Source organism: Cnuella takakiae (genome assembly GCF_001953305.1).
In the GTDB taxonomy this organism is placed as follows: domain Bacteria; phylum Bacteroidota; class Bacteroidia; order Chitinophagales; family Chitinophagaceae; genus Flavisolibacter; species Flavisolibacter takakiae.
In genome coordinates, this window is sequence record NZ_MTFE01000010.1 from 2,218,044 (window position 1) to 2,275,714 (window position 57,671).

38 protein-coding genes and 7 tRNA genes (1 of these 45 only partly in view) are annotated in these 57,671 nt (G+C 49.8%); 31 read left to right on the forward strand and 14 right to left on the reverse strand.

Annotation, left to right across the window (positions count from 1 at the left end):
- Positions 1-123: 123 nt before the first annotated feature.
- Complete coding sequence (locus BUE76_RS09750) at positions 124-555, reverse strand: small multi-drug export protein (protein WP_143157275.1); 432 nt, start codon at positions 553-555, stop codon at positions 124-126.
- Positions 556-1,117: 562 nt separating this feature from the next.
- Between BUE76_RS09750 and BUE76_RS09755 the strand changes: the two genes are divergently transcribed.
- The 8 genes from BUE76_RS09755 (at position 1,118) to BUE76_RS09795 (ending at position 13,799) form a co-directional block, all read left to right on the forward strand.
- Positions 1,118-1,187: transfer RNA gene (locus BUE76_RS09755), tRNA-Ser, on the forward strand.
- A 55-nt stretch (positions 1,188-1,242) separates the two neighbouring features.
- Positions 1,243-2,448 carry a sterol desaturase family protein gene (locus tag BUE76_RS09760; RefSeq protein WP_073042226.1) on the forward strand — a complete coding sequence of 402 codons (1,206 nt, stop codon included), beginning with the start codon at positions 1,243-1,245 and terminating at the stop codon, positions 2,446-2,448.
- Between the two features lie 699 nt (positions 2,449-3,147).
- Complete coding sequence (locus BUE76_RS09770) at positions 3,148-6,207, forward strand: SusC/RagA family TonB-linked outer membrane protein (protein WP_073042224.1); 3,060 nt, start codon at positions 3,148-3,150, stop codon at positions 6,205-6,207.
- Between the two features lie 19 nt (positions 6,208-6,226).
- Positions 6,227-7,558: a RagB/SusD family nutrient uptake outer membrane protein gene (locus tag BUE76_RS09775; protein WP_073042222.1), complete on the forward strand. Its 1,332-nt coding sequence runs from the start codon at positions 6,227-6,229 to the stop codon at positions 7,556-7,558.
- Positions 7,559-7,688: 130 nt separating this feature from the next.
- On the forward strand, positions 7,689-10,337 hold the full coding sequence (locus tag BUE76_RS09780; protein WP_073042220.1) for a M14 family zinc carboxypeptidase: 2,649 nt from the start codon (positions 7,689-7,691) through the stop codon (positions 10,335-10,337).
- A 115-nt stretch (positions 10,338-10,452) separates the two neighbouring features.
- The gene (locus tag BUE76_RS09785; RefSeq protein WP_083596459.1) at positions 10,453-11,421 is read left to right on the forward strand and encodes an ATP-grasp domain-containing protein; all 969 of its coding nucleotides are present in this window, start codon (positions 10,453-10,455) and stop codon (positions 11,419-11,421) included.
- A gap of 10 nt (positions 11,422-11,431) precedes the next feature.
- Entirely contained in the window at positions 11,432-12,454 is a 1,023-nt protein-coding gene (locus BUE76_RS09790; RefSeq protein WP_073042217.1) for an LLM class flavin-dependent oxidoreductase, read from the forward strand.
- Between the two features lie 109 nt (positions 12,455-12,563).
- Positions 12,564-13,799 (forward strand): peroxiredoxin family protein, encoded by a 1,236-nt coding sequence (locus BUE76_RS09795; RefSeq protein ID WP_073042215.1) that lies wholly within the window; start codon positions 12,564-12,566, stop codon positions 13,797-13,799.
- A 144-nt stretch (positions 13,800-13,943) separates the two neighbouring features.
- On the opposite strand, the gene BUE76_RS09800 is transcribed toward BUE76_RS09795, so the two are convergent.
- A tRNA-Gln gene (locus BUE76_RS09800) sits at positions 13,944-14,014 on the reverse strand.
- 133 nt (positions 14,015-14,147) lie between these two features.
- Positions 14,148-15,428 carry a tyrosine--tRNA ligase gene (gene tyrS / locus BUE76_RS09805; protein ID WP_073042213.1) on the reverse strand — a complete coding sequence of 427 codons (1,281 nt, stop codon included), beginning with the start codon at positions 15,426-15,428 and terminating at the stop codon, positions 14,148-14,150.
- 103 nt (positions 15,429-15,531) lie between these two features.
- Between tyrS and BUE76_RS09810 the strand changes: the two genes are divergently transcribed.
- The 3 genes from BUE76_RS09810 to hscA all read left to right on the forward strand — a co-directional run bounded on the left by BUE76_RS09810 (position 15,532) and on the right by hscA (position 23,770).
- Positions 15,532-16,692: a putative type IX sorting system protein PorV2 gene (locus tag BUE76_RS09810; RefSeq protein WP_245798334.1), complete on the forward strand. Its 1,161-nt coding sequence runs from the start codon at positions 15,532-15,534 to the stop codon at positions 16,690-16,692.
- Between the two features lie 27 nt (positions 16,693-16,719).
- On the forward strand, positions 16,720-21,759 hold the full coding sequence (porU2, locus tag BUE76_RS09815) for a putative type IX secretion system sortase PorU2 (RefSeq protein WP_073042211.1): 5,040 nt from the start codon (positions 16,720-16,722) through the stop codon (positions 21,757-21,759).
- Between the two features lie 157 nt (positions 21,760-21,916).
- The gene (gene hscA / locus BUE76_RS09820; protein ID WP_073042209.1) at positions 21,917-23,770 is read left to right on the forward strand and encodes a Fe-S protein assembly chaperone HscA; all 1,854 of its coding nucleotides are present in this window, start codon (positions 21,917-21,919) and stop codon (positions 23,768-23,770) included.
- Between the two features lie 33 nt (positions 23,771-23,803).
- Here the strand turns inward: hscA and BUE76_RS09825 are convergent, their stop codons facing one another.
- From BUE76_RS09825 to BUE76_RS09835, 3 genes are read right to left on the reverse strand one after another with little or no spacing between them, the layout of a single operon-like run.
- Positions 23,804-24,961, reverse strand: a complete 1,158-nt coding sequence (locus tag BUE76_RS09825) for a hypothetical protein (protein ID WP_073042207.1) — start codon at positions 24,959-24,961, stop codon at positions 23,804-23,806.
- A complete protein-coding gene (locus BUE76_RS09830; protein ID WP_073042205.1) occupies positions 24,961-26,049 on the reverse strand; it encodes an acyltransferase family protein in 1,089 nt (362 codons plus the stop codon). Before BUE76_RS09830 ends, BUE76_RS09825 begins: the two co-directional genes overlap by 1 nt.
- A 23-nt stretch (positions 26,050-26,072) precedes the next feature.
- Positions 26,073-26,666, reverse strand: coding sequence for a riboflavin synthase (locus tag BUE76_RS09835; protein ID WP_073042202.1), 594 nt, complete (start codon positions 26,664-26,666; stop codon positions 26,073-26,075).
- A 97-nt stretch (positions 26,667-26,763) separates the two neighbouring features.
- Here BUE76_RS09835 and rpsU point away from each other — a divergent pair, with 97 nt between their 5' ends.
- The 17 genes from rpsU to BUE76_RS09920 all read left to right on the forward strand — a co-directional run bounded on the left by rpsU (position 26,764) and on the right by BUE76_RS09920 (position 38,199).
- Positions 26,764-26,961, forward strand: a complete 198-nt coding sequence (gene rpsU / locus BUE76_RS09840; RefSeq protein ID WP_073042201.1) for a 30S ribosomal protein S21 — start codon at positions 26,764-26,766, stop codon at positions 26,959-26,961.
- A gap of 62 nt (positions 26,962-27,023) precedes the next feature.
- Positions 27,024-27,953, forward strand: coding sequence for a tyrosine-type recombinase/integrase (locus BUE76_RS09845; protein WP_073042630.1), 930 nt, complete (start codon positions 27,024-27,026; stop codon positions 27,951-27,953).
- A 230-nt stretch (positions 27,954-28,183) separates the two neighbouring features.
- Positions 28,184-28,486, forward strand: coding sequence for a ribosome hibernation-promoting factor, HPF/YfiA family (gene hpf, locus BUE76_RS09850; RefSeq protein ID WP_073042199.1), 303 nt, complete (start codon positions 28,184-28,186; stop codon positions 28,484-28,486).
- Positions 28,487-28,815: 329 nt separating this feature from the next.
- A tRNA-Thr gene (locus BUE76_RS09855) sits at positions 28,816-28,891 on the forward strand.
- Between the two features lie 82 nt (positions 28,892-28,973).
- Positions 28,974-29,056: transfer RNA gene (locus BUE76_RS09860), tRNA-Tyr, on the forward strand.
- Positions 29,057-29,169: 113 nt separating this feature from the next.
- Positions 29,170-29,242 (forward strand) — tRNA-Gly (locus BUE76_RS09865).
- A 74-nt stretch (positions 29,243-29,316) separates the two neighbouring features.
- Positions 29,317-29,391, forward strand: a tRNA-Thr gene (locus tag BUE76_RS09870).
- Positions 29,392-29,628: 237 nt separating this feature from the next.
- The gene (gene tuf / locus BUE76_RS09875) at positions 29,629-30,816 is read left to right on the forward strand and encodes an elongation factor Tu (RefSeq protein WP_073042197.1); all 1,188 of its coding nucleotides are present in this window, start codon (positions 29,629-29,631) and stop codon (positions 30,814-30,816) included.
- 84 nt (positions 30,817-30,900) lie between these two features.
- Positions 30,901-30,971: transfer RNA gene (locus BUE76_RS09880), tRNA-Trp, on the forward strand.
- A 108-nt stretch (positions 30,972-31,079) separates the two neighbouring features.
- The gene (secE, locus tag BUE76_RS09885; RefSeq protein WP_073042195.1) at positions 31,080-31,271 is read left to right on the forward strand and encodes a preprotein translocase subunit SecE; all 192 of its coding nucleotides are present in this window, start codon (positions 31,080-31,082) and stop codon (positions 31,269-31,271) included.
- A gap of 6 nt (positions 31,272-31,277) precedes the next feature.
- The gene (gene nusG, locus BUE76_RS09890; RefSeq protein ID WP_073042193.1) at positions 31,278-31,865 is read left to right on the forward strand and encodes a transcription termination/antitermination protein NusG; all 588 of its coding nucleotides are present in this window, start codon (positions 31,278-31,280) and stop codon (positions 31,863-31,865) included.
- A gap of 62 nt (positions 31,866-31,927) precedes the next feature.
- Complete coding sequence (locus BUE76_RS09895) at positions 31,928-33,577, forward strand: ArnT family glycosyltransferase (RefSeq protein WP_083596458.1); 1,650 nt, start codon at positions 31,928-31,930, stop codon at positions 33,575-33,577.
- A gap of 161 nt (positions 33,578-33,738) precedes the next feature.
- A complete protein-coding gene (gene rplK, locus BUE76_RS09900) occupies positions 33,739-34,182 on the forward strand; it encodes a 50S ribosomal protein L11 (RefSeq protein ID WP_073042189.1) in 444 nt (147 codons plus the stop codon).
- Between the two features lie 28 nt (positions 34,183-34,210).
- Positions 34,211-34,906: a 50S ribosomal protein L1 gene (gene rplA / locus BUE76_RS09905; RefSeq protein WP_073042187.1), complete on the forward strand. Its 696-nt coding sequence runs from the start codon at positions 34,211-34,213 to the stop codon at positions 34,904-34,906.
- A 39-nt stretch (positions 34,907-34,945) separates the two neighbouring features.
- Positions 34,946-35,482 (forward strand): 50S ribosomal protein L10, encoded by a 537-nt coding sequence (gene rplJ / locus BUE76_RS09910; RefSeq protein WP_073042185.1) that lies wholly within the window; start codon positions 34,946-34,948, stop codon positions 35,480-35,482.
- Between the two features lie 172 nt (positions 35,483-35,654).
- On the forward strand, positions 35,655-36,029 hold the full coding sequence (gene rplL / locus BUE76_RS09915; RefSeq protein ID WP_073042183.1) for a 50S ribosomal protein L7/L12: 375 nt from the start codon (positions 35,655-35,657) through the stop codon (positions 36,027-36,029).
- Between the two features lie 133 nt (positions 36,030-36,162).
- Positions 36,163-38,199 (forward strand): M13 family metallopeptidase, encoded by a 2,037-nt coding sequence (locus BUE76_RS09920; protein WP_073042181.1) that lies wholly within the window; start codon positions 36,163-36,165, stop codon positions 38,197-38,199.
- A 1,012-nt stretch (positions 38,200-39,211) separates the two neighbouring features.
- Here the strand turns inward: BUE76_RS09920 and BUE76_RS09925 are convergent.
- Positions 39,212-40,144, reverse strand: coding sequence for a ComEA family DNA-binding protein (locus BUE76_RS09925; RefSeq protein WP_073042179.1), 933 nt, complete (start codon positions 40,142-40,144; stop codon positions 39,212-39,214).
- Between the two features lie 382 nt (positions 40,145-40,526).
- On the opposite strand from BUE76_RS09925, the gene rpoB reads away from it, so the two are divergent.
- Entirely contained in the window at positions 40,527-44,330 is a 3,804-nt protein-coding gene (gene rpoB, locus BUE76_RS09930) for a DNA-directed RNA polymerase subunit beta (protein WP_073042177.1), read from the forward strand.
- Between the two features lie 282 nt (positions 44,331-44,612).
- On the opposite strand, the gene BUE76_RS09935 is transcribed toward rpoB, so the two are convergent.
- The gene (locus BUE76_RS09935; protein WP_073042176.1) at positions 44,613-45,884 is read right to left on the reverse strand and encodes a cation:proton antiporter; all 1,272 of its coding nucleotides are present in this window, start codon (positions 45,882-45,884) and stop codon (positions 44,613-44,615) included.
- 202 nt (positions 45,885-46,086) lie between these two features.
- Between BUE76_RS09935 and BUE76_RS09940 the strand changes: the two genes are divergently transcribed.
- Entirely contained in the window at positions 46,087-46,494 is a 408-nt protein-coding gene (locus tag BUE76_RS09940; protein WP_073042174.1) for a Dabb family protein, read from the forward strand.
- A 77-nt stretch (positions 46,495-46,571) separates the two neighbouring features.
- Here BUE76_RS09940 and thrC read toward each other — a convergent pair whose 3' ends face one another.
- From thrC to thrA, 3 genes are all read right to left on the reverse strand, one after another.
- Positions 46,572-47,867: a threonine synthase gene (thrC, locus tag BUE76_RS09945; RefSeq protein ID WP_073042172.1), complete on the reverse strand. Its 1,296-nt coding sequence runs from the start codon at positions 47,865-47,867 to the stop codon at positions 46,572-46,574.
- 136 nt (positions 47,868-48,003) lie between these two features.
- Positions 48,004-48,924 (reverse strand): homoserine kinase, encoded by a 921-nt coding sequence (locus BUE76_RS09950; RefSeq protein ID WP_073042170.1) that lies wholly within the window; start codon positions 48,922-48,924, stop codon positions 48,004-48,006.
- Positions 48,925-49,022: 98 nt separating this feature from the next.
- Positions 49,023-51,467, reverse strand: coding sequence for a bifunctional aspartate kinase/homoserine dehydrogenase I (gene thrA, locus BUE76_RS09955; RefSeq protein ID WP_073042169.1), 2,445 nt, complete (start codon positions 51,465-51,467; stop codon positions 49,023-49,025).
- A gap of 359 nt (positions 51,468-51,826) precedes the next feature.
- Between thrA and BUE76_RS09960 the strand changes: the two genes are divergently transcribed.
- The gene (locus BUE76_RS09960) at positions 51,827-54,406 is read left to right on the forward strand and encodes a phosphoenolpyruvate carboxylase (RefSeq protein ID WP_073042167.1); all 2,580 of its coding nucleotides are present in this window, start codon (positions 51,827-51,829) and stop codon (positions 54,404-54,406) included.
- A 235-nt stretch (positions 54,407-54,641) separates the two neighbouring features.
- Here BUE76_RS09960 and BUE76_RS09965 read toward each other — a convergent pair whose 3' ends face one another.
- The 3 genes from BUE76_RS09965 to BUE76_RS09975 all read right to left on the reverse strand — a co-directional run.
- Positions 54,642-55,709, reverse strand: coding sequence for an outer membrane beta-barrel protein (locus BUE76_RS09965; RefSeq protein WP_073042166.1), 1,068 nt, complete (start codon positions 55,707-55,709; stop codon positions 54,642-54,644).
- Positions 55,710-55,893: 184 nt separating this feature from the next.
- Positions 55,894-57,279, reverse strand: a complete 1,386-nt coding sequence (locus tag BUE76_RS09970; RefSeq protein ID WP_073042164.1) for an ammonium transporter — start codon at positions 57,277-57,279, stop codon at positions 55,894-55,896.
- Between the two features lie 230 nt (positions 57,280-57,509).
- On the reverse strand, positions 57,510-57,671 hold the final stretch of the coding sequence (locus BUE76_RS09975; RefSeq protein WP_073042162.1) for a glutamate synthase subunit beta. It continues 1,338 nt past the right edge of the window; 162 of the gene's 1,500 nt are visible here — the last part of the coding sequence; its start codon lies off the right edge, out of view; its stop codon occupies positions 57,510-57,512.

Consider the following 57,671-nt stretch of genomic DNA (forward strand, 5'->3'; position numbering starts at 1 on the left):
TGGTTAAAGGATAAGCAAAGGCAGTATCGTAATAGTTGTAATTCTTGGCTGGTACGCAAAAAATGGCCAGTAGCATCCGCACTTGACAGGTACCTGTTGCACCCAGCCACAGCGCCGCTATGCTCAAAACAACTGGAACCCGTAATATCCTACAAGGGTAAATACAACACAACGGGTAAGTACACCCAAACAGCACCACAGCACCAGCTTTTGTAAGGGTGCTTTAAAGCCCAATCCCACAGCGAGACTTGCCGGTGCGCCAACTGTTACTGTTCCCAAAAAGCCCAGGCCAATAATGCCATACTTTTCCCAGATGCGGTACACCAGGCCAGTTTTGGGTTTGGTGTTTTCTTTTTTGTTTTTACCAAAAAAGCGCCTGATGCGGTCGCCCAAAAAAGCAACAGCAAAAACACCGGCTAGTCCACCAACAAGGCTGGACAGAAATACCAACCAGGGGGAAAGTCCGAATGCAAACCCGGCAGGAATAGCCGCATAGATTTCGAAACTGGCAAGGGAAGCAACAGTAAGGAGTTCAATCAGTATGGTCGTCTTCATAACAAGTGCGGCGAAACTAGGCGTAAACCGTCTCTGCACTTTGTTAAACCTTGAGCTGGGTTTCGCTTCTTGCGCCACTTTTTTGCGGCGTATGGTAGCGTTGGGTGCAGTTTTGAAAACACCAAAAAAATTTATCACATAAAATTGCCGGAATGTAAATACTTCTATATTTGTCTACATAATTAGTAGACTAATCCTGTTAATCGCCGGCAGGATCACCTTTAACCACAAAAGAATTTACATGAACGCAAAATTTATCATGCTGCCAATGCAGCAGGCGATGCGTGTGCAATGGGTCCAACCGTTTGCCAGCCTTATTCTCCATTCAAGAGCATAATCATTTTAACCAGGACAGCATTCCTTTTTGTTGCGTAGCTATTGTTTACCGCAACAGTACAACGCTATGTTGCTGCAGGGAGAGCTATGTCCGTTTGGATCAAACACCCGCACCATGAAATCACCAACCCTTTTTATTTACCGCAATCACAGCTGGTGGGCACACCTGTTTCTTGCCGTGTACGACCTGCTGTTATTCCTGCGGAAGCACTAATGCTATTCATATAGCCACGTGGCCGAGTGGCAAGGCTGGGTATGCTGAACCTGTAACGACGGTTCGATTCCGTCCGTGGCGTCAAGCGTGGAGGCAAGTGCCTGCACCAAACCTTTATACACCCTATTGTATTGCATATGAACGAACGGTTATTGGCACTGGCCATTCCCTTGTTTTTATTTTTCATTTTATTGGAATATGCTGCTGCCCGTAGGCAAAAAAAGCAAACACACCAGTATGCCGAGTCCATTGCCAACCTTAATGTGGGCATTGCCGAAAGGGTAACGGATATGCTCACTACAGGTTCGTTTTATTTTTTGTTCGACTACCTGCACCGGCACTTTGCTGTATGGCATATTGAAGCCAATGTATGGACCTGGATACTGTTGTTCCTGGCTACTGATTTTGTATGGTACTGGTACCATCGTGCAGGCCACCGCATCAATATTTTCTGGAGCGTACATGTGGTACACCACCAGAGCGAAGATTTTAATTATACAGTATCTACCCGGATTACCATACTCCAGGCCGTAGCCCGTGCACTGTTCTGGTCGGTGCTGCCGCTGGTGGGTTTCCCGGCGCATATGATCGCGGTATTGCTCCTGGTGCATGGCGCCTATCCTTTCTTCACTCATACACAGGTAATAGGCAAACTGGGCTGGCTGGAATACATCATCGTCACGCCCTCGCACCACCGCGTGCACCACAGCAGCAATCCCGAATACCTGGACAAGAACTATGGCGATATGCTGATCATCTGGGATAAGCTGTTCGGCACTTTTGCTTTGGAAAAATCGGAACCCAGGTATGGGCTCACCACACCGCTGAACAGCTATAGTTTCCTGTGGCAACATTTTCATTTTATCCTTGAACTGGTCATCAGCTGGCGCAGGGCAGCAGGCTGGAAAGCAAAGCTCCGCGTGTTGTTTGGCAAACCGGATGACATTGATCCACGCATCCGGTTACTGCTGGAAAAGAAATTGTTGCGCAGAAAAGAACTACAGGTGCATAGCCCAACCCTGTTGCGTTTTGTGCTGGTGCAAACAGTTGCCACACTGGTACTGCTGTTTTGTACCATTTGGTTCCGTGAAAACCTGGCACCTTTCCAGGTAGGAGCGCTGGCTTTGCTGATGCTGCTCACCGTAGTGAATTCAGGTGCCATGCTCGAGCAAAGACAATGGGTATTTCACCTCGATTATTTGCGGCTGGTACTGGCAGGCCTGCTCTTTTACACTTACCTGCCTCATGTAATGGCAGCTTATATCATCATCCTGTTACTCTCCCTGGTGCTGGCAAAATACCAGTCGATGCAACGCTGGTATTGCAATGCCCTGTATGGATAAAATTCTTGTCACGTGGCCGAGTGGCGAGGCAGAGGCCGGCAAAGCCTTCAACGATGGTTCGAGTCCATCCGTGACTGCCAGATAATGAGCAACTGTTGGTTTTTGCGCCCTTTGTTTCTACAATGGGCATTTTTTTTTAAAGGATAAAAATTGTGCTTATTGATGTGGGCTTTTTTGCAGGACCATCAATAAGTATCGCAAAGTGCGCCAAGGTGGCGCAGAGCAACGCAAAGGTTATTCTTTGTGCTCTTTGCGTACCCTTCGTGTTCTTTGCGATACCCAAAAATATTTTAGCTCACTTGCAAGAATTATTTGGTGTATCAAAATGCCTGTAGTTAATTTGTCTACAAAGTTTGTAGACTAATTAGTTGCCCACTTGCTGTTAATCGCCGGCAGCAGGCAAACCTTCAAAAACAAACCAAATGAACACCCTTTACACATCAACCGCTATGGCGAGCACTTCTTTAATGACCCTGCGTGTCATGCGCTGCTGTTGCTGATTTTCTCAACCCCTTTAATTAAAAACTGCTGATAAGCTGTACCGGCATTACGCCCTTACGGTAATGTCCTGTAGTACCCGGCAACGCGGTACTAAACAGGATGCTTATGCGCAGTTTGTTTAACTGAATTCACTGGAAAAATGCCGGGGCGGACAACCTGTGTCCTTACCGTCCACCGGCTGCATACAAAACCAAGATCATGTATCATTTATCAAGTAGACTGCTGCTTTTTTCTTTGTTGTTGCTGTTGCAGGTCTTTGCTGTTGCGCAACAGAATGTAGGCTTGTCGGGCAAGGTGACCGATGCTGCAACCAAGCAGCCACTTGCCGGTGCCACCGTTCATATCAGGGGCACCACTCACCAGGTGGTTACCAATGCTGATGGGCAATTCTTTTTTCAAACGGGCCAGCGCCTTCCGGTGACCTACGACATCAGTTATGTAGGTTACCAGCCCATTCAATTAAGAGCCACAACCGCGCAGGTGGAAGTATCGCTGCAATCAAACAGCGGCCAGTTGGGTGATGTTATTGTAACGGGTTATAGCACCCAGAACCGCAAGTTCATTTCTGGCTCCATTGTGTCGGTGAGTGGCAATGCGCTCAAGGATATACCAGCTGCGGGTGTAAACCAACTGCTCCAGGGCAAGGCCACCGGCGTGCAGGTGATTGCCAACTCGGGTGTACCCGGTGGGGGTGTTACCTTCCGCATCCGCGGCAACAACTCCATTAATGCTTCGGTAGATCCCCTGTATATCGTGGATGGCGTATTTATCTCCAACACGGATCCCATTCAAACCGGCCTGGGTAACCAACAGCAATCCAATCCCATTGCCGATATCAACCCCGCTGATATCGAAAGCATACAGGTGCTGAAAGATGCCAATGCAACGGCCATCTATGGTTCGCTGGGTGCCAACGGCGTGGTGATCATTACCACCAAACGGGGCCGGCTGAATGCAAAGGCCAAGATCAGTTTTAATACCTACCAGGGCTGGTCGCAACCCATCAACAAGTTCAAGGTAACCACGGGCCCCCAAACGGCCCTGCTCACCAACGAGTCAAGGATCAACACCGCCATTGATAATGGCCTGCCGCCCGGAAGCGTGGTACTGCCTTTTCCCAACCCCGATACCCTGCCTACCTACGACCGCTTCAGTGGCCTGTTCCGCACGGCCCGCACCAGCAACTACGAGCTATCGGCGCAGGGTGGTACCGAAAACAGTACCTACTATGTGGGCCTCGGTTATTTCAAACAAGAGTCGGTGGTAAGACCATCGCAGTTTGAACGGTTGTCGGCGCGCCTCAACTACGACAACTATCTCACCCGCCAGTTGAAGGTGGGCACCAGTATCAACCTGGCCCGTACACAGCGCAATCTTAGTGGCAGCGACAACAACCCGCAGGGCGTGATCAACTCGGCACTCTTCCCAAGGTCTTACCTGCCTATTTTTAACCCGAATGGTACCTATGCCCGCTACGGCAGTTTCGACAATCACCTGGCCCTGATCGAAAACCTGAACAACGATGCCGTGGGCTGGCGCACCATCGGCAACCTGTACGCAGAGTATACCTTTTTACCCGGGCTGAAACTGAAAAGCAGTTGGAGCATCGACAATACCAGCGAGTACGAGAACAACTACAACAATACCCTCATCAGTGCAGGTATTGCCACCAATGGTTCGGCAGCTTCGTACGAAACCAAGAACCTGGTGCTTACCAACGAGCAGGTGCTGACTTATATCAAGTCGTTTGGCAAGGGCCGCAAGCACAACATCAATGCACTGGTGGGTAATACACTGAACACGGTGTTGTCGCAAAACACCACAGCTACCGGTTTCGGTTTTGCTTCCAACGACCTCACGGCTGTTTCGGTAGCGGCCACCCGGTCCGGTTCATCGTCTAGGGCAGAATCGAAGCTGGTATCCTTCTTTGGAAAGGCCAGCTACACCTTCGACAATAAGTATACGTTTGATGGCAGCCTCCGCGCCGATGCTTCCTCCAAGTTTGGCGTCAACAACCAGTGGGGCTATTTCCCTTCGGGTGGCGTAACCTGGCGTGCCAGCCAGGAGCCCTTTATCCAAAACCTCAACCTGTTTGATGAACTGAAGTTCCGTGCCAGTGCGGGCCTGTCGGGCAACCAGAACGGCATTGGATCCTATGCTGCACAAGGCCTTTGGGCCTCCGGCGCCAACTACCTCGAGCAGCCCGGCACTGCGCCTTCGCAACTGGCCAATCCCAACCTTACCTGGGAGAGCACCCGCCAGGTGGATGTGGGGGTGGAGTTTGCCGTGCTGAAGAACCGGCTGAACGTGGTGCTGGATTTTTACGACAAATACACCTACGACCTCCTGCTGAACGTGCCGGTGCCAAACCGATCCGGTTTTGCATCCTACCTCCAGAACTATGGCGCCGTGCGCAACAAGGGAACGGAGCTGGCCATCAATACGGTGAACGTGGAAACCAAAGATTTCCGCTGGACGACGGATTTCAATATTTCCTGGAACCGCAACCGCATTGAGAAGCTTGCGTCGGATATCGCGCAGGGTGCTTCGGGCCGCAATATTTCCATCCTGAAACAGGGCTACCCCGTGAACTCCTTCCAGCTGTACCGCCAGCTGTACGTGGATGCACAAACCGGCAATGCAGTGTATGAAGACGTAAACAAGGATGGCGGTATCACTTCCGCCGACCGGCAGATCGTGGGCAATGCCCTGCCCAACTACACCGGCGGGCTCACCAACAACCTTTCCTACAAGGGTTTTGACTTCAACTTCTTCTGGTACTTCCAGCAGGGCAACAAGATCATGAACATGAATGATTTCTTCCTGGTGCATGGCGGCACCCAGGCCAATATCGGTTTTGTGCCCCGCCAGTTGGAGCGCTGGCAAAAGCCCGGCGATGTAACGGATATCCCCAGGCTCACCACCTCAAGCCTCAACCCTTCGGTTAATGGCGGCCCTGCCAACAACTATGGCGGCAATGTGGCCAACCTGAGCTCAAGGTACCTGCGCGACGGTTCGTTCCTGCGGCTGAAAACGATCTCGCTGGGATACAACCTGCCCACAGGTGTGGTGCAGAAAGCCCGGTTCAGCTCGGCAAGGGTTTATGTACAGGCCACCAACCTGCTCACCTTTACCAACTACAACGGGCTGGACCCCGAGGTGAGCTCGCAGAGCAGCAACCAGAACACCGCCGGCTACGACTGGGCCACCGTACCCCAGCCTAAAACCATCCAGGCCGGTATCAATATCAGTTTCTAACGCCAACACATAACCGATCATGAAACATACCCTTTTCTATAGCCTTGCTTTGCTGGCCCTTTCGTTAAGCTCCTGCAAAAAATACCTGACCGAAACGCCCAATAATGCCCTGCCTACCGGCAATGCCATCATCGATGCCGGCACCTCGCGTGCTGCCATCAACGGGGCATACGATGCGGTGCAGAACTATTACGCTGCCAACTACCCAACCCTGGGCACCATCACCGCCGACAACGTGGTGTTCAACGGCACCCTGAGCCAGTACCTGCAGCTGGACCAGAACGCCATTCCTGCCGATAATGTAACCACCGTAGCGGCCTACCAGGGTATTTACCGCGCCATCAATTCGGCCAACAGCATCATTGCTGCTGTGCCAGGTGTGCAGGATCCCCTGCTGACGCAAGCAGAGAAAGACAAGATTCTGGGTGAAGCATATTTCATCCGTGCCCTCAGCTATTTCGACCTGGGCAGGGGCTGGGGCGGTGTGCAGATACAACTGAAGCCAACGGAAAATTTTGAAAGCCTCAAAGGCGTAAAACGCAGCACGCTGGAACAGACCTACGACCAGGTGCTGGCCGACCTGACCAGGGCGGAGCAACTGGTGCCCGAAGATGCCACCACCCGCAACCGGGTACAGAAAAGCGCGGTGCGTGCCCTGCGTGCCCGCCTGCACCTCTACCGCAAACAATGGGCGGACGCAGCCGCTTATGCCACACAGGTGATCGACAATCCGAAATTCAGCCTGGTGTTGCCGTACAAAACCTTTTTTACCGCGCCCTTCCTTTCGCCGGAGTCGGTACTGGAACTGACTTTTTCCGTAAACGACCGCAACAGCTTCTGGAACCTCTGGTATCCCAGCTCGTTGGGCGGGCAGTTTACACTGAAGCCTTCAGCAGGTATCGTGGAAAAATTGAACAACCCCAATATTGGCGGCACCCGCAATGCCCTGTTGGCGGGCAGCGGCGCATCGGTGTACGGCACTTTGTACAACACTTTTGCCACCAGTACCGATCCTGCCTACCTGATACGCATAGCCGAACTCTACCTAATCAGGGCTGAGGCCAGGGCACAACTAAACGACCTCGCTGGTGCCGTTGCCGACCTCAACAAGGTAAGGGCAAGGGCAGGCGTGCCGCTGCTGCCCGAAGCCGGTAAAGAAAACCTGCTGCTGGCCATCGAGGAAGAAAACAGCGTGGAGTTTGCCTTTGAAGGACACCGCTGGTTCGACCTGGTGCGCACCGGCAGGGCAGGCGCCGTACTGGGCCTCACCAATACCGATTACTGGCTTTTCCCCATTCCTTACCAGGATGTTTTGTCCGACCCGGATGTGACGCAGAATCCCGGATACTAAGAAGTAAAAAGTCAAAAGGCAAAAGTCAAAATGGAAGCGACTGGAATGGTGAAAGTTTTTGACTTTTTCCTTTTGCCTTTTGACTTGATGACAGCTAGAAATAAATAATTCCCCAAACACATACTGAACCATGAAACCAAGAAGATTTATACAAGCTACCCTGCAACTGGCGGCAGCATTGCTGCTAACCGGTAGTCAGCTGCTGGCACAGCAGGACTACTATTTTCCCAACAGCGGCTCTTTTGATCCCAAAGTGCCCACCCCCGAGCAGTTCCTGGGTTACCCCATCGGCTCGCATTATACGCGGCACGACGAGATCGTTGCCTATTTTAAAGAGCTGGCCCGAACCTCCAACCGGGTACATGTAGAGGTGATCGGCAAAACCTACGAGGAGCGCCCGCTGCTGATTGCCACCATCACTTTGCCTGAAAACTACAGCCGCCTGGAAAGCATCCGGCAGGAGCACATCACCCTTGCCGATCCCGCCAAGCCGGTGATCCCGGCAACGGCTCCCGTGGTGGTGCACCTGGGCTACAGTGTACACGGCAATGAAACCTCCAGCGGCGAAACAGGTCTTTTAACGGCCTATTACCTGGCTGCCAACCAAAGCGCCGAAACGCAGCAATGGCTGAAGGAAGCCGTGGTGTTCATCGACCCCTCGCAAAACCCCGATGGCCGCGACCGTGCCGCCAACTGGCACAACTCGTATAAATCATCTCCGCCTGTGGCCGACCCGCTGGATAAGGAGCACGTAGAGGCTTGGCCAGGCGGTAGAGCCAACCACTACCTCAATAACCTGAACCGCGACTGGCTGGCGCTTACCCAAACGGAGAGCCGCAGCCGCATCGAGTTCTTCCACAAGTGGTATCCCAACGTGCAGATCGATTTTCACGAGCAGGGTGCCAACTCTACCTATTATTTCGAACCCACACCCAAAAGGCACCAAAGCCCCATCATCCCGCAGTCGGTGTACGACTTCAACGCGGTGCTGGCAAAGTACCAGGCCAAGGCGCTGGACGATATCGGGTCGCTGTATTTTACCAAGGAGAACTATGATAACCTGTCGCCCATCTATGGCTCTACCTATCCAAAATTTTACGGCGGGGTAGGGGCCACGTTTGAGCAGGCCAGCTCAAGGGGCCTGGTGCAGGAAACCTCCAATGGCACGCTTACTTTTCCCTTCTCCATCCGCAACCACCTGGCTACCGGGCTGGCTACCATCCGCGGGGCGGTAGCAGAGAAGGAAGGTTTGTTCCGCCTGCAGAAAGCCTTTTTCCAATCTGCACTCGACCAGGCAAAGGCCGGCAGCACCAAGTGGTACCTGTTTGGCGACAGCCGCGACGAAAGCCTGACCCAGAACTTCCTGGATCTGCTGCTGAAGCATCGCGTACAGGTATATGAGCTGAACGATGCCGTAACTGCCGAAGGCAAACGTTTTGAAAAGGGCAAGGCCTATGTGGTGCCCGCTTTGCAGCCCAATTTTCGGATCGTGCACTCCCTGTTTGAAGAGATCAAACTTACCGACAGCATCTATTACGATAATACCGGCTGGTCGGTGATCCATGCTTACGGTTTGCTGTATGCGAAAATTGGCAGCCCTACTTTTGCCAAGGGCGATGCGGTAAAAAGCACCCGCCAGCTGGCTGGTTCGGTAGATGGCGGCAAGTCGGCCTATGCCTACCTGCTCAACTGGTCGGATTACAATGCATCGAAAGCGCTCTACCTGTTGCAGCAAAAGGGTGTACTGGTAAAAACTTCCTTCAAGCCCTTTACCGCCAATACGCCGCAGGGCAAACAGGCCTTTAGTTTTGGTACCCTGGTGATACCTGTAGCGGGTCAAGCCATACAGCCCGACTCGCTGTACCGCGCCCTGCAGCAAACCGCAGCAGCGGCCCAGGTGCGCATCACTTCTGCTGCCAGTGGCTTTAGTGCCGAAGGCATCGATCTGGGCAGCAATAATATCAAGGCCCTGCGCCAGCCGCAGATCGCACTGGCCTTTGGACAGGGCGTGAATTACGAGGAAGCGGGCCAGGTTTGGTTCCTGCTGAACCAGCACCTGGGACTGCCGGTAGTGAAGATTGACGTGAGCAATTTTGGACAGGCTTCGCTGAAAAAATACAATACCATCATCCTGGTAGGTGGTAACTACAACAGCTGGGAAAAACCGGTAACGGAAAAGATCAAGGGCTGGGTGGCCGACGGCGGTACGCTGATTACTTTCCAGAATGCATCGGCATGGGCCAGCAAGCAGGGCATCACTTCCGAGCAGGTATATGTTGATTCTACGCTCATCAACCGCACGGCGGGTGTGGTGCCCAGTGAGGCAGGTGCCGCAAAAGGCAGCAATGCCGCCGAGCGCCTCGATTATATCCGTCAGGAAGACGTGGAGGGCTCCAAGCGCATCAATGGCGCCATCTTCCTTACCGATGTGGATACTACCAACCCCATTGCCTTTGGCATCAACAGCCGCAAGCTGTTCATCAACAAAAACGGCAGCACACTGCTGGTGCCCAGCAAGAACAAATACGGCACTGTGGCCCAATACACCAGCAATGCCTTCATCAGTGGTTATGCACCCCGCCAAAACATCGGGAAGGTAAATAATTCGGCAGCCATCCTGACGGCTTCGGAAGGGCTGGGCAAGGTGGTGCTTTTTGCCGATGACCCTACCTACCGCAACTACTGGCTGGGTACCAACCGCCTCTTGCTGAACGCCATCTTTTTCTCCAACCTGATCTCCGGCGGCAGGCAGGCCATTGCTGCCGAAGCGGAAGAATAAACCCATGTGAATTTTAAGTGCCGGTGGTTTTGGGAAGTGTTTGTCTATTATTTTTGTAGACTAAATTTTACTGACCATGCCTCCGGCCTCAGGCCTTCTATAAAACCTTATGACAATGGCCCAACCTGTTGGAATTTTTTTCGAGCATCCCGAATGGTTCAAGAAATTGTTTGCCCGGCTTGATGAACGGGGTATCCCTTACGAAAAGCTGCATGCCGGTTTCCACCGTTTCAACCCGCTGGAAACAGAGCGCAAATACAGCCTGGTGTTCAACCGCATCAGCTCCTCGGCCTATACCCGTGGGCATGGGCAGGGCATCTTTTATTCCAAGGCATTTATTGCCTACATCGAACAGAACGGCGTTCCCGTGATCAATGGCTCGAAAGCAACGGAGATCGAAACCTCCAAGGCTTTGCAGCTGCTCTTGTTCCAGCGCCTTGGTCTTAAATTTCCCAAGAGCATCGTGGTGAACCATGCTTCGCAGATTTTGGATGCAGCGAAAGAACTGCAGTTTCCTATTGCCGTCAAGCCCAATATCGGCGGAGCGGGGGCAGGCATCATCCGGTTCAATACCCTGGCAAGCCTGGAAGAAGCGGTGGAGAGCGACAGCATCAGCCTGGGTATTGATGAAACTGCCCTGGTACAGGAGTTCATTCCTGCCCGTGGCGGCCATATCAACCGTGTGGAAACCCTCAATGGCAAGTTCCTCTATGCTATCAAAGTGTTTACTACCGGTGAAAGCTTTAACCTCTGTCCTGCCGAGATCTGCCAGGTGCCGCAGGCTCAGGAAGAAGCGCCGCAAGCCATCGGCGAGGTTTGTATGACCACAGCCGTAAAAAAAGGTCTGAAGGTGGAAGCATTCACACCGCCCACAGCCGTGATCGAAGCCGTAGAGCAAATTGTAAAAGAAGCCAATATCAATGTAGGTGGTATTGAATACATCGTGGACGACCGCAATGGTGATATCCTGTTCTACGATATCAATGCCCTGTCCAACTTTATTGCCGATGCCGAGCAGGTGATTGGCTTTGATCCCTTTGTAAACTTGGTAGATTATATCGAAACCCTGATCAAGAACCCTTAACAACAAACACATGAGATTTGGATACTGGCTGCCCGTATTTGGCGGGTGGCTGCGCAACGTGGACGACGAACAGATGGAAACCAGCTGGAGCTATGTAAAAAAGCTGGCCCAGCGGAGCGAGCAGATCGGGTTCGACCTGACCCTGATCGCTGAATTAATGCTGAATGATATCAAGGGCGAAAGCGCACCATCGCTGGATGCATGGTCTACCGCCGCTGCCCTTGCTGCGGTAACCGAAAGACTGGAACTGATGGTGGCGGTGCGCCCCACTTTTCACAACCCGGCCATCCTGGCCAAGCAGGCAGCCAATATCGCCAACATCAGCGGCGGCAGGCTTTCGCTGAACGTGGTGTCCTCGTGGTGGAAAGAAGAAGCCCTGAAATACGGCATCCAGTACGAGCAGCACGACGACCGCTATGCCCGCATGAGCGAGTGGGTAAAGATCGTTACCTCCATGTGGGAAGAAGACGGCTTTTCCTTCGAAGGCAAGTACTACAGTGTTCAGGATACCATCCTCCAACCCAAGCCCCTGGTGAAGCCGCCCATTTATGCCGGTGGCGAATCGGAAGCGGGCAAAAACCTTATTGCCCAGGTATGCGATGGCTATGTGATGCATGGCGATAGTCCTGCAGTAATTGGCGCCCGCATTGCCGATGTAAAGACCCGCCGCGAAAAGCTTGGACTGCCACCCATGACCTATGGTGTTGCGGCCTACTCCGTGGTGCGGAATACGGAAGCCGAGGTGAAGAAAGAGATCGAACGCATTACCAATGTGCAGGCATCTGCAGCTGGATACAACAACTACCAGCAATGGCTGAACGGTACCCAGTTGGAGAAGCGCGTGTCGCTGGAAGATTATTCCGTTTCCAACCGCGGCCTGCGTACCGGCCTGGCCGGCACACCCGAGCAGATCGCTGAAAAGATCTACCAGTTTGAAAAAGCAGGGGTCGATTTCTTTTTGCTCCAGTGCAGCCCGCAGCTTGAGGAGATGGAGCGTTTTGCCGAAGCAGTGATTGCGCCACAGCTAGCTTAAGTGGAGGAAGTGAGGTCAAAAGGCAAAAGTTAAAATAGGTATTTGCTCAACCGGTTACCCTTTTGCCTTTCTATTTCCTCCTGCTATTTTCCTTACCCTAAATCTTTCTATGCGTTCAATTGCTACTTTTTTATTCCTGCTTTTACTTGCTTCCGGCAATACAGTTGCTGCGCAAAAAACGCTGCGCAACGGTGTTTACCGTGCACTGCTGGCCCGTCCCGATGGCCGCGATGTGGTGTTCAATTTCCAGGTAAAGGACAGTGCCGGCGCCAAGGTGCTGTATGTGGCCAATGCGGGTGAGCGCCTGCTGGTGGATAGCATCCGCGTCCAGGGCGATTCGGTATGGATACAGATGCCTTTCTTCGATTCTTATTTCAAGGCAGCCATCCAGCCCAACGGCAATTTGCAGGGGGTGTGGAACAAGCGCTTTGCCGACCGTGAGCAGACGATGCCTTTCGCGGCCCTGTTTGGCGCCAAACAAAGATTTGTTGCGGCAGCAAAACCCAAATACAATATCACCGGCCGCTGGGATGTAAGCTTTGGTGCCGACCCGGCTGATGCGGAAAAGGCAGTTGGAGAGTTTGTACAAAAGGGCTCCCTGCTCACAGGTACCTTTCTCACACCCACCGGCGATTACCGGTACCTCGAAGGCATCGTGAGTGGCGACAGCCTGCTGCTCTCCGGTTTTGACGGAGGCCATGCCTTCCAGTTTGCCGCACGCATTGCCAACAACAGCACCATCAGCGAGGGCAGGTTTTACAACGGCACGGCAAAAGCTTCGCCCTGGCAGGGCCGGAAAGATCCAAAAGTGGAGCTGCCCAGCGGTTATGAGGAAACAAAAATGCGCGACGGCGAATCCAAACTGAACTTCCGCTTTTTGAGCACCGATGGAAAGTGGGTATCGATCAACGATGACCGGTACCGGAACAAAGTCGTGGTGGTGCAGATACTGGGTTCCTGGTGCCCCAACTGTATGGATGAAACAGGATTTTTGAGCGAGTACTATAACAGGAACAAGGACCGTGGCTTTGAGGTGATCGGGTTGGCTTATGAACGCACCACCGATTTTGAACGCTCAAAAGTGGCGCTGGAACGTTTCCGCAAACGCTTTGGTGTTACCTATCCTTTCCTGGTAACAGGTGCCACCGTGTCCGACCCGCAGCGCAGTGAAAAGACCCTGCCGCAACTGGCAGGCATCAAGGCTTTTCCTACCTCTATTTTCATTGACAAAAAAGGCGTGGTTCGGAAAATACACAGCGGTTTCAGCGGACCGGGTACAGGTGTGCATTATGAAAAGTTCCGGAAGGAATTTGGGGAAACGATCGATGCCTTGCTGGCGGAATGACGGTTGCAGTTTGCCTGAGCGATACAGAATATTAAAAAAGGAGGCGAGTGCCTCCTTTTTTAATATTCTGTATCTAGATCTTCCATCTCTTCGAAAGATGGAAGATCTAATAAAAAAAGCCACCCGGAAGAGTGGCTTTTTTCGTTGAGTTACTAGGATTCGAACCTAGACAGACAGAACCAAAATCTGTAGTGCTACCGTTACACCATAACTCAATCCGTACTCAATCGTTATTCGGTGTTACCCGCTGTCCCGATTGGGAGTGCAAATATACGGGCGACTTTTATTCTGCAAAAAGTTTTTTCCTTTTTTCTGAAAAAAAATTTTGACAACACCCTGATCCTTAGCCTATACGGCCTTTACGAGGTAGTAGTTTTTTTTGCCTTTCTGCACCAGCAGGTACTCGTTGTGCAGCAACAGCGCGGTGTTTACCGGCATATTGGCGTCGCCCACTTTATTGCGGTTGATGCTTACGCCACCGTTCTGTACCATCTTGCGGGCTTCGCCTTTGCTGGGGAAGATTTTGGTGTCGGCAAGAAAGGAAATTACATCCACGCCTGTTTCCAGCTGGGTGCGGGCAAAATCAATCTTTTGCAGGCCCTCCATATTTTCCAAATCTTCCCTGCTCAGTGATTCGGCAGGTGCATTTTGCTGGGCAAACAGCTTCTCGGTTGTTTCGATGGCCTTGTTGTATTCGGCTTCGCCGTGGATAAAGCTGGTTACTTCTTTTGCAAGGGTTTTTTGCAGCAGGCGCTTGCCTGGGTCTTGCTGGTGCTCGGCAACCAGGCTATCGATGGTAGCGCGGTCAAGGAAGGTAAAAATGCGGATCCACTTTTCAGCATCGGCATCGGTGGCGTTGAGCCAAAACTGGTAGAACTGGTAGGGCGTTGTTTTCTCCGCATCCAGCCATACGTTGCCGGCTTCGCTTTTACCAAACTTACCGCCGTCGGCCTTGGTGATGAGCGGACAGGTAAAGGCAAAGGCTTCGCCACCCACCTTGCGGCGGATCAGCTCGGTGCCGGTAGTGATATTGCCCCACTGGTCGGAACCGCCCATCTGCAATTTGATATTGTGCTGCTGGTAGAGGTGGAAGAAATCGTAACCCTGTATCAGTTGGTAGGTAAACTCGGTAAAGGAAATACCCGCATCGCCTTCAATACGTTTGCGCACGCTCTCCTTGCTCATCATGTAGTTAACAGTGATGTGCTTACCGGTGTCGCGGATAAAGTCGAGGAAGGAAATATTTTTAAACCAGTCGTAGTTGTTCACCATCACGGCCGCGTTGGGCAGTGCCGCGTCGAAGTTGAGGTAACGTTCCAACTGCTTTTTAACACCTGCCTGGTTGCGCTGCAGGATGTCTTCGCTTAGCAGGTTGCGTTCAGCGCTCTTACCGCTGGGGTCGCCTACCATGCCGGTAGCGCCGCCAACCAATGCATAAGGTTTATGACCCGCACGCTGCAGGTGCACCAGCAGCATGATGGGAACGAGGTTGCCAATATGGAGCGAGTCGGCAGTAGGGTCGAAACCAATATAGGCGGACGTCATCTCTTTTTGCAATTGTTCTTCGGTACCCGGCATCACGTCCTGTACCATGCCGCGCCAGCGCAGCTCTTCCATCAGGTTGGTCATAATAGCAATTTGAGCGGCAAAAGTAAGGGAGAAAGGCGGCCCTACCTGACGCCTGCTTTTGTAGTGCAAATGCTACGGTGCAAAAGGAAGCAACCGGATAAATTTGAAACCAATCCCTAACCCTAAGTACCAGGCTTTGAAAATGATCTTCAAAACAGGCTGCCGGTGGCAGCTGTTGTTATGCACCTGCTATTTGCTTTTGCAGGGCAACACAGTTTTTGCCCAATGGCGCAAGTACGCCAACGAGTTCCTCAACATCGGTGCCGGTGCCCGCGGGCTTGCCATGGGCAGTGCGCAGGCTGCAACAGCTGGCGACGCCACCGCAGCTTACTGGAACCCCGCCGGGCTGTCCGCCGTACAGGAGGCACCGCAGGCAGCGCTGATGCATGCCGAATATTTCGGGCAAATAGGCAATTACGACTTTGCTGCCGTGGCCCTGCCCACCACGTCGGGCAAGCGCACCCTGGCGCTGACTGCGCTCCGTTTTGGGGTGGATGATATTCCCAATACCTTATTCCTTGTGGAGCCCGACGGCACAATCAACTACAATAATATCCGATCTTTTTCCAGCGCCGACTATGCCTTCCTGGTGTCCATGGGGCAAACCCTTTGGGAAGAGGACGGCAACAGCCTGCGGTTTGGGTTCAATACCAAGGTCATCCACCGCACGGTGGGCTCCTTTGCCAAGGCATGGGGTTTTGGGTTGGATGCAGGCCTGCAATACACCCACCAACGCTGGCGGCTTGGGCTGGTGGCTCGCGACCTGACCACTACAGTGAACATGTGGCGCTTCCAGTTTACGGAGGAAGAAAAAGAAGCGCTCTACCTGGCGCAAAATGATATCCCGGTAAAATCAACGGAGCAAACCGCACCAAGGCTGGTGGCAGGCATTGCCCATCTTTTTCCATTGGGTAGAAAAATGGAACTGCTGGCAGAAGCCAATGCCGACCTAATGTTTGACGGTACCCGAAATACCCTGCTGCGTGGCCACACCCTAAGCCTTGATCCGAAGCTGGGCCTGGAACTTAATATCAATAAGGTGGTGTACCTGCGTGGAGGCATCAACAACTTTCAACAGGCATTGGCCGACGATGATTTTGTGAATCAAAAAAAGGTTTGGATCTACCAGCCTTCGGTGGGTGCAGGGTTTCGCATCCAAAATTTCTCCATCGATTATGCCTTCTCCAGCCTGGCCAACCAGTCGAGCCCGCTGTACTCGCACATCTTTTCGTTGCACTATGCTTTTGCAAAAAAAGCCAGCTAAACATTCCCGATTGCTCAATTAATATTTATGCGCTTACTGTTGATTTGTTGTGCCTGCCTGCTGCAACTGGCATTGCAGGCGCAGGTGTACAACAATGAATGGATTGATTTTTCCAAAACCTATTATAAACTCAAGGTGGGTAAAACGGGCCTGCACCGGGTGTCGAAGACCGAACTGGCGGCAGCAGGCCTTGGCGAGGCGCCGGTGGAACAATTGCAGCTGTGGCGCAACGGGGTAGAAGTGCCGCTGTATACGCCGGTAGCTTCGGGAGCCCTGCCAGTTGGTGGCTTTGTGGAGTTTTGGGGCGAGCGCAATGACGGCAAACCCGACAGGCCGCTGTACCGCAAACCCGAGTTCCTGCTGAGTGATGTGTTTAGCCTGCATACCGATACTTCGGTGTATTTTTTAACCTTGAATGCTGCAGGCCAAAACAGGCGCCTGGCAGCTACGGCAAACAATGTAGCCGGCAATATCCTTCCCGCTGAAACATCATTTACTTATACCTACCTGCAGGCTTTCAACAACCAGCAGAACGCGGGTTACGCCCTCGACCTCGACCAGTACCTGTATTCTGCTGCCTACGATTTGGGCGAAGGGTATTCCTCCGCTTTCCTGGGGCCAAATGCCAGCAATACAATCAACCTGGGCAACCTCTTCGTGGCGCCCGGTGTAGGACAGGCTTTTTTCAAAATAACGGTAGCGGGCAACCGAACTGCCGAGCGCCGCTACCGGGTACGGATCAACAATGATTCGATTGCAGGCGGGGCGGTCAATTTTTTTGAAGCCGTTACTGACTCGGTGCCGGTGCCGCTTTCCGTTATCAGTACGGCAACCAACAATGTAACGGTTACCAACCTGTCGGCCACGGCTGCCGACCGGCTGGCCATTTACCAGTACAGTATTACCTACCCAAGGCAGTTCAATTTTGGCAATGCGGCCAATTTTGAATTTGCTTTGCCGGCATCGGCAAGTGCCCGTTTTTTGGAAATCACCAATTTCAACACCGGCGGCCAGCCGCCCGTGCTGCTCGACCTGGTGAATGGATTGCGGCTGGTGGGCGATATGGCTGTAGCTGGTAAGGTGCGCTTCCTTTTGCCGCCGCTGGCGCAAACCGGCCGCCTGGTGTTGTACAGCCAGGTACCTGCCAACCTCACGGCAGTTACAGGTTTGCAAAGCCGCCGTTTTACAAACTACCGCGAGCCCGCCAACCAGAGCAACTACCTGATTCTTTCCAATGCTTTGTTGTTTAATGATGGCAGTGGGAATAATGCCGTGGAAGCCTATGCCGCCTACCGCCGTTCGGTGGCGGGTGGGGGCTATGCAGCCGGTATTTATGATATTGAAGAACTCACCGACCAGTTTGGATTTGGCATCAAGCGTACTCCGCTGGCCATCCGCAATTTCCTTTGGTTTGCCCGCAATGTATTTTCCCAAAAGCCACAACAGGTGCTGCTGCTGGGAAAAGGGCTGGTGTACACCGAACAGCGTGCCCGTGAGGGCGACGCCACCAGCTTGCGGCTGAACCTGGTGCCTACTTTTGGCAACCCAGCCTCTGATATCCTTTATGCCGCAGACCCCGGTTCTGCCGTGCCGAAGCTTTCTATTGGCAGGCTTTCGGTGGTGAGTGGGCAGGAGGTAATGGACTATTTGCAAAAAGTAATAGAATACGAGGCGGCGCAGGCAAAGGTAAGTGCCGACCCCGCCGATATGGCCTGGAAGAAAAACCTGGTACACATAATTGGTTCGGGCGACCCCAACCTTCAGGCCAGCCTGGAGCAGTATATGGCTACCTGTAAGGCCATAGCCTCCGATACCCTTTGGGGCGCCGATGTGCACACTTTTGCCAAAAAAACAGGGAGCAATACGGAGCAGATCAGCGAAAGAGCCCTGGAGCAATTGTTTGGGGAGGGCATTTCTTATGTTACCTATTTTGGCCATTCCTCCAGCTCCGGACTGGATTATAACCTGGACAATCCTGATGCCTACAACAACACGGGCAAGTATCCCGTGTTTACCGCGCTGGGTTGTAATGCCGGTGGCATGTTTGGATTTAATACCAATCGGTTTGCCCTGCGGGATGCAATCAGCGAAAAGTTTGTGCTGGCGCCGCAAAAAGGCATCATTGGCTTTATTGCTACCAGCCATTTTGGGGTGGTGAGCGTGTTGCGGATCTGGAATACGCAGTTGTACGAAAACATGTCGCGCAACGCTTATGGCAAAACCATGGGCGAGCTGATGCAGGCCACTGCTGCAAGCACGCTGTCCTCCGTAGCTGCCGGGGAGGAAAACTTTATGGTACGCACCAATGTAGAAGCCACCATATTGCATGGCGATCCTGCCATCCGGCTTAATACCTACCCGCAACCCGATTTTGTGCTTACCGATGCGCAGGTGAAAGTGGAACCCCAGTTTGTTTCCATCGCCGATACGGCCTTCCGGTTGGTGGTGCAGGTGCGTAATACCGGCAAAGCCATCAGCCGCAGCATTGTGCTGTCGGTAAAGCGGCAATATCCCGATGGGTCGGAAAAAGAACTGGTAAGGGATAGTGTTGCCGCACCGGTGCTGGCTGCAACCTACAACTATCGAATTGGGGTGGACGGGCAAAAAGACAAAGGCCTGAACCGCCTTACTGTAACTATTGATGATGGTGATTCGGTTGCCGAATTGTTTGAAACTAATAATACGGTAACAAAAGAAATACAGGTATACGAAGACGAGGCCCGCCCCGTGTACCCGCTGCCTTTTGGTATTGTAAACAATCCCGACCTGACGCTTGCTGTTTCCACCGCCGATCCGTTTAGTGCGGCCCGCAATTACGTGGTGGAAATGGATACTAAGGAGTTGTTCAACTCGCCCGGGAAATGGAGCCGGCAAATCAACAGCAGGGGCGGCCTGCTGGAAGTAAAGCCCGGTGTGGCCCTGCAAAACAATACCGTGTATTACTGGCGGGTGGCGCAGGTACCTGAAAGCGGGGCAATGAGGTGGAGCAATCGTTCTTTTGTGTACCTGGCAGGCAGTGACGAAGGGTTTAATCAAAGCCATGTGTACCAGCATCTGCAATCGGAGCGTAAAGGCTTGTTGCTGGATAGTGCCGGGGTATGGCGTTTTGCGGATAAAACCAATGAACTGTTTGTCAATAATGGGGTTTTTCCATCAGCTGCCAACCAGGCGGCAGATTTTGTGGTGTCCATCAATAACGACAACAGCCTGATCCGCAGCGTGTGCGGCGTGTCTAATATCATCGTCAATGTATTTGACCCGCTTACGTTTAAGCCATGGTTTAATGGCAATGCCGGGCAGCCAGGGCGCTATGGTAGTGCCACCGTTTGCGGGCAGGACCGGGCCTACAATTTCCAGTACAATATTATGGATACTGCTGGCCGAAAGCGTTTGCTGGAGTTTTTGCAGTTGATACCTAACAACCACTATGTAGTGGTGCGCAATACTTCGGGCACGGCGGCTAATTCCAACACCTATGTGCAGCAGTGGCAGGCCGATACGGCTTTTTGGGGATCGGGCAACAGCATTTACCACGAGTTGCAGCGCCGGGGTTTTTCCCAGATTGATTCCTTTACCCGTCCACGGGCCTGGATATTTATATACCGCAAAGGCGACCCTACCTACCGCACCCGGCAGGTGGTGAGCCAGGGGATACTGGATAAGATCACCCTTTTGGCGCCCTGTGCCACACCGGGCACAGAGGGAAGCCTGCAGAGCCCTGTGTTGGGGCCGGCAACTAAATGGCAGGAGTTTGTATGGGATGCCAAAACCGCCATCACAGGCCAGGTAAGACTATCCTTGCTAGGCGTTGAGGATCTGGGCAAAACAGATACCCTCGCCCGCCTTGGCGAAACTGATCCCAGGCGGCTCGATCTTTCTTTTGTAGATGCAGCCCGTTACCCTAACCTGCGCATTGGCGTACAGCTTAGCGATACGGTTAAGTATAGTCCCAGCCAGCTAAGCATGCTGCGGCTTTCGGGGCTGCCGCTTCCTGAAGGGGCCATAGCGCCCAACCTGCTTTTTCAACTGGCCGATACCATGGCTGTTGGCGAGCCGCTGGTGCTGAAACTGGCTTTCAAAAATGTAGGCACCCAGCCTTTCGACAGCCTGCGTGTAAAACTGCAGGTAACCGATCGCAACAATAAAGTGCAGGATATCCCGGTGCAGCAATTGCGGCCGCTACCCGGTGGAGATACCCTGCAGGTGGTTGCACCCATCAACAACGAGGCTTTTGCGGGTGCCAACCAGTTGTACGTAGAGGTAAACCCGCCCGGGGCCCAGCCCGAGCAGTACCGGTTCAATAATTTTTTGTTCCGGCCATTTTTTGTACGTGATGACGAACAGGCGCCACTAGTGGATGTAACCTTCGATGGGGTAAGGGTGCAGCACAACGACATCGTATCGGCCAAGCCCGAAATCCTGATCCGCCTTACCGATGAATCCAAACAACTGCTTTTGAACGATACCGCTTTGGTAGGTGTAAAGTTGCGCAACCTGGCCGCCAACGTTGAACGGAGTTATGCTTTTGATGGCGATACTTTACGATTCATTCCGGCAGGTGGGGGTACAGAAAATGTGGCAACGGTTGTGTTCCGGCCTCACTTTGCAACAGACGGTACTTACGAGTTGCAGGTGGTAGGCAGGGACCGGCGGGGCAACCAATCGGGTACATCAGCTTACCGGGTGCAGTTCCAGGTTGTTGGCAAGGCCATGATCTCCAACATGCTCAATTATCCCAACCCTTTTACCACGTCCACGGCTTTTGTGTTTACCCTAACGGGGTCCGAAGTGCCGCAGAACCTGCGGATACAAATTCTGACGGCAACCGGCAGGGTGGTGCGGGAAATAAGCCGGGAAGAACTAGGGCCGCTGCGTATCGGCCGCAACATCACGGAGTTTAAATGGGATGGCACCGACCAGTACGGTCAGAAGCTGGGCAATGGTGTGTACCTGTACCGGGTAATTGCGCAGGAGAATGGCGGCAAACTGGACAAGTTCAGGCCCATTGGGGATGTTACCGAGCAGTACTTCTACAAGGGTTACGGAAAAATGTACCTGATGCGGTAAGGCTGCCGGGCCTAACTTTGCGCACCCTAGGGGGGATCCCGGATGTTGGATTTTGGAATTTGTAGTCAGTAGTGAGTTTATAACCTGCATACACCTGCCGAGATCCGAAATCCCAGATCAGAGATCCGCCCTTTGGTTTACAATTAAATCCTTTTTCATGGCAAAAATTGGCATTAACCTTTCAACCGGAAGTTTACAGCAGAGCGAAATTATCGTGGGCATTGACTTGGGTACTACCAATAGCCTGATCGCCATTATACATCCCGATACAAAACAACCCACTGTTTTGAAGGAGTACGATGCTACTTCGCTCGTTCCTTCAATCGTACATTTTGGAAAAGGAGGCTCCCTTGCTGTTGGCGTGGAAGCAAAACAATACCTGATCACAGATCCTGAGCATACCATTTTTTCTGTGAAACGCCTGATGGGTAAATCTTATGGCGATGTAAACGAAGTTTCGGGTCGCCTGGGCTATAAAGTAATTGATGACGGTACCGACAACCTGGTGAAGGTTGAAGTGGATGGTAAGTTTTATACACCCATTGAACTTTCTTCTTATATCCTCAAATCGCTGAAGGACCGTGCGGAACACATCCTGAAAACACCCGTGAACCGTGCGGTGATTACCGTACCTGCTTATTTCAACGATGCACAACGCCAGGCCACCCGGGATGCCGGCAAGCTGGCCGGGCTGGATGTGCTGCGTATTGTAAACGAGCCTACCGCCGCTTCGCTGGCCTATGGCATTGGCATCAGCAAAGAGGAAAAAACCGTAGCTGTTTACGATTTGGGCGGTGGCACGTTTGATATTTCCATCATGCGCATTACCAATGGTGTGTTTGAAGTATTGTCTACCAATGGGGATACCTACCTGGGTGGTGACGATTTTGATGCCGCCATCGTGGCGCATTGGGTAAAAGAACTTGGTCTGACCGAAACCCAGTTGCAAAACAAGGAACTGGTACAAACCCTCCGCCTGCAGGCAGAAGAAGCCAAGAAGCACCTGAGCAGCGCCGACAGCTACACCGGTGCAGTGATGGAATATTCGGTTATGCTTACCCGTGAACAGCTGGAACAACTCGTGCAACCGCTTGTAGAACGGACCATTACCTGCTGCCGCAACGCTGTAAAGGATGCCGGCGTAGGCATCAACGAAATTGAAGAAGTAGTGATGGTAGGCGGATCTACAAGGGTGCCGCTGGTAAAACAACAAGTTGGCGCTTTCTTTGGCCGAGCCGTACACGACAACATTAATCCCGACGAAGTAGTAGCGCTGGGTGCTGCCATACAGGCTGATATCTTAGCTGGTAATAATAAAGACATCCTGCTGCTGGATGTAACCCCGCTTTCGCTCGGTATCGAAACCATGGGAGGTTTGATGGATGTATTGATTCCCCGCAACAACCGCATCCCCACGCGTGCGGGCCGGCAATACACCACGCAGAAAGATGGCCAAAGCGGTATGCGCATTTCCGTATTTCAGGGGGAGCGCGACCTGGTAAAAGACAACCGCAAACTGGCGGAGTTCAACCTCACCGGCATCCCCGCCATGCCTGCTGGTTTGGCCAAAGTGGAAGTGTCCTTCCTGATTAATGCCGATGGTATTTTGCAGGTTACGGCCAAGGAACTGCGCAGCGGTGTGGCACAATCGGTAGAAGTAAAGCCGCAATACGGACTTACCGATGCTGAAGTAGAGCAAATGCTGATGGATTCCATTACCCACGCCAAAGAAGACATGCAAACCCGTGCCCTTGTGGAGGCGCAAACTGAAGGCCGCATCCTGTTGGAAACAACGGAAAACTTCCTGCGGAAAAATGAAGGTTTCTTAACAGCGAAGGAATCTGAGGATACAGCAGCTGCTATGGCTGATCTGCGTGCAAAGATTGATGCCGGTTCTAAAGATGAAGTGCAGGCTGCTATTGAGCATCTGAACACTATTTCCCGGCCTTATGCCGAAAGGCTGATGGATGAAGCGGTAGGTGCAGCCTTACGCAACAAGTCAATCAAATAAATCAGAAGGGCCGGAAGGCCCTTATTATTGTGCTCATTTTTGTGCAAATGGTCTTGCAACAAAGCTTGCCAATATGATGATCATAGGCAGCAAGGGAAGAATAAACCGGTTGTGCCAATCATCGCAGGATAAAGTTGCAGCAAACGAAGTAAGCAATAGTAAGGTGACGATAAATCCAAGAAGTGAATGATCGGAACTGCACCACCTCCTTATTCCCAAAACAGAAAGCAAGTACAAGCTGTAGAAGTAAACGGCGATAAATAGGTTGTGCGCAGGTGCATAAAACGATCTGATTAAACCCCAAAAGGAAAGAAACCTTTCGACTGCTATCTGAATAAAAAAGCGGGGCTGCTGCACAATCATGTGTCCTATACCCTGCAAAGAGTTGGGGTTGATATTATTGGGTAGGATAAAGGCCGGTGCTGTATTGGAAACGCCGCACAGAATTTGTCCTGAACTGAAAGGCATTAAAAAGTTAAAACCGCCACCTGCATTCATAATTGTATTTACCATTAAGGTAAATGCGGCAATAGCAATGCTGCAACACAGCCACTTCCAAATTTTAAGGATATGTGTGTTTGGTTGTAATAAAAGGAATGCAACTGTTGCCGGAACTAAAAAGATACCCACCGGCCGCGTAAAGATCATTAATACCAACATAAGTGGTAATAATGCTATCCATAACCGTTGCCTGCATACTGCTTGTTGCAGGCCATGTAAATAGATAATGAGTCCACTGAAATAAATAGATTCAGTAAAGAGGTAAAAATTGTACTCCTGGTAATATACCATTGCAATGAGGGCAGCGGTGCCGGCAGCTGCAATCCAATTGCGGTGTGATTGATAAAGCAATCGGTAAAAACAAAGTGTAGCAAAGGCATTCAACGAAAGTTGAACCAATACGGGTAAGTAGGGAAAGGTACCGGTCTGTTTAGCAATTGAAATCAGTAAAATCTCCGTGTAATAATATCGAAACTGTCCGTTGGCCAGGTGGCCGGTTTGCAGTAGGTGGTCCGCATTGGTGATGTATTTTTCTGCTTCATATCCGGTTACTATTCCTTTTTGCAGGAACAAGGCCAGGTTGATGATGGCCCACAGCATTGCCAATGTAATGCCATGTCCATGTTGGGTAAATCTCAGTTGTAGCAGGTAGTTTTTTGAATTTGATTTTTGTGTTAGCTCCTGCTGCATTAAAGAAAATGTTTTTTTAATGCCAGAAAAGGCTGTTCAATCCATCGGAAGCTTATTGCACTTAATACAAATACTGTTAGAAGGCTGACTCCTGCAATTACGTTGTGCGAAACTCCGGGATGATTTGCCAGTATTCTACCTAGGAGGAATAAGACCGGCAGGTGTAACAGGTAAATGCTGTAGCTTATTTTTCCAAGTTTGCTGAATGTCTGTTTTAGGAGAGAAGCGCTTCGTGTGTGCTCGTAGGTACTGACATACTGAATTAGGAGCGCACAACATATTGCGGTAAGGGTATAGCCCCAACTGCCCATGATCCAATTATCGGGATGGATATTACCAAAACTATAGATGGTTGCTGCAAGGGTAAGGAGCCATGCAAGAAGTATGTACAGCAGTAGTTTTGAAAACTTTGCATTTTGTTGTGTGCCCACAATAGCCATGTACCCTCCTGCCAGCAGGCTATCAGCCCTTGTAAGCGTGCTGTGGTAATAACGGGAGTAATCTTCAGGATGATTTATGGATAACATACAGCGGAAAACAAGGACGCAACCACAGGTGCACAGGATAAGTCTTTTCAGTATAGTTTCATTGGGACAAAGCCAAAGAATTATTGGCCATACCAGGTAAAACTGCTCCTCCAATGCAAGCGACCATAAATGCAAAAGGTAAGGACTATCGGCTGTAGCCGCTTGTAGTGGTACCCAGTTAAGGGTAAGCGTATAAAATTGAAGCTGGTGTTGCAGGTGCCACCCAAACGAGGAGCCAGGTCCTTGCTGCCGGAATAGAAAACTGCCACTAATAAAAAATGCGGCCAGCAATAAAAAGTAAAGCGGAAAGGTGCGCAGTATTCTCCGTGCATAAAAGTTGCGGAAGTAACGGGGATGTTGCCGGGTGCGGAGCAGGTTTTGGGTGATCAGGAAGCCAGATAGTACAAAGAACAGGTCAACCCCCATCCAGCCAAAGCGGAACAGGGGATTGCTGTCGAAGTAGTGATATAAAACCACCAGGAGGATCGCCAGGCCCCGTAACCCGTCGAGTGCCGGGTAGTGGGGTGCTGCCGCCGCTTCCGGGGCTGCAATTGATTTCATGGGGTAGGGAGGGGTGGAATGGGTTATTGCGCAAACAGGCTTTTGCTCCGCAAGATGTATTTACCAATCATATCAAACTCCAAATTGATGGCATCACCCTCCTTCAAAAACTGCAGGTTGGTATGCGTCCAGGTAAAAGGGATGATGGCAACTGCGAGTGTGGTATTGGTTACATTGAACGCGGTGAGCGAAATGCCATTGATACAGATGCTGCCTTTTTCAATTACCAGCGGGGCAAACTGCTCCGGGAATCGAAAGGTCAGTTCCCAGCTACCTTGTTTATCAATAATGGACTGGCAGGTGCCTGTGGTATCTACATGGCCCTGTACAAAATGCCCGTCGAGGCGGGAGGAGGGGAGCAGGCTACGCTCCAGGTTTACCGTGGTGCCTTCCTGCCACTGGCCGAGGGCGGTTTTGTCGAGGGTTTCCTGAACGGCGGTAACCTGGTAGCGGCTGCCTTCAATAGCTTCTACGGTAAGGCAAACACCATTGTGCGCCACGCTTTGGTCCACTTTCAGGTCGGCAGTAAAAGGGCTTTCGATCCAAAAAGTACGGTTGGTGCCCTGGGTGGTAATTTCGGTAACCTTGCCCAGCACTTCGATGATTCCGGTAAACATGGGGCGAAATTCGGTATTTTAGATTTTCTTTTGTTTGTTATTCCAAATAGGCTTTATCTTTGCCCTTCCTAAAACAACTAAAGGAGGTATATAAAGCATGCTCATCATCGATTCTAAAGACTGCGAAAACATTGACAAGGCCCTCAAGAAGTATAAGAAGAAGTTTGAAAAGGCCAAAATCCTGTTGCAGTTGCGTGAACGTCAATCTTTCACCAAGCCTTCTGTAAAGCGCCGCGGTGAAGTATTGAAAGCAGTTTACAAGCAGCAGATTGCCAGCGGCAAACTGGAAGCTTAATACCTTTATCAATACATTGCAATAGCTGCAAGGTTCTTCCTACCTTGCAGCTATTCTTGTTTATGGCCCATCCTCATCCTGTAATCGAGCCGTTTCTGCATTATCTCCAATACGAGAAGCGCTACTCCGCACATACCGTGCTGGCCTACCAAACCGACCTCATCCAGTTTTTCGATTTTGTGCAAACCGATTTTGGCGGGATGGAACTGCCGGCCATTGGGCACACCCATATCCGTTCCTGGCTGGCCGCGCTGAAAGGTGCGGAGCAAACAGCCCGTACCCTCAACCGCAAGATTTCTTCCCTGCGTGCTTTTTTCAAATACCTGGTAAAAACCGGCAAGCTGGAAAAATCACCCATGGGGAAAGTGGTGGCGCCAAAAGCGGAAAAGCGGTTGCCGTCGTTTTTATCGGAGCAGGATGTCCGCAAGCTGTTTGAAGCGCAGCCAGATCCGAGTGTACCGGAACGTTTCCCGGAACATGATTACGACCTGCAAACCGATAAAATGCTCCTGCTCTTATTTTACCACACTGGTATGCGTTTGTCGGAGGCCCTTGGCTTGCAGGAACAGAACATCCATTTGGGTGCGGGCAATTTAAAGGTGTTGGGAAAGGGAAATAAGGAGCGGATTATTCCCATCACACATACACTGGCTGATGCCATCAGAAAGTACGCAGCGCACAAGCGCCATCACCTGGAGCAGCCGCACCATGAATCGGGCTGTTTGTTGCTGAATAAAAAAGGCCAGCCTTTGCAGCCACGCGCCGCATATGAAAGGGTAAAGCACCATTTGGATGAAGTGACCACCATCAGCAAGCGCAGCCCCCACGTGTTGCGCCACACGTTTGCTACCCATCTTACAAACAAGGGCGCCGACCTGAACGCGGTGAAAGAGTTGTTGGGACACAGCAGCCTTGCAGCTACCCAGGTGTATACCCACAATACCATCGAGCAGTTAAAAGATATTTACAGGAAAGCCCATCCCAAAGCCTGAATTTAACACTTAGCACACCCAAAAAAGGTGTGCTTTTTTCTTGGATGAAATGCTATTATCGGGTACCTTCAGGATAGACGAAACAGCCAGTTTTTAGTTCAAAGTTGAAAGTTGAAAGTGCAAAGGCTATCAGCGATGTGAACGATTTTTACTTTGAACGATGAATTTATAACTGTCAACTGTCTTCCTCAGTTCTTTCTTTTATTGTTTCACAGTTAAAATAAAGTTCTATGAACGTACAAATCCAAACTCATCACTTTGATGCGGATCAAAAACTGATTGACTATGTTGAGCGCCGACTGGACAAGCTCAATACTTTTCACGACCGGATCATCAAAGTTGATGTTTACCTTAAATTGGATAATGTAGTACACACCATCAAGGACAAGGTAGCTGAGATCCGTGTGCATGTACCCAAAGCCGACTTCTTTGTGAAATCCACCTCAAAATCATTTGAAGCATCATTCGACGAAGCTTTTGAATCACTCGTCAACCAGATAAAACGTAAAAAGCAAAAACAATTAGCCGTATAAAAATCTTTAATCCCGCTTCGGCGGGATTTTTTTTGTCCATGCTGTATAGCGCCTTGATAGTATCGACGGATGGGAGTGATAATATGGAAAGGAGTGAGGCGTATTGTGAAATGCAGTCCTGTATTGCAATTGCTGCAAACGTGCTTAACTATTGCAGGTACAATTCGCTTTCAGTGAAATAATGATGGGCCAATCTCAATTGGCAATCGACAAAAAAATCCTTCAAGCTCTGCAGAAAATTTTTCTTTAACTGTTTGTTTTTTCGAACTGGTTTCCCTTACCTTTGCCTTCCCAAAAACAACGGGTTAGTTCTTAGAAATGAATGAATTGCCGCTTTAGCTCAGCTGGTAGAGCAACTGATTTGTAATCAGTAGGTCGTTGGTTCGATTCCGACAAGCGGCTCCAACAGGTACGAAAAAATTTGTTGGTAGTTCGAATGAAAACTCCTTTCTTCGCACTCCCAAAAACAACGCATCGTATCAAAGTCGGGCAGGTTCCAGAGCGGCCAAATGGGGCGGACTGTAAATCCGCTGTCTTTCGACTTCAGTGGTTCGAATCCACTCCTGCCCACAAAACAACTAGCTAATTAGCCAATGTGCTAATATGCTAACGAAAAGAGTTCTTTACATAGTGTGCGCTGCTCTTTAGCACATTGGCTAATTAGCACATTAGCACATTAATCAGCGGGAGTAGCTCATTTGGTAGAGCGATAGCCTTCCAAGCTATAGGTGGCGAGTTCGAGCCTCGTCTCCCGCTCTCAAAAAGGTTAACGGATGACAGATGATGGAGGACAGTTTTGCTGTCAACTCCCAACTGTCAACGGTTTTCAAGCCGTTGTAGCTCAGGGGTAGAGCACTTCCTTGGTAGGGAAGAGGTCGTGAGTTCGATTCTCACTAACGGCTCCAGTTTTGGCAGGGTGATTTTTGATTACTTATTATTAATTAGGAACCGCACTTGGTCACCCAACAGTTAATAATCGATAATAAATAATTGACTACCCTTTTCCAAACAAAAATAATACGTTGAAGTGTAGCCAGCTTCAGAGCTGGTAACATAAAAATATCCTTCGATGGGCCGTATAGGTGTGTCGGAGGTTTATTGTTTCAGGTAAATTTGTAACTCCACAACTAAAAACCCATAAGATGGCAAAAGAGAACTTTAAGCGGGACAAACCGCACGTAAACGTTGGTACCATCGGTCACGTTGACCATGGTAAAACCACTCTGACCGCTGCTATCACTTCCATCCTTTCTTCAAAGGGTCTGGCAGAGGCTAAGAAATACGATGAAATCGACGGTGCTCCCGAAGAGCGTGAGCGTGGTATCACCATCAACACCGCACACGTAGAATATCAAACTGCCAGCCGTCACTACGCACACGTTGACTGCCCCGGTCACGCTGACTATGTGAAGAACATGATCACCGGTGCTGCACAGATGGACGGTGCTATCTTAGTTGTGGCTGCTACCGATGGTCCCATGCCGCAAACCAAAGAACACATCCTGCTGGCCCGCCAGGTAGGCGTTCCCCGCATCGTTGTTTTCATGAACAAGGTTGACCTGGTGGAAGATGCTGAACTGTTGGAACTGGTAGAAATGGAGATCCGCGATCTGCTGAGCTCTTACGGTTTCGATGGCGACAACACCCCCATTATCCAAGGTTCTGCTACCGGCGCTCTGGCTGGTGAGCCTCAGTGGGTTGCCAAGGTTGAAGAACTGATGGACGCTGTTGACTCTTACATTCCCCTGCCTCCCCGTCCTGTTGATATGCCCTTCCTGATGTCGGTAGAAGACGTGTTCTCTATCACTGGTCGTGGTACTGTTGCTACCGGTCGTATCGAGCGTGGTCGTATCAAAGTTGGTGAGCCTGTTGAAATCGTAGGTCTGATGGATGCTCCCCTGACTTCTACCTGTACCGGTGTTGAAATGTTCCGCAAGCTCCTCGACGAAGGTGAAGCTGGTGACAACGCAGGTCTGCTGCTCCGTGGTATTGAAAAGACCCAGATCCGTCGCGGTATGGTTATCGTGAAGCCTGGTTCTATCACTCCCCACACCGAATTTAAAGGCGAAGTATACGTACTGAGCAAAGAAGAAGGTGGCCGTCACACGCCTTTCTTCAACAAGTATCGTCCTCAGTTCTACTTCCGTACTACGGACGTAACTGGTGAGTGCGTACTGCCCGAAGGTACAGAGATGGTTATGCCTGGTGACAACACCTCGCTGACTGTTAAACTGATCCAGCCTATCGCTATGGAAAAAGGTCTGAAGTTCGCGATCCGCGAAGGTGGCCGTACCGTAGGTGCTGGTCAGGTTACTGAGATCATCGCTTAATTTAAATACAAGTACGAAATACGAGGAAAGAAGTACGAAGTGCATAACTTCGTACTTCCCACTTCAAACTTCGTACTTGGATCTACGGGTGTAGTTCAATGGCAGAATAGCGGTCTCCAAAACCGTTGATGGGAGTTCGAATCTCTCCACCCGTGCAATCATCAATGTGCTAATGTGCTAATTAGCTATTCAGCTAATAATTTCCTTCGGGAAAAGAGCTACATTAGCACATTGGCATATTAGCACATTAGCAAATTTTTTTCATGAACAAGATCTCCAACTATTTCAGTGAGTCGTTCAGAGAGTTGACCGAGAAAGTAACCTGGCCTACCTGGGAACAGCTGCAGCAGTCAACCATGATCGTACTGGTAGCCACCCTGCTCATTACCGCATTGGTATGGGTTATGGACTTCATCGCTGCCGGCGGTCTGAACTTTATCTACAAACTGTTCTAATCAACAATGGAAGCAATCAATCCTGAAAATAATGAAATCGTTCAGCCGGCAGACAATACCAAATGGTATGTACTGCGCGTGGTGAGCGGTAAGGAACGTAAGGTGAAGGAATACCTCGATAAAGAGGTGAGCCGCGACTGGAAAGACGTGGTAAAACAAATCTTCCTGCCTGTTGAGAAAGTGTACAAGGTGCAGAACGGCAAAAAGGTAATGCGTGAGCGCAACTACTATCCAGGTTATGTAATGATCGAGGTGGTAGATGGCAAACTGAACGACGACCTGCGCGATACCATTAAGAATACGACCAATGTCATCCACTTTCTGGGAAAGGAAGATCCGATCGCCTTACGTAAGTCGGAAGTGAACAAGATGCTGGGTAAGATGGACGAAATGGCCGAAGCCGGTGGTGTAAGCATGAGCGAACCATTCATTGTTGGTGAAACCATCAAGATCATCGAAGGTCCTTTCAACGACTTCAACGGTGTGATTGAAGAGGTGAACGATGAGAAGAAAAAACTGAAAGTTACCGTTAAGATCTTTGGCCGCTCTACGCCTGTAGAACTAAACTACATGCAAGTTGAAAAGCTGAGCTAAACTCTATATTTTGCCTTTTGAAAAGCTGATTCTTTGAATCAGCTTTTTTTATACCCGCAACAATGCAACCAACCGGACTATCAACCCTGCAATCCAGGTGGGGTATTGCGCTATTATTGAGTTGTTACTTTTTGTCGGTAACCATCAACCTGGGTGTAATGGAGCTCGATGGTGAAGAGCCCCGCCGCGCTATCATTTCACTCGAAATGCTGGAATCAGGTAATTACTTCAGTCCTACACAATTTGGCTGGCTTTATTACAATAAACCCGCATTTTTTAATTGGATACTTATTGCTTTTATAAGGCTTTTTGGCAATGCATCGGAATTTGTATTGCGGCTGCCCTCCCTTTTGTTTTACCTACTATGGGCCGCGATACATTACCGGTTTAGTTGTCGTTTTATGGATAAGGGCTTGGCATTGCTTTCCGCCTTTATGTTGCTCACCAGTGCCGATATTTATTTCTATGGATTAGCCAATGGTGCAGAGATTGATATCTTTTACAGCTTTGTTGTCTACCTCCAGGTCATTGCCATTTTTCACTATTACCAGCAGCGGCAATGGTCCATGCTGTACCTGGTCTCTTACCTGCTTTGTGCCATCGGGTTTTTAACCAAAGGCTTTCCATCCTTATTATTTGAAGGACTTACGCTTACAGCATTGTGTATCTATAACCGGTCCCTTAAGGCAGTACTGCGTTGGCAACATGTTGCAGGAGCAATGATATTTATAATCGTATGTGGAGCTTATTTGTGGGCTTTTAGTTTGAAAGGTGATGAGGTGTACCTGTTGGCCAACCTGCTGAACGAGTCGGTAGCTAAGTCAGCGGTAGGCGTGCGGTCGAATAGAGTTCTGGAAAAGTCTGTTGCCTATCCATTCCTGTTGTTGAAACTGGTGGCGCCCTGGTCTTTGTTGCTGTTACTGTTGTTCAACCAATCCGTGCGCAGAATGGCCTTTCAAAATGCATGGGTCCGCTTTTCGGTATTGTTTATTGCCTGCAATATTTGGGTGTACTGGCTTACCGGCCAGCCCAAAGCCAGGTATGTATACATATTTGCACCTTTTGCATCGGTTGTATTTGTAACCTTGCTGCGTTCCTGGGCACAAACAAAACCAGCGCTGGTAAACAAGGTATTGAAATATCCCGGGTGGATCTTCCTCATCGCTACTGCCGGTGTACTTGCATTGCCTTTTATAACAGCTACTGCACTTTGGCTGGCAATACCCGTGGCTCTTTTACTAGGCGCTTTTACCTGGTTTTATTTCCAGGTGCGTGCAGCACTCAGGCTATGGCTTTTTATTGCGGGTATTATTTTGCTGCGGCTTACCTATGCAGTGGTACTTATTCCCATCCTTCACCGCGCTAAAGCATACTACCAAACACCGATGGCAGAAGTAGCAGCTAAGTTCGGGAACGGCCCTTTAACTTATTATGCGCCGCCCGAAAAGCTTGCTGTGCAAGCTTTTTACCGCTACCTGCCTGTATCTTCAGATACGGTGCTTACACCCAAGCACATAGTTTCGCAATTGTCTTATTATTATTACCGGAACACGGGTCAGTTGATGCGTTATGATACGGTGCAAAGGGCAGGAGCCAACATGGTATCTTACGCCGAGGACTTAAAAGCCAATGGTTTTGTAGTGATCAAACAAATGGGCCCAAAACGGGAACCGGGCACACTGGTTTTTTACCGGCTGGACTTAACAAAATGAAATGAAACGGACCTTGGCCGTTTCAAATAAATACCTACCTTTGCGCCTCCCCAAAGTAGTTCTTTAGTGTTTCCGCATGCGAAAGCGGAAGTTCGAGGAATTTGGGAGATGGTATTGTCGCCGAGATCATACCGTCGCTTGAACCAATAAATCAGAAGAAAATGGCAAAAGAAATCACTGGCTACGTTAAGCTGCAGGTGAAGGGTGGCCAGGCCAACCCCGCACCTCCGATCGGTCCTGCCCTGGGTTCCAAAGGTGTTAACATCATGGAATTCTGCAAGCAGTTCAACGCCCGCACCCAGGACAAGATGGGTAAGGTGCTGCCCGTACTGCTGACCGTGTACTCCGATAAGTCGTTCGACTTTATCATCAAAACTCCTCCCGCAGCCGTACAACTGAAAGACGCTGCTAAAATTCAATCCGGTTCAAAAGAACCCAACCGCGCGAAAGTAGGTAAGGTTACCTGGGCACAGGTGGAAGAAATCGCCAAAGACAAAATGCCCGACCTGAACGCTTTCACACTGGAAAGCGCCATGAGCATGGTGGCCGGTACAGCGCGCAGCATGGGTCTGACTGTAGAAGGTACAGCTCCCTGGGAAAAATAAGTTTTGAACCACAAAAAAGAATTGAACAATGGCTTTCATTCCTAAAAAAAGAAAAGCAGCCAACGCTAAGGTGGATGCTAACAAAATATACTCACTGAAAGACGCCGCTACCCTGGTGAAAGAAGTGAACACCGCCAAGTTTGACGCTTCTGTTGACATCCACGTTCGTCTGGGTGTTGATCCTAAGAAAGCTGACCAGGCTATCCGCGGTACCGTTAACCTGCCCCATGGCACCGGTAAAACCAAGCGTGTACTGGTACTGTGCGGTCCCGACCAGGAAGCAGCTGCCAAAGGTGCAGGTGCCGACTACGTAGGTCTGGACGAGTTTGTACAAAAGATCGACGGTGGCTGGACCGATGTTGACGTAATCATCGCTACACCTGCCGTAATGCCAAAGATTGGTCGTCTGGGTAAGATCCTGGGTCCCCGCAACCTGATGCCCAACCCGAAGACCGGTACCGTTACCAACGACGTAGCCTCCGCGGTGAACGACGTAAAAGGTGGTAAGATCGCTTACAAGGTTGACAAAGCTGGTATCATCCACGCTTCTATCGGCCGCGTATCGTTCAGCCCTGAGAAACTGGCTGAGAACAGCACCGAGCTGATCAACGCCCTCATCAAGGCAAAGCCTGCTACCGCTAAAGGTACTTACCTGAAAGGCCTGACCATGGCTTCTACCATGAGCCCCGGCATTTCTATCGACACCAAATCTTTTGTTCACTAATCCTAGACGAATCCGTTCGGCAGGACCAAAATATTTGCAATGACTAAAGAGCAAAAAAACGAGATCATTGAAGTGTTGAAGGGTAAGTTCTCCCAGTACAACAACTTCTATGTTACCAATACTGAATCGCTCACTGTAGAGCAGGTTTCCAAGCTGCGCCGCGCTTGCTTCAGCAAGAACGTGGAAATGAAAGTGGCTAAGAACACCCTGATCAAGAAGGCCCTGGAAGCTCTCGGCAACGAGCAGTACAACGGCATGTTCGACTCTCTGAACAACGTAACTGCCCTGATGTTCTCTGAGAACCCCAAGGAGCCGGCCCTGATCCTTTCTTCTTTCCGTCAGGATTCGAAAGGAGAGAAGCCCGAACTGAAGGCTGCCTTTATCAATGGCGATATCTACGCCGGCGACAATAACCTGGTTGCCCTCACCAAGATCAAGACCAAGAACGAGCTTATCGGCGAAGTTATTGGCCTGTTGCAATCGCCTGCTAAGCGTGTACTGGCTGCCCTGTTGCACCACCACGAGCAAGCTGGCAACGGCGGTGCAGAAGCACCTGCTGAAGCAGCAGCTGAGTAATGTGCTAATTGTTCATTACACACGCAATTTCTTATAATTAGCACATTGGCACATTAGCTAATTGGCTCATTATACAACTCCCGCTTCTGGGGTAACCAAAGAAGCAAAATTTTTTTAAACCCTCCGGCGGATCCCTTGTAAGGGGCGTGAAGTCGGGAAAAATTTTCAAAAAATGGCAGACGTAAAAGCACTTGCTGAACAACTGGTAGGCCTGACTGTAAAAGAAGTACAGGAACTGGCTGATGTACTGAAATCTGAATACGGCATCGAGCCTGCTGCTGCAGCTGTAGTAGTAGCCGCTGACGGTGGTGGTGGCGCAGCCGCTGCTGAAGAGAAAACTTCATTCGACGTAATCCTGAAAGCTGCAGGTGCTTCGAAACTGAACGTAGTAAAAATCGTTAAAGACCTGACCGGTCTGGGCCTGAAAGAAGCCAAAGACCTGGTTGACGGCGCTCCCAAGCCCGTTAAAGAAGGTGTTGACAAAGCTACCGCTGAAGACATCGCTGCTAAGCTGAAAGAAGCTGGCGCTGACGTTGAGATCGCTTAATTCGATTTCAATCAATATTGAAAAGGGCTTTCCGCAGGGAAGGCCCTTTTTGTTTTGCCTGCCTGCCATTTTACACCAGCGGTGTTTTCATGTCCCTGTTCTTGCCTATTTTCCACTACCTAAACATGTACGAATGAAGACCAGACCTTCGGTGGTTATTGCCGCCTCATTGCTTTTGTTTGCTGCCTGCAAGAACAAGAATGCCGGACAGGGCACAGCCCGTCAGCCGGCTTTTGATGTTTCCGGTATCGACGCTACGGTTAAACCCGGTGATAACTTCTTTTTATACGCCAACGGCAAATGGATGAAGGCCGCAAAGATACCTGATGACCAAAGCGGCTGGGGAAGTTTTTATACGCTGTACCAGGACAACCTGAAGCAACTGCATACCCTTTTGGAAGAAGCAGGCGCCAGCGGTGCTGAAAAGGGCACTACAGAGCAGAAGGTAGGTGATTACTACGCCAGCGGCATGGATACGCTTGCCATCGAAAAAGCAGGCCTGAAACCTATCCAGCCGCTACTGGCTAAAGTGGATGCCGTTTCAGATTACAAGCAGTTCATGAACCTGGTGCATGAAGGTTATACTACCGGTAATGGCGACCTGATGGGCTTCTATGTTTTTGCCGATGAAAAGAACAGCCGGATGAATATTCCGGTGTTTACCCAAACAGGCCTGAGCCTGCCGGAAAAAGATTATTACACCAAAGGCGACAGCGCCTCTGTAGCAGCCCGTAATGCGATGATCCGGTATGCATCCAAGTTGTTTGTACTTGCAGGGCAGGATACGGCTACAGCCGCAAAAAACGCACAGGCTGTTCTGGCATTGGAAACGGAAATTGCCAAATCGCACCGCAGCCCGGTAGAACTCCGCAACCCCCAGTTGAACTATAATAAAATGGCTGTTTCCGATTTGCACAAACAACAACCCAATATCAACTGGACTGGTTTCTTTAATACCATTGGGGCAAAGCCCGATAGCGTGAATGTAGGGCAGCCTGATTATTTCGCTGCTCTTAACAACATGCTTCCGGGAAAACCCATTGAGCTATGGAAAACAAAGCTGAAATACGATTACCTGCGCAATAGTGCCGGTTTGTTGCCCAAGTCTTTCCGGGATGCCAGCTTTGCCTTTAAACAAACTTTCAGCGGCCAGAAAGTGCAGGAAGACCGTTGGAAAACCATCGTGAATGCCGCCGACCAGGAAATGGGCGAGTTGTTGGGTCAACTGTATGTAAAAAAGCACTTTACCGAAGATGCCAAGAAGCGGATGGATGAACTGGTAAGCAACCTGCAAAAAGCATTTGCCGCCCGTATCCAGAAACTGGATTGGATGAGTGATAGCACCAAGCAAAGGGCAAATGCTAAGCTCAATACCTTCCTGAAAAAAATTGGTTACCCCGAGAAGTGGAAGAACTATGACGATGTAACCATTGATCGCAATAGTTTTTACGCCAATGGAAAAGCATTGGCTGTTCATGGGCAAAAAGAAATGATCGGCAAGATCGGAAAGCCGGTGGACCGCAGCGAGTGGATGATGAGCCCGCCTACGGTAAATGCATATTACAACCCTACCAACAACGAGATCGTATTTCCGGCAGGTATCCTGCAATATCCATTCTTCAACCCCAATGCAGATGATGCTATCAACTACGGAGGTATCGGAATGGTAATCGGTCACGAGATGACGCATGGTTTCGATGACCAGGGCAGCCAGTACGATGCAGCAGGTAATTTGCAGAACTGGTGGACCAAGGAAGACAATGAGCGGTTCAAGGCCAAAACAGCAGCCGTGGTAAAGCAGTATAATGGGTATACCGTGTTCGACTCCCTTCATGTAAAAGGCGAGCTTACCCTTGGTGAAAACATTGCTGATATCGGCGGACTTGCCATTGCCTGGGATGCATTCCAAATGACCGATCAGGCAAAGAGCAAGGATAAGATTGATGGCTTTACTCCTGACCAGCGGTTCTTCCTTGGCTTTGCGCAGGTATGGCGCCTGATCAATCGGGATGAAACCATGCGTATGCGCCTCAACGTTGACCCGCATTCCCCAGAGATGTTCCGGGTAAATGGCCCACTTGCCAACTTCGATCCTTTTTATACAGCCTTCAATGTAACAGAAGGAGACAAGCTTTATATCAAACCCGACCAAAGGGCAAGGATCTGGTAAGCCACCAGATTGATATTTCGGTTATAGGCCCGCGTTATTGCGGGCCTTTTTAAATGGTAAAAGCGTGCAGCATAGCCACCTTTTATTTTTAAACAAGTTGCCTGGGTTAAGTGCAACAGGATATTGGAATGCACAGTTTTTACAATAGGTATGGTATTTTTTAGGGTTGCTTTTAGCTGTAGATGATATTTAGTTGCAGGAAGCTTATCTAAAATAAAAAGTGTCTACAGTGGTGATTCAAGAATTGCTATGCTCCAATACAATTACATCTGTTTTATTTGAATGCAAAATTCAGTAAGCGATGCCAGCCTGCCGAAATGAAAATTAAGGTGTTTGCAATTACTTAAGCCAAACAGTACTGCCTTTAAGTTATTACGCTTTTATAATAAATTTTAAAAGCGCTGCTCCATTTTAAGTTCAATCATAGGCGATTTGATGGTTTTTTGCTAGGTCTTATTTGTCTGCAAAATGAAACAATAGTAAAGCCATTTAAATCACGGCCTTTCCAACTCCAGGATGATAAAGCAAAAACTGGGGGAACGAAAACTTAAGTGATTAAAAGAGTTGAAGGTTTGCAACGTTGACTTACATGAATTCTAATAACAGGTATGACGGCTCTTATCTTTAATTTATTAATACCTGTGGAACATTTTGAAGTATGCTATTAATTGAGCGTGCTTGCAGAATGTGTATAATAGCAATTTCTTTCTTATCAGGTATGGGCTAGTTAATTGCAAGGGAGAAAATTTAGTTCATGCTAATTATTGGTTTAGGGCAATAAACATTTTGTTTTCCAATCGTTTGTTGCTTTTTATAACTGGTTTAAAAACCAAGTAGGCAGGTCTGGAATTATGGGTATTTGTAGTAAAAAGTAAGGTGTTTCAGGCTTTACCTAAAGCTGTTGCATTTTGCTCAACCTGCAAATTAGTTATAGCGCATACTTACTGTTTTAAATCAATCGTTTATCCTTCGACGTTAGTTTGAAAAATTAAGTCTTGTTACCAACTGTCACTTAGTCGAACTGCAAATATGGCAGTAGCTGTTCTAAGGCCTTTTCATCAAGGAGCATGAGCTGCTCCAGGTCTTTCTTACTCTTAATGGGGCCATGTTGCTGGCGATAGGCAACGATGCTTTTTGCAACCTCCCATTTTATATAAGGGTGCGCGCTCAATTCTTCTTTTGATGCAGTATTAATTTTTATTTTAGAAAGTTGCGGGTCTGTTAGTTTCAATTTTGGTTTAATCTTCTGAAAGATTGAATCCTGGAGTCCATAGGTGGTACCAACCTGCTCGATGGATACAAAGCCGCCCAGTTTAGCCCGGAAGTTCACAATCCGGCTGGCCATTTTTGATCCTATGCCCGGCAGGGCGATCCATTCACTGGTGTCGGCAGTGTTTATATCGATTGTTTTTGATGGGTACGTTTTTAGTTCATTATTGATTTCCCTTTTGGCAAATTCCGGCTGATCAGATGCATTTGTTTGAATTTTTATGTAAGGCGCCACTCTTTGATAAAAATTTTTAGGCAGGCCCCAGATTTTTTGCAGGTCCTCCTTCCTGTAAAATCTGCCGCCCTTATTCCGGTAATTGATGATGGTGCGGGCAGTACGTTCCCGCAGACCAAGACGCTTCCATCCTGCTTCATCCAAACTGTTTGGATCAAAGGGGAACAAGGAGCCTGCGTTTGGTTCAGGAGCCAAGGGAACAGTTGCATCACCGAAACCACTTTCCGGGGCTGCACTTTGGTAACCGGCAACCCTGGATGAGTCGGTTTTGTCGAGCCAGCTTTTCAGGGAATCATCCAGGATTATAGGCGGTGCGACTTTTTCCGGCACCAGGTAGGGAAGTATATATATTATTAAGATGAGGAGCACGAGGGTAAACGCCCCGATGCGGTCTTTCCGGCTAAAGGTGAGGTAGCCTGAAATAAAAGCCTTCCAATTCATAGTGCAGATTTAAGGATCGCAGATGATGGGGTGTAGGCGGGTGGCTTGGTAGGGACAGATTGTTATAACGAAGCAGTGCAAGTGGGATGATCAATAATTTTACAAGAATGCTTTTTATATCCTAGACTATTTATCATCCACAATCCTTAATTTACTGTAAATTTTTCTCCGGCACCATCTTTGTTGCCCCGAAACTCTTGTTGGTGTGGCTTATTTCCTTACTTTTGCCCTCCTAGTTTTGGCCAAAAACAATTTTGACGGTACATATTTTACGCTAAAGTGTTGACTTTCACCAGCTTTTGTACAGTGCTACAGGAGCAGGGGAGAGTTATCTGCGTATTGGAACGTACTTGTCTAAAACTTTAAACCGGTATTATTTTATATGCCTGCAACAACAACGAATCAGCGGATCAACTTCGGTAAGATCGGCAAAATTGCCGACACGCCTGATCTGCTCGCCGTTCAGATCCAGTCGTTTAAAGAGTTCTTCCAGTTAGAGACAACTCCCGACAAGCGCAACAACGAAGGTCTGTTCCGTGTGTTCAAGGAAAATTTCCCGATCACGGACACTCGTAACATCTTCGTACTGGAGTTCCTCGACTATTTTATTGATCCGCCCCGTTACACCATTGAAGAGTGTATGGAGCGTGGTCTGACCTACGCTGTGCCCCTGAAAGCAAAACTGCGCCTGAGCTGTAATGACGAGGAGCACATCGACTTCCAAACCATTGTTCAGGACGTGTTCCTGGGCAATATCCCCTACATGACTCCCCGTGGTACCTTCGTGATCAATGGTGCGGAGCGTGTGGTGGTTTCCCAGCTTCACCGTTCCCCGGGTGTGTTCTTTGGCCAGTCTGTACACCCCAACGGTACGAAGATCTATTCTGCCCGTGTGATTCCTTTCAAAGGCGCATGGATGGAATTCGCTACCGACATCAACAACGTAATGTATGCGTACATCGACCGTAAGAAGAAATTCCCGGTTACTACGCTGCTGCGTTCCATTGGTTTCGAAACCGATAAAGATATCCTCGAACTCTTCGGCATGGCCGACGAGGTGAAAGGAGAGAAGAAGGCCCTGCAGGAGCATGTAGGCAAGCGCCTCGCTGCCCGTGTACTCCGCAGCTGGGTTGAAGACTTCGTAGATGAGGACACCGGTGAGGTGGTATCGATTGAGCGTAACGAAGTGGTACTGGAGCGTGACTCCATCCTCGACGAAGAAGCCATCGATATGATCTCCGACATGGACGTTAAGTCGGTGTTCCTGCAGCGCGAAGACGTAGGTGGTGACTATGCCATCATCTACAATACCCTGAACAAGGATACTTCCAACTCCGAGCTGGAAGCCGTACAGGTGATCTACCGCCAGCTGCGCGGTGCCGATGCGCCTGATAACGAAACAGCCCGTGGTATCATCGACAAGCTGTTCTTCTCCGACAAGCGTTACGACCTCGGCGAAGTTGGTCGCTACAAGATTAACCGCAAGCTGAACCTGAACGCCAAGCTGGAGCAGAAGACCCTGACGAAGGAAGACATTATCGAGATCATCAAGTACCTCGTACGCCTCACCAACGGTAAGGCCGAGATCGATGACATTGATCACCTGTCCAACCGCCGGGTACGTACCGTAGGTGAGCAGTTGTATGCGCAGTTCGGTGTAGGTCTGGCCCGTATGGCCCGTACCATCCGTGAGCGTATGAACGTGCGTGACAACGAGGTATTTACCCCCGTTGACCTGATCAATGCCCGTACGCTGTCTTCGGTGATCAATTCCTTCTTTGGTACCAGCCAGTTGTCGCAGTTCCTCGACCAAACCAACCCCCTGAGTGAGATCACGCACAAGCGTCGTATCTCCGCACTCGGGCCTGGTGGTTTGAGCCGCGAACGTGCCGGCTTCGAGGTGCGTGACGTACACTACAGCCATTACGGTCGCCTGTGTACCATCGAAACTCCAGAAGGTCCCAACATCGGTCTGATCTCTACCCTCTGTGTTCACGCCGCCATCAACGAGATGGGCTTTATTGAAACGCCTTACCGTAAAGTAAAAGACGGTCGCGTAGATATGAAGGAACTCACCTTCCTGTCGGCAGAAGAAGAAGACAACGCCAAGATCGCCCAGGCCAACGTGCCTTTGAACGAGAAAGGCGAGTTCGTAGAAGATCGCATCGTTAGCCGTGAAACCGGTGACTTCCCGATCCTGGACAAAGGTGAGGTAGAATATATGGACGTTGCCCCCAACCAGATCGTAGGTCTGTCGGCATCGCTGATTCCGTTCCTGGAGCACGATGACGCCAACCGCGCACTGATGGGATCGAACATGCAACGTCAGGCGGTACCCCTGCTGCGTCCCGACGTACCCATCGTTGGTACCGGTCTGGAAGGCAAGGCTGCCCGCGATGCCCGTATCCAGATCCACTCTGAAGGTGAGGGTGTGGTGGAGTTTGTGGATGCCAACGAAATTCATGTTCGTTACAACCGCAACTCCGACCAGCGCCTGGTATCATTCGAGGAAGATCTGAAGATCTACCGTTTGACCAAGTTTATCAAAACCAACCAGGAAACTTCCATCAACCTGAAGCCCGCCGTGAAGAAAGGCCAGAAGGTGGTAGAAGGCGACTTCCTTACCGAAGGTTACGCAACCAAGGATGGTGAACTGGCACTGGGTAAAAACCTGAAAGTGGCCTTCATGCCTTGGAAAGGTTACAACTTCGAGGATGCCATCGTAATCTCCGAGCGTGTAGTTAAAGAAGACATGTTCACTTCGGTGCACATTTCCGAATACGAACTGGAAGTACGCGACACCAAGCTGGGTGAAGAAGAACTGACCCCTGATATTCCCAACGTATCGGAAGATGCGACCAAAGACCTGGACGAGAACGGTATCATCCGGATTGGTGCCCAGATCAAGGAAGGCGATATCATGATCGGTAAGATCACCCCCAAAGGTGAATCTGATCCTACGCCTGAAGAGAAGTTGCTCCGCGCCATCTTCGGCGACAAAGCCGGTGATGCCAAAGACGCTTCGCTGAAAGCACCCAACGGTGTGGAAGGTGTGGTGATCAACAAGAAGCTGTTCCAGCGTGCAAAAAAAGATAAGAACGCCAAAGTGCGTGAGAAAGCGGCCATCGAAAAGCTGGAGCGCATCCACGAGAAAAACGTTCAGGACCTCATGGACGTGCTGCTCGACAAACTGCTGACCCTGTTGAAAGACAAGGCTAGCCAGGGCGTAAGCAACAACTTCGGTGAAGTGCTGATTGGCAAAGGCGCCAAGTTTACCCAAAAGAACCTGGCCCAGATCGATTACCAGAATGTGAACCCCCTGGGTTGGAGCGGTGATGCCAAGGTTGACGAGCAGATCAACATCCTGCTGCACAACTACAACATCAAGTACAACGAAGAGCTGGGTCGTTACAAGCGTGAGAAGTTCAACATCTCCATTGGTGACGAACTGCCTGCAGGTGTACTGAAACTGGCTAAAGTATACATCGCCGTTAAGCGTAAGCTGAAGGTGGGTGATAAGATGGCCGGTCGCCACGGTAACAAAGGTATCGTAGCCAAAATTGTACGTGCCGAAGACATGCCGTTCCTGGAGAATGGTGAGCCCGTGGACATTGTACTGAACCCGCTGGGTGTACCTTCCCGTATGAACCTCGGACAGATATATGAGACTGTGCTGGGTTGGGCAGGTATGAACCTGGGTACCAAGTTTGCCACGCCGATCTTCGACGGTGCTTCTACCGAAGACATCGCCCAGTTCTGCGAGCAGGCCGGTATCCCGATGTTCGGTCACACTTATCTCTATGATGGTGAAACCGGTGAGCGCTTCCACCAGAAGGCTACCGTTGGTGTGATCTACATGATCAAACTGCACCACATGGTGGATGACAAGATGCACGCCCGTTCGATCGGACCATACTCGCTCATCACGCAACAGCCCCTGGGTGGTAAAGCCCAGTTCGGTGGTCAGCGTTTCGGTGAGATGGAGGTGTGGGCACTCGAGGCCTACGGTGCATCCAACATCCTGCAGGAACTGCTTACCATTAAGTCGGATGACATCATCGGTCGCGCTAAGACTTATGAGGCCATCGTTAAAGGAGAGAACGTTCCCCGTGCCGGTCTGCCCGAGTCGTTCAACGTACTCGTGCACGAACTGCGCGGTCTGGGTCTGGACCTCAAGTTTGAATAAGCAAACTTTTATACATGCAAAGAGCCGTTCCGAAAGGAGCGGCTTTTTTGTTTTGTTTCTCGCAAAGGTGCTAAGGTGCAAAGGATTTCTCGCAACGACGCAAAGGGGCAACGACGGATGTTGATTACGATTGCCGACTAACAGGTATTTGTCTTGCCGACGTATGTTGGCATCTCCTGCAATAATTAACCATGTTAGATATAGAGGGTGGTAAAATCAATGCGGCTTTTAATTAAGCTGAATACTATTTCACCATCTGGAAAACAGAGTAATCAGAGGTTGCTATTCTTTCTTCCCTGGCTGGTTTTGCCCTTTGGACTTAGGCTTCCGGGTAAATTGGGCTTCCACCTTTTGCATTACCGGCGTTGCAGTAAAGCCATGCACCAGGATGGATAATAAAACCACAAAGGCCCCAATGGACCATAGTTCCTTTTGCCCGGTAAAATGCACCTCATTAAGTGCAAAGGCCAGGTAGAAAAAGGAGCCGATGCCTTTGATGCCAAAAAAAGAAATGGCCATTTTTTCTTTTCGGTGTGGTTTGGTACCAATCAACCCGATTAGGCCGGTGAGCGGGCGGATAAGCAACACAAAGGCAAACCCAAACAAGGCCATTTGCCAGCTCAGGTTATTAAGAATGCCCATTACAAGGCTGCCGCCAAAAAGAATCAGCACGATGGCCACAAGTGCCCGTTCCACCTGGTCGCTGAATTCGTGGAGCTTGGTGTGGTACTGGTGGTGCATCTCTGAATTGCGCAGGGTGATGGCTGCAACAAAAACGGCCATAAAGCCATAACCATGTATCATCTCTGTTAAGCCATACACTAGCAAAGTGGCCGATGTGGCCACAAAGCCATCCTGCATATCCAGTATGCCTTTTTTCTCCGAGAAGTTGAACAGCAGGTAGGCAAGTAGTTTGCCCAACAAAAATCCCAACCCTACCCCGGCAGCAATGCGGTACAAAAGGTCGTAACCTATCCAGTGGCTCCAAAGACTTCCTTCTGTTTGGGTAGAAGCTAAGGCAATTGCAAGCCAGGTAAAAGGGAAGGCGGTACCATCGTTCATGCCTGCTTCAGCCGTGAGGGAAAATTTTACATTATCCTGGGTGCCTTCCAGCGGAGGACCTACCTGTACATCGGAGGCCAGTACAGGATCGGTGGGCGCCAATGCCGCTCCCAGCAGGAGAGCCGATGGCGGATCGAGGCCAAGCAGGTATATCCCGATTGCCATCACACCAAAAATGGATAGCAGCATGGTAATACTCACCAGCCGGAAGGGCACAGCCCAACGTTTAAAGGAAAAAGGCGTATCGATCTTTAAGCCGGTTCCCATCAGCGAAATGATCACAACCAATTCTGTTAGGTGTACGGTCAGTTCGCTTTCGGATAAGGGGTCGGGGAGGGGCAGCAGCCAGCCAAAGGCCAGGTAGATGATCATGCCCAGGAGCACATACAGGATGGCGTAGGAAATGCGGGTGCGTTTGGAAAGTGCAGGCATCCAGGCCATGCCTAATGCCGCAAAACCAATAAGGGTGATGATGATGATATAACTGCTCATACGAACGGTGCTGCCCCATTGATACAACAATGGTGCCTTCTAAAATCCTTATTCCCGCATCTATCCTTCGCATGATTTATGTACCGGTGCTATAGTTTACTGCTTAACAGAAGTACTGGGAAACCAACGCCGACTCATCTTAGTCGCAATGGATGGGCAAACGGCATAATGCCTTATTTTTAAGGCAAAACTCCCCTCACCAATGCAACAAAACCGACGAAAGTTTTTGTCCAATGCAGCCTTAACCGTTGCCGCCGCAGGTGCAGCATCGCTGCCCGTACAAGCTGCACAAACTCCCGCCAAAGCTGGCTTTATTCACCATGTATATTTTTGGCTGAAGAACCCGGAAAGCAAAGAAGATAAGGCCAAATTGCTGGAAGGCCTGCGCACCTTGTCGAAAGTAAAGACCATTCAAAATTTCTATATCGGCCAGCCGGCTGACACCAACCGCGATGTGATCGATCGTTCCTATGCGGTATCCTGGTTGTTGTTTTTTGCCAACAAAGCCGACCAGGACAGCTACCAGGTTGATCCTGTTCACCTGGATTTTGTAAAAAACTATAGCCACCTGTGGCAAAGAGTAGTGGTATATGATTCGGTAGATGTATAAATAAAAAAACCTTGAAGGTTTAGGAATCCTTCAAGGTTGGAGCAACAGATCTTCCATCTCTTTAAGAGATGGAAGATCTATGACAACAAATATTCTTTAAGTGCCGCAAAAGTAGGCGCCACCTTAATGCTTTTCTTTTCCAGCCCCAGCAAACCCTGCACACTTTCAGGGTACTTAATTTTTTGCCCCGTTACTTCTTCCACTGCATCCGGAAACTTCACCGGGTGGGCAGTTTCCAACAGGTAACCTTTCTGTCCCTGGTTCTGTGCCAGGTATTGCTCCAGAGCCAGGAAGCCTACAGCACCATGCGGATCGAGCAGGTATTGGTGCTCGCGGTATACGCTTGCCAAAGTTTCCTTTGTTTGTGCATCGGTAATACTAGCTGCATGCAGCTTGCCTTTAAGGCTTGCAAATTCCTGTTTGAATATTTCCAGTATGCGTACAAAATTGGAAGGGTTGCCCACATCCATTGCATTGGACAAAGTAGCTACAGCTTCCCTTGCTGCATAGGTGCCACTTTGCAGGTACTGGGGAACAATATCATTGGCATTGGTGGCAGCAATGAAATGTTGCACCGGCAAACCAGATTGATAAGCCAGGATACCTGCACAGATATTTCCGAAGTTGCCGCTGGGCACGCAAATCACCGGCGGGTTGTCTTTATCCTGCCACTGTTGCCAGGCATAGAAATAGTAAAACTGTTGTGGCAGCCAGCGGGCCACGTTGATGGAATTGGCCGAGGTAAGGAATAATGCCTTTTGCAGGTCGGCATCGGCAAATGCCTGCTTTACCATGGCCTGGCAATCATCAAAGCGGCCGTCCACTTCAAGGGCGGTAACGTTTTTACCCAGTGTAGTCAGTTGCAGTTCCTGTATCGGGCTTACTTTTCCCGAAGGATAAAGAATCACAACATCCACACCATCTACGCCATAAAAGCCATTAGCCACTGCACCACCGGTATCACCCGAAGTGGCTACCAGTACCGTTACTTTCTGATTGTTGCCCTGTACAAAATAACCCAGGCAACGGCTCATGAAGCGTGCGCCTACATCTTTGAAGGCAAGGGTGGGGCCGTGAAACAATTCCAGCGAACTGATTTGCTCATTGATGTTTACCAAAGGAAAATCAAAAGCCACGGTTTCCGAAGCGATACGTTGCAGTTCATTGCGTGGAATAGTGTTACCAACATAAGGAGCAATTACTTCCAAGGCAATTTCTTCCTTGGAGTAGTAGTTGATCTCGTTGATAAAATCATTGCGCAAAAATGGAATGTGTTCCGGGAAATACAAACCCTTGTCAGGCGCCTGTCCATTGATGGTGGCGGTGCGGAAATCAACAGCTGGCGCTTGTTTATTGAGACTATAGAATTGCATTGTGTTCAAATTAAAGTGAGTTGCGGGGTAAGCATTATTGATTAATAATTACTGATTATTGGTTGACGAGCGAGCCGCAATAATTAGCGTACAGCAGCCAATAATCAATAATCCAATAATCAATAATTTAGATTTATTATACCAATACCCGCACACCCTGCTGGTTTACTTTGGTTACATAAACATGGTGGTCAAGACCTACACCGTTATAAACATCGTGCATGATGGCTTCAACAGCATGGGCGGTTTCTTCGTCTTTGCTCAACATAAAGATGGAGGGACCAGATCCTGATATACCACCACCCAGGGCGCCGGCTGCCACCGACCTTTGTTTTACATCAGCAAAGCCGGGAATCAGGATACTGCGTACGGGTTCAATGATCACATCTTCCAGTGAGCGGCCAATGAGGTCATAGTCGTTTTTCATAAAGCCGGCAACCAGTCCTGCTATGTTGCCCCATTGTTTAATGGCATCTTTCAGCAATACTTCCTTGCGCAAAATCTGGCGGGCGTCGGAGGTCTTTACTTCAATTTGGGGATGCACCACCGTTACAAACAATTCAGGCGCAGGAATTGCCACAATATCCAAGGGAAAAATGGAACGGATCAGGGTAATGCCACCGTATATGCCAGGTGCGATATTATCAGCATGTTTTACACCGGATGCTACTTTCTCGCCAAACAGCGCAAAGCGCACCAGGTCTTCCTTGGTAAAACGGTTGTTGAGCAACACATTGGCGCCCACCACCGCACCTGCGGCACTTGCCGCACTGGAGCCAATACCACTACCCGGCTTGATGGCTTTATGGATGATCACTTCAAAGCCGATGTTTTCCTCAATCTCCTTCAGCATCTCCACCAGGGGCGCACCCGCAGTGTTGAGTGCCGGATCTGTGGGCAGGGGATAACCATCAGCGCTTTCGATGATCACTTTCTTTTCATCCAGCAGCCTGATTACCATGGTATCGTAAGGTGCATCGAGGCAAAGCCCCAACACATCAAATCCACAAACGAGGTTGGCCACGGTGCCGGGAGCCTGTACTGTTACTGAGTTCATTTATAAAGCCTTTAGCCTTTGGCTGTTAGCCATTGGCTGGTGGAAATACATACTTATGGTCAAAAGCTAATAGTCAACAGCTAAAAGCCAATAGCGTTCTATATCCTCGCTGCCCTGATAATATCCGCAAACACACCCGATGCCGTTACTTCCGCACCGGCGCCGGCACCTTTTACCACCATGGGCTGGTCGGTGTAGCGGTTGGTGTAGAAGAGCACGATATTGTCTTTGCCATACAGGTGGAAGAAGTCGTGGGCAGGATCGATGTGCTGCAGGCCGACCTTGGCTTTGCCGCCTTGGTAGTGGGCAACAAACTTGAGTTTTTTGCCTTCTTTGCTGGCGGCCTCGTACAATGCTTTGAAATGAGGCTCCTGCCGTTCCATTTCTGCGTAGAAGTCTTCCACGCTGCCCTGCATACAGCTTTCGGGCATGAAGCTTACATTGGTGATGTCTTCCATTTCCAGCTGCTCACCGGCTTCGCGTGCCAGGATCATGATCTTACGGGCAACATCGGTGCCACTCAGATCGAGGCGCGGGTCGGGTTCGGTATAACCTTCGTTTTGTGCATCCCGTACCACCTGTGCAAAAGAGCGGGTTGCATCGTAGTTGTTGAACACAAAGTTTAAAGTGCCACTTAATACAGCCTGCATCTTTTGTACCTCGTCGCCACTGCGCAGCAGGTCGTTGATGGTACCGATGATGGGCAGGCTGGCGCCCACATTGGTTTCAAAATGGAAGGCCGCATTGTATTCCCTTGACAGGTCCTTCAGCTTGCGGTAGCGAACATAAGGTGAGGAACATGCGATTTTATTGCAGGCCACAACCGATATGCTGCGTTCCAACAGCTGGTCGTACACGCCGGCCACATCAGCGTTTGCGGTAACATCCACAAATACAGAATTGCGTAAGTTCTTTTGGCGGATGATATCCACATAACCTTGCAGCGACATCGGTTCGCCATTGCCAAGCTGTTCCTGCCAGTTGCCCAGTTCAAGGCCATTATCGTTAAACACCATCTTACGACTGTTGGCAAGACCAACAACACGTACCTGCAGGCGCAGGTGTTGTTGCAGGTAGCCGGCTTGCTGTTGTATTTGCGCCAGCAGTTTGCCCCCAACGTTTCCGGTACCAATGATGTATACGTTCAGTTGTTTATAGGTTGTTTCAAAAAAAGCTTCGTGTAAAACGTTCACCGCTTTTTTTACATCTGAAGAAGCAATCACAGCGGAGATATTCCGTTCCGAAGACCCCTGTGCGATGGCCCTGATGTTGACCCCGTTGCGACCCATGGCGCCAAACATCTTGCCGCTGGTGCCGGCGTGGCTCTTCATATTATCGCCAACAAGGGCAATGATGGAAAGTCCATTTTCAACCACCAAGGGGTTTACTTTGCCCATTTCAATTTCATAGCTAAAGGCATTGTCCACAGCTGCTTTGGCACGGCTTGCCAGCAACTCGTCTACACCCACGCAAATGGAATGTTCGGAAGAGGCTTGTGTGATCAGGATTACGTTGATGCTGTTGGCGGCAAGGGCTTCAAAGAGGCGCTTGCTGAAGCCTGGAATGCCTACCATGCTGCTGCCTTCAAGGGAAAGCAGGGCAATTTTATTGATGCTGGAAATACCGCGGATGGTATTGCCATTCTGTTCTGCTTCGGCTTTTATTACCGTGCCGTAGTCCTGGGGAGCAAAAGTGTTTTTTACCCAAACCGGTATGTTCTTTTGCAGCAGCGGCTGGATGGTTGGCGGATAGATCACTTTGGCGCCGAAATGCGATAGTTCCATCGCCTCCTGGTAAGATATCTGTGCAATGGGCTTTGCATTGCTCACCAGGCGCGGGTCGGCGGTCATCATGCCGGACACATCGGTCCATATTTCTACTTCCTCGGCATCTACGGCAGCACCAAAGATGGCCGCGGTATAATCGGAGCCGCCCCGGCCCAGGGTGGTGGTTACGCCAGCCTCGTTGGCGGCAACAAAGCCGGGTGCCAACAGCACTTGTGCTTGGCTGTTAGATACAAGTTGTTTGATCTGTTCGTTTGTAGTCTTGAAGTCAACGACAGCGCGGGTAAACTGGCTGTCCGTCCGGATCACTTCCCTTGAGTCTACCCATTGGCAGGGCAGTTCGGTTGCAGCCCAAAAAGCAGCGATAATCTGGGAGGAGAGGAGCTCACCAAAAGAAAGGATCTTGTCTTTTGTGCGGTCGGAGAATTCGCCCAGCAGGAAGATGCCGTTGCAAAGGTCTTCCACTTCATGGCACTGTTGCATGATACGACTCAGCACGCCGCTCTGCGCAGTAAGGGGCAACAGTTCCCGGATGGTGTCAAGGTGCCGCTGGGTAAGCGCCTGGAGACTTTCTTTATAGGTGGCATCGCCTTGGGCAGCCAGTGTGCCGCAACGCAGCAAAGCATCGGTAACACCACCCAGCGCCGATACCACTACAATGGTTTTGCCGGTGGCAGCTTTAGCGCGAACAATTGCCGTTACCTTTTTGATATTTTCAGCATGTGCCACCGAAGTGCCACCAAATTTCAATACGAACATGGGATTGGTCTTTTTTGCAGAATGGGTACTGTACGGAAAAGCAGGAAACAATTCTTAGATATCAGCGCGGAGGCCCAGGAGGCAATATGACTATTCACAACCCTTTCGGGTTGTAATAATGGTAGTTGTGGTAATAGCGATAGTCATGGCGGTGTCGGCTGCCTGGGAGAATAGAATGATATGGTGCAGTGGATAGTTCACGCGGAATGCAGGGCCAAGATAAAGATTATTCAATCATTGGGCAAGATTTATAAAAATTATTTTAAGAAGCGGCCGCTTCCTTGTATTTTCATACGCTAATTAGGATGCTGCCATTGAACTTATTCTATTGTATTAATCATTTATAAGTATCTGTTTTCATGGACCACCAGTCTACCCGTGGGTTGCAACAGTTCAAGAACAGCGTGGGCATTAAGTTCCAGTTGTACAACAGCCTGTTTACCTCCCTGCCTTTTCACCGTATTGAGAAAACCGGTATTCACCTTTCGCTGTTGCTCAATCATTGCGAGGAGGGATACAAGAAAAAACACAGTCCGCAACAGATCATCGAAGATTTTTTTAACCGCTACACCAATTTCACCAACGAACGCGAACAGGTAGACCTGCTCTTTCGCTTTGTGCAATATGTGGAGCGCCAAGTGGTGTTGTTTGATGCACTGGAAGATGCCGCTTTCCGCGATGTAAATGATATCAATGGCGCAGGTTCCATCAAACATCTGGAATCGGAAGTGCTGCAAAGTGGCAGTGAAGAAGCCCTTGCCGAAAAGCTGAAGGACTTTGCCATCAGGCTGGTGCTGACCGCGCATCCTACGCAGTTTTATCCTGGCACCGTACTGGGCATCATCAACGACCTGTCGAAAGCCCTTTCGGAAAACAACGCCGAACTGGTAAACCTGTACCTGCAGCAACTAGGTAAAACACCTTTTTTCAAAAAGCAAAAACCTACGCCCTACGATGAGGCGGTAAGCCTTGTATGGTACCTGGAAAATGTGTTTTACAATGCTGCCGGCCGCATCGTTTCTTATTTGAAAGAACGGTTTCCACATGCCCTTGCCGAAAACAATTCGGTGATCAATATGGGCTTTTGGCCCGGTGGCGACCGTGACGGCAATCCCAATGTAACTTCCGAAACAACCCTGAAGGTGGCTGATGCCCTGCGCAGCAGCATCCTTAAATGTTATTATATGGATGTGCGCCGCCTCAAGCGCAGGCTCACTTTCCGCGAGGTGGATACCATGCTTTGCGACCTCGAAGACCACCTCTATGCCAACCTCTTTATACCCGGTCATAAGGCCGATATCAGCAAGCAGTCTATTTTGGATACCCTGAAAAAAGTACGGGAGATCCTCATTCACCAGCACAACAGCCTGTTCCTGTCGCAACTGGATATGCTGATCAACAAGGTGCTGGTATTTGGGTTGCATTTTGCCAACCTCGATATCCGCCAGGATAGTTCGGTGCATGGTAAGGTGCTTGGCCTGATAGCCGAAAAGGAAGATGTGCTGCCCAAGAACTACGCAGGCCTTCCGGATGAAGAAAAGATGAAACTGCTTACCGGCATTACCGGCAAAGCCAACCCCGACCTGTACGATGATGTGTTGATGAAGGACACACTGGTATCGGTACAGGCAATCAAAACCATTCAGCAAAACAATGGCGAGTTGGGTTGCAACCGTTATATCATCAGCCAGTGCAACAGTGCATTGAATGTTTTGGAAGTGTATGGCCTCTTCCTTTTGGGTGGCTGGAAGAAGAAGGCGCTAACGGTAGACATCGTTCCGCTCTTTGAAACCATCGATGACCTGCAACATGCCCCAGATATCATGCGGCAGTTGTATGAAAATAAAGACTATCGCAACCACCTGAAGCTGCGCAAGGATGCGCAAACCATTATGGTGGGCTTTTCGGATGGCACCAAGGATGGTGGTTACCTGATGGCCAACTGGAGTATCTACAAAGCCAAAGAGGAGCTGACCCGTGTTTCGAAAGAATATGGAATCGATGTAGTATTTTTTGACGGCCGCGGTGGCCCTCCTGCACGTGGCGGTGGTAAAACCCACAAGTTTTATGCTTCCATGGGTAAGAATATTTCCAACAGGGAGATTCAACTGACCATACAGGGCCAAACCGTTTCGTCCAACTTTGGAACCATTGATTCGGCGCAATACAATATCGAACAGTTGCTCAATGCCGGCATCACCAACGACCTCTTTCCCCGCAAGGAGCGCATACTGGATGAAAGCGAAGTGCAATTGTTGCAGGAGCTTGCCGAGGAAGGTTTGCAGTCCTACCAGGCTCTGAAGGAGCATGCCAATTTCCTGCCCTACCTGTCGCATGTTAGCCCCCTGCAGTTTTATGCCCAAACCAATATTGGAAGCCGCCCTGCAAAGCGCAGCGCAGGTGCAAAACTTTCCCTTAAAGACCTGCGCGCCATTCCCTTTGTAGGTTCGTGGAGCCAGTTAAAGCAAAATGTGCCCGGGTATTATGGCGTGGGTACTGCCTTGCAGGCTTTGGATAAAAAAGGCAAGCTGGGCGAACTGAAGGAACTGTATCGCTCCTCGCTGTTCTTCCGCACCCTGATGGATAATTGCGAGATGGCGATGAAAAAATGTTTCTTCCCGCTTACCGCTCATCTTGCCGATGATGCGCAGTTTGGAGAAATCTGGCGCATGATTCACGGGGAGTTTGAACTCACCCAACGTTATATCCTGCTCCTTTCGGATAAAAGTGAACTGATGGCCGACTACCCGGTAGATCAGTTGTCCATCCAGATGCGTGAGCGTATTGTGCTTCCGTTGACTACCATACAGCAATATGGCATTTCCCTGATCAGGGAAATGGACGAGGGGCGTGTAAAACCTGCCAGCCGCGAAGCACTGGAGCGACTGGTGGTGCGTTGTTCTTTTGGTATCATCAATGCCGGCCGCAACTCAGCTTAAACCTTTTTTGAATAGTGATACAGACCGCCTGTTTGGGCGGTCTTTTTTGTTTAACCTTAAAGGTTGCTAAAAACCTTCAAGGTTTGCCAAAGGCAAGGCTCACTGGTTGTTCAACCTTGAAGGTTTCCAAACAAATAGTTATGGTGTATAAAAAAAGAAAGAGCCACCTGCCGGTGGCCCTTTCCTTTTGCTTGCCATTTTGTGCCATGTGAACCTTAGTTGCGGTGGTACAAGATCAGAACTTGTACACGGCCGCAACCAGTGCGCTTGCAGTGCTTTTCTTGGAGGCTATATCAGCCCCTTTTGTATAGATAGCGGTACTTGCGTTTTCGATACGGAGTTCAGGAATAAAGGTGAGCGGACCTACCCTGAAATTGGCGGAGAGCGTGTTGGCAAAAATGCCTGCCTCGGGTGCACCTACTACCGCTTTCTTGTTGGAGAAATATTCACTCCGGAGGGTTAGCCCAAAAGCTTCGGTAGGGTCCAGGTTCAGGTACACTGCCGATCCCCACCAGCTGTTGCTGTCGCCAAATTTGCCTTCAGGGTCTTTGGTTTTAACAGACTGTACGGTACCATTGTAGCCCATGCTGAACTTGCTAGAAACTGCAGCCGAAACGGTCAGGTCAAACTGGTTCATTTTGGCGCCTTCTCCGGGCTTGCCGCCCTGGTAGTTTACATACATTTTCAGCTTGTCGTCGATAGCGGAAAGGCTATACTGCGCGATCATGAACTTGCGGGAGAAATCGGCTGACTTCAGATCGGTAGGATTGGCAAAACCCAGCATGAAGGCGCTTTTGCCCAGGCTTACATCGGCTTTTACACCGGTGTGAAAGAAAGGACCATAAGAGAACATGTAGCTCATGCTATAGTTCCGGTTGAGGATAGGGTCTACCAACTCGTAACCAACGTGGGTGGCCCAGCTACCGGCAGTCAGTTTTACGTTGGCTGCGGGGCTGTAGGTGAGGTATGCCTGCTTGATGATAAAGTTGGTGTTTTCGTCGTTGTAAGAGAACTCTTCAGCTCTTTTGCCAAAGCCCAGGTCGGCAACGGCGCCCACTTTACCAAAGCTATGTTCCAGTTTTACCGATGCCATGTTCAGTTCGAAAGAATTCTGGCTATTGGTAAAAGAGGTGAAGTTGTTGGTGGCTTCTGTTTCCTTCTTGGGGTTGCCCAGGTTGAAACGGTAGTATGCATCTACGTATCCGGAAACCGCTAGTGTAGGTTTGGGAGCAGTCGAGTCCTGCGCTTTAACACAAGTGAAAGCGGCCACAGCAGCGGCGGAAAAGATAAATTTCCGTAACATTGTTTTAGTTTTTACGTCAGTAGAAATAAGGGTACAGCCCACAAGCTTGGTCAGAAGCTTTGTTGGGACTGTACCTTTTTTTGTTATGGAGCAGCAGAAAGAGCAGTTGGTCGGTCGGAAGAGGAAAGGTGCAGGGGTTGGTCCATAACCCCCACACCCGGGGTTGTTTATTATCTGGGAAAGATTAGATTTCAGAGAGTTCTTCTTCTTCCATTTTACCTTTTTGGCCTACCAGCAGGGTGCCCTGCAGGTATTTTTCATCGTGCTGCGATGCATCCAGACCCATTACTTCATCCTCAGGAGCTACACGGAGGGGTTGGATCAGGTTTACGATCTTAAAGATCACGAATGACATTACCAGGCTGTAGCCCACCACGATGGCAACGGCTTTCAGCTGTGTCAGGAAGAAATCAACATTTCCGTAAAACAGGCCGTCGTTGCCGGCGCCATTAACCGTTTTGGTAGCAAAAAAGCCGGTGAGCAGCATACCTACAATGCCACCTACACCATGGCAGGGGAATACGTCGAGGGTATCATCAAGGGTGGACTTTTGCTTGTAGTAAACTGCCAGGTTGGAAATCAGCGCGGCAACCACACCAATGGTAATAGACTGGGGGATGGCTACAAAACCGGCACCGGGTGTAATGGCAACTAGGCCAACTACTGCACCAATACAGAAACCTACAACAGAAGGCTTTTTACCACGCAGCACATCAAAGAACATCCAGGCCAGGCCAGCGGCAGCGGCGGCGGTATTGGTAGTGCCAAAGGCAGTTACAGCCAGTGAATTTGCACCAAGGGCAGAACCGGCGTTGAAGCCAAACCAGCCAAACCACAGCAAACCGGTACCAATCAGTACATAAGGAATGTTTGCAGGGGGGATTTCTTTGTGTTCCAGGTGCGACATGCGGCGCTTCAGTACCAGTGCGCCTACCAGGGCAGCGCAACCAGCAGAAATGTGTACCACAGTTCCACCGGCGAAATCGAGGGCGCCCATTTTAAACAGGAAGCCATCGGGATGCCAGGTCCAGTGGGCTATAGGAGCGTACACCAAAAGGCTGAAAAGTGCGATAAAAAGTACATAAGAAGTAAAGCGGATACGTTCTGCCACGGCGCCAACCACCAGTCCGGGAGTGATGATGGCGAACATCAGTTGGAAGAGTGCAAACAGCGCCAGGGGAATGGTGGGAGCCAGGCTCCAGGGCTGACCGGAGAGCACATTCTTGAAGAACATAAATGTGGTGGGATCACCGATGAAACCACCAATCGAATTACCAAAGCAAAGGGAAAAGCCAACAAAGACCCAAAGCACGCTCACTACACCTGTAGCCACAATGCTCTTGATCATGGTGGAAATCACGTTCTTACGATGTACCATGCCGCCATAGAAAAAGGCCAGACCGGGTGTCATCAGGAAAACTAAGGCAGTAGCAACAAGGATCCAGGAAATATCGGCGCCGTTGTACAGCTTGCCATCGTCGTTGAAGGTAGGAAGTGTGGGGACGAAGGCCGCGCCTAAGGCAATAGCGCCCAAGATGAGGAAAGGAAGGGAGCGTTTCAATGTAGCCATAGAAGATTGATTTTAGATTAAAATATTTTCTATCTGTTTAATCTCAAGACTAAGTTAAAGTTTGTGGATTTATATTCCCGAATCAAATTTAGATATTTGTTTGTTTAATGTGTTGTTGGTTGCAGCTTTGTATTAGACGACAGCCATGCAGATGAACTTATTTTTGAGTTTTATGCAATAAAAAAGGGCTGTTTTTGTAAACAGCCCTTTCGAAAAATGTATTTGAAAAATTATAATGCTAATAAACTGGCGTCTTTTGTCTCCAAAACGGAATAGCCCATCAGATACTCGTCCACTTTTCTGGCACACTCTCTACCTTCAGAAATGGCCCAAACTACCAAGCTCTGGCCACGGCGCATATCGCCCGCTGTAAAGATCTTGGCAATAGAAGT

Coding starts and splice junctions, on each gene's coding strand:
- porU2 (WP_073042211.1), top strand. CDS start 16,720: ATGCGCTTACTGTTGATTTGTTGTGCCTGCCTGCTGCAACTGGCATTG.
- thrC (WP_073042172.1), bottom strand. CDS start 47,867: ATGCAATTCTATAGTCTCAATAAACAAGCGCCAGCTGTTGATTTCCGC.
- BUE76_RS09935 (WP_073042176.1), bottom strand. CDS start 45,884: ATGAGCAGTTATATCATCATCATCACCCTTATTGGTTTTGCGGCATTA.
- hscA (WP_073042209.1), top strand. CDS start 21,917: ATGGCAAAAATTGGCATTAACCTTTCAACCGGAAGTTTACAGCAGAGC.
- BUE76_RS09770 (WP_073042224.1), top strand. CDS start 3,148: ATGTATCATTTATCAAGTAGACTGCTGCTTTTTTCTTTGTTGTTGCTG.
- BUE76_RS09830 (WP_073042205.1), bottom strand. CDS start 26,049: ATGAAATCAATTGCAGCCCCGGAAGCGGCGGCAGCACCCCACTACCCG.
- BUE76_RS09895 (WP_083596458.1), top strand. CDS start 31,928: ATGCAACCAACCGGACTATCAACCCTGCAATCCAGGTGGGGTATTGCG.
- rplL (WP_073042183.1), top strand. CDS start 35,655: ATGGCAGACGTAAAAGCACTTGCTGAACAACTGGTAGGCCTGACTGTA.
- rplJ (WP_073042185.1), top strand. CDS start 34,946: ATGACTAAAGAGCAAAAAAACGAGATCATTGAAGTGTTGAAGGGTAAG.
- rplK (WP_073042189.1), top strand. CDS start 33,739: ATGGCAAAAGAAATCACTGGCTACGTTAAGCTGCAGGTGAAGGGTGGC.
- rpsU (WP_073042201.1), top strand. CDS start 26,764: ATGCTCATCATCGATTCTAAAGACTGCGAAAACATTGACAAGGCCCTC.
- BUE76_RS09920 (WP_073042181.1), top strand. CDS start 36,163: ATGAAGACCAGACCTTCGGTGGTTATTGCCGCCTCATTGCTTTTGTTT.
- BUE76_RS09925 (WP_073042179.1), bottom strand. CDS start 40,144: ATGAATTGGAAGGCTTTTATTTCAGGCTACCTCACCTTTAGCCGGAAA.
- BUE76_RS09795 (WP_073042215.1), top strand. CDS start 12,564: ATGCGTTCAATTGCTACTTTTTTATTCCTGCTTTTACTTGCTTCCGGC.
- BUE76_RS09790 (WP_073042217.1), top strand. CDS start 11,432: ATGAGATTTGGATACTGGCTGCCCGTATTTGGCGGGTGGCTGCGCAAC.
- BUE76_RS09750 (WP_143157275.1), bottom strand. CDS start 555: ATGAAGACGACCATACTGATTGAACTCCTTACTGTTGCTTCCCTTGCC.
- BUE76_RS09785 (WP_083596459.1), top strand. CDS start 10,453: ATGGCCCAACCTGTTGGAATTTTTTTCGAGCATCCCGAATGGTTCAAG.
- BUE76_RS09760 (WP_073042226.1), top strand. CDS start 1,243: ATGAACGAACGGTTATTGGCACTGGCCATTCCCTTGTTTTTATTTTTC.
- BUE76_RS09775 (WP_073042222.1), top strand. CDS start 6,227: ATGAAACATACCCTTTTCTATAGCCTTGCTTTGCTGGCCCTTTCGTTA.
- BUE76_RS09960 (WP_073042167.1), top strand. CDS start 51,827: ATGGACCACCAGTCTACCCGTGGGTTGCAACAGTTCAAGAACAGCGTG.
- BUE76_RS09950 (WP_073042170.1), bottom strand. CDS start 48,924: ATGAACTCAGTAACAGTACAGGCTCCCGGCACCGTGGCCAACCTCGTT.
- BUE76_RS09965 (WP_073042166.1), bottom strand. CDS start 55,709: ATGTTACGGAAATTTATCTTTTCCGCCGCTGCTGTGGCCGCTTTCACT.
- rplA (WP_073042187.1), top strand. CDS start 34,211: ATGGCTTTCATTCCTAAAAAAAGAAAAGCAGCCAACGCTAAGGTGGAT.
- BUE76_RS09845 (WP_073042630.1), top strand. CDS start 27,024: ATGGCCCATCCTCATCCTGTAATCGAGCCGTTTCTGCATTATCTCCAA.
- secE (WP_073042195.1), top strand. CDS start 31,080: ATGAACAAGATCTCCAACTATTTCAGTGAGTCGTTCAGAGAGTTGACC.
- nusG (WP_073042193.1), top strand. CDS start 31,278: ATGGAAGCAATCAATCCTGAAAATAATGAAATCGTTCAGCCGGCAGAC.
- rpoB (WP_073042177.1), top strand. CDS start 40,527: ATGCCTGCAACAACAACGAATCAGCGGATCAACTTCGGTAAGATCGGC.
- tuf (WP_073042197.1), top strand. CDS start 29,629: ATGGCAAAAGAGAACTTTAAGCGGGACAAACCGCACGTAAACGTTGGT.
- BUE76_RS09970 (WP_073042164.1), bottom strand. CDS start 57,279: ATGGCTACATTGAAACGCTCCCTTCCTTTCCTCATCTTGGGCGCTATT.
- BUE76_RS09780 (WP_073042220.1), top strand. CDS start 7,689: ATGAAACCAAGAAGATTTATACAAGCTACCCTGCAACTGGCGGCAGCA.
- tyrS (WP_073042213.1), bottom strand. CDS start 15,428: ATGACCAACCTGATGGAAGAGCTGCGCTGGCGCGGCATGGTACAGGAC.
- thrA (WP_073042169.1), bottom strand. CDS start 51,467: ATGTTCGTATTGAAATTTGGTGGCACTTCGGTGGCACATGCTGAAAAT.
- BUE76_RS09940 (WP_073042174.1), top strand. CDS start 46,087: ATGCAACAAAACCGACGAAAGTTTTTGTCCAATGCAGCCTTAACCGTT.
- hpf (WP_073042199.1), top strand. CDS start 28,184: ATGAACGTACAAATCCAAACTCATCACTTTGATGCGGATCAAAAACTG.
- BUE76_RS09825 (WP_073042207.1), bottom strand. CDS start 24,961: ATGCAGCAGGAGCTAACACAAAAATCAAATTCAAAAAACTACCTGCTA.
- BUE76_RS09835 (WP_073042202.1), bottom strand. CDS start 26,666: ATGTTTACCGGAATCATCGAAGTGCTGGGCAAGGTTACCGAAATTACC.